At 72.7% G+C, this 54,713-nt stretch carries 57 protein-coding genes (2 of these 57 cut by a window edge); 28 read left to right on the forward strand and 29 right to left on the reverse strand.

The annotated features are described in order from the left end of the window. Positions 1-15: the 3' end of a restriction endonuclease gene (locus ACBR40_RS02315; protein WP_371247182.1), read on the forward strand. It extends 582 nt beyond the left edge of the window; only the last 15 of its 597 coding nucleotides appear in the window; its start codon lies off the left edge, out of view; its stop codon occupies positions 13-15. 110 nt (positions 16-125) lie between these two features. Here ACBR40_RS02315 and aceA read toward each other — a convergent pair whose 3' ends face one another. Further along, the gene (aceA, locus tag ACBR40_RS02320; RefSeq protein ID WP_344219057.1) at positions 126-1,409 is read right to left on the reverse strand and encodes an isocitrate lyase; all 1,284 of its coding nucleotides are present in this window, start codon (positions 1,407-1,409) and stop codon (positions 126-128) included. A 248-nt stretch (positions 1,410-1,657) separates the two neighbouring features. Here aceA and ACBR40_RS02325 point away from each other — a divergent pair, with 248 nt between their 5' ends. The 3 genes from ACBR40_RS02325 to ACBR40_RS02335 all read left to right on the forward strand — a co-directional run bounded on the left by ACBR40_RS02325 (position 1,658) and on the right by ACBR40_RS02335 (position 5,390). After that, positions 1,658-3,130: a helix-turn-helix domain-containing protein gene (locus ACBR40_RS02325; protein WP_371247183.1), complete on the forward strand. Its 1,473-nt coding sequence runs from the start codon at positions 1,658-1,660 to the stop codon at positions 3,128-3,130. Positions 3,131-3,172: 42 nt separating this feature from the next. Continuing rightward, positions 3,173-4,120: a glucosyl-3-phosphoglycerate synthase gene (locus ACBR40_RS02330; protein ID WP_344219055.1), complete on the forward strand. Its 948-nt coding sequence runs from the start codon at positions 3,173-3,175 to the stop codon at positions 4,118-4,120. 61 nt (positions 4,121-4,181) lie between these two features. Continuing rightward, positions 4,182-5,390, forward strand: a complete 1,209-nt coding sequence (locus ACBR40_RS02335; RefSeq protein WP_344219053.1) for an acyl-CoA dehydrogenase family protein — start codon at positions 4,182-4,184, stop codon at positions 5,388-5,390. Between the two features lie 645 nt (positions 5,391-6,035). Here the strand turns inward: ACBR40_RS02335 and ACBR40_RS02340 are convergent. Further along, on the reverse strand, positions 6,036-6,899 hold the full coding sequence (locus tag ACBR40_RS02340) for a transporter substrate-binding domain-containing protein (RefSeq protein ID WP_371247184.1): 864 nt from the start codon (positions 6,897-6,899) through the stop codon (positions 6,036-6,038). 16 nt (positions 6,900-6,915) lie between these two features. Further along, positions 6,916-7,503 carry a hypothetical protein gene (locus ACBR40_RS02345; protein WP_344219047.1) on the reverse strand — a complete coding sequence of 196 codons (588 nt, stop codon included), beginning with the start codon at positions 7,501-7,503 and terminating at the stop codon, positions 6,916-6,918. A 366-nt stretch (positions 7,504-7,869) separates the two neighbouring features. On the opposite strand from ACBR40_RS02345, the gene ACBR40_RS02350 reads away from it, so the two are divergent. Next, positions 7,870-8,112, forward strand: coding sequence for a hypothetical protein (locus ACBR40_RS02350; RefSeq protein ID WP_344219045.1), 243 nt, complete (start codon positions 7,870-7,872; stop codon positions 8,110-8,112). A 36-nt stretch (positions 8,113-8,148) separates the two neighbouring features. On the opposite strand, the gene ACBR40_RS02355 is transcribed toward ACBR40_RS02350, so the two are convergent. From ACBR40_RS02355 to ppk2 (ACBR40_RS02365), 3 genes are all read right to left on the reverse strand, one after another. Next, positions 8,149-9,081 carry a hypothetical protein gene (locus ACBR40_RS02355; protein WP_371247185.1) on the reverse strand — a complete coding sequence of 311 codons (933 nt, stop codon included), beginning with the start codon at positions 9,079-9,081 and terminating at the stop codon, positions 8,149-8,151. Positions 9,082-9,187: 106 nt separating this feature from the next. Further along, the gene (locus ACBR40_RS02360; protein WP_371247186.1) at positions 9,188-9,739 is read right to left on the reverse strand and encodes a helix-turn-helix domain-containing protein; all 552 of its coding nucleotides are present in this window, start codon (positions 9,737-9,739) and stop codon (positions 9,188-9,190) included. 117 nt (positions 9,740-9,856) lie between these two features. Further along, the gene (gene ppk2, locus ACBR40_RS02365) at positions 9,857-10,783 is read right to left on the reverse strand and encodes a polyphosphate kinase 2 (protein WP_364452167.1); all 927 of its coding nucleotides are present in this window, start codon (positions 10,781-10,783) and stop codon (positions 9,857-9,859) included. 171 nt (positions 10,784-10,954) lie between these two features. On the opposite strand from ppk2 (ACBR40_RS02365), the gene ACBR40_RS02370 reads away from it, so the two are divergent. Next, the gene (locus tag ACBR40_RS02370) at positions 10,955-12,277 is read left to right on the forward strand and encodes a hypothetical protein (protein WP_371247187.1); all 1,323 of its coding nucleotides are present in this window, start codon (positions 10,955-10,957) and stop codon (positions 12,275-12,277) included. Positions 12,278-12,286: 9 nt separating this feature from the next. Here the strand turns inward: ACBR40_RS02370 and ACBR40_RS02375 are convergent, their stop codons facing one another. The 4 genes from ACBR40_RS02375 to ACBR40_RS02390 all read right to left on the reverse strand — a co-directional run bounded on the left by ACBR40_RS02375 (position 12,287) and on the right by ACBR40_RS02390 (position 15,228). Beyond that, positions 12,287-13,486: an MFS transporter gene (locus ACBR40_RS02375; RefSeq protein WP_371247188.1), complete on the reverse strand. Its 1,200-nt coding sequence runs from the start codon at positions 13,484-13,486 to the stop codon at positions 12,287-12,289. 20 nt (positions 13,487-13,506) lie between these two features. Continuing rightward, entirely contained in the window at positions 13,507-14,157 is a 651-nt protein-coding gene (locus ACBR40_RS02380; RefSeq protein WP_371247189.1) for a GntR family transcriptional regulator, read from the reverse strand. A gap of 48 nt (positions 14,158-14,205) precedes the next feature. Then, positions 14,206-14,370 (reverse strand): hypothetical protein, encoded by a 165-nt coding sequence (locus ACBR40_RS02385; RefSeq protein WP_371247190.1) that lies wholly within the window; start codon positions 14,368-14,370, stop codon positions 14,206-14,208. 186 nt (positions 14,371-14,556) lie between these two features. Next, a complete protein-coding gene (locus ACBR40_RS02390) occupies positions 14,557-15,228 on the reverse strand; it encodes a TetR/AcrR family transcriptional regulator (protein WP_371247191.1) in 672 nt (223 codons plus the stop codon). Between the two features lie 65 nt (positions 15,229-15,293). Here ACBR40_RS02390 and ACBR40_RS02395 point away from each other — a divergent pair, with 65 nt between their 5' ends. After that, positions 15,294-16,724, forward strand: a complete 1,431-nt coding sequence (locus tag ACBR40_RS02395) for an MFS transporter (protein ID WP_371247192.1) — start codon at positions 15,294-15,296, stop codon at positions 16,722-16,724. Positions 16,725-17,022: 298 nt separating this feature from the next. Beyond that, positions 17,023-17,253 carry a hypothetical protein gene (locus tag ACBR40_RS02400; RefSeq protein ID WP_344219025.1) on the forward strand — a complete coding sequence of 77 codons (231 nt, stop codon included), beginning with the start codon at positions 17,023-17,025 and terminating at the stop codon, positions 17,251-17,253. A gap of 37 nt (positions 17,254-17,290) precedes the next feature. Here ACBR40_RS02400 and ACBR40_RS02405 read toward each other — a convergent pair whose 3' ends face one another. From ACBR40_RS02405 to ACBR40_RS02415, 3 genes are all read right to left on the reverse strand, one after another. Next, positions 17,291-18,022, reverse strand: a complete 732-nt coding sequence (locus tag ACBR40_RS02405) for a dienelactone hydrolase family protein (protein ID WP_371247193.1) — start codon at positions 18,020-18,022, stop codon at positions 17,291-17,293. Positions 18,023-18,244: 222 nt separating this feature from the next. Next, the gene (locus tag ACBR40_RS02410; protein ID WP_364452152.1) at positions 18,245-18,538 is read right to left on the reverse strand and encodes a TraR/DksA C4-type zinc finger protein; all 294 of its coding nucleotides are present in this window, start codon (positions 18,536-18,538) and stop codon (positions 18,245-18,247) included. A 102-nt stretch (positions 18,539-18,640) separates the two neighbouring features. Then, positions 18,641-18,964 (reverse strand): hypothetical protein, encoded by a 324-nt coding sequence (locus ACBR40_RS02415; RefSeq protein ID WP_371247194.1) that lies wholly within the window; start codon positions 18,962-18,964, stop codon positions 18,641-18,643. A gap of 164 nt (positions 18,965-19,128) precedes the next feature. Here ACBR40_RS02415 and ACBR40_RS02420 point away from each other — a divergent pair, with 164 nt between their 5' ends. From ACBR40_RS02420 to ACBR40_RS02445, 6 genes are all read left to right on the forward strand, one after another. Continuing rightward, positions 19,129-19,629, forward strand: a complete 501-nt coding sequence (locus ACBR40_RS02420) for a SigE family RNA polymerase sigma factor (protein WP_344219017.1) — start codon at positions 19,129-19,131, stop codon at positions 19,627-19,629. Next, on the forward strand, positions 19,626-20,393 hold the full coding sequence (locus ACBR40_RS02425) for a hypothetical protein (protein WP_371247195.1): 768 nt from the start codon (positions 19,626-19,628) through the stop codon (positions 20,391-20,393). The genes ACBR40_RS02420 and ACBR40_RS02425 overlap by 4 nt, the downstream gene beginning before the upstream one ends. A 99-nt stretch (positions 20,394-20,492) precedes the next feature. Continuing rightward, entirely contained in the window at positions 20,493-22,280 is a 1,788-nt protein-coding gene (locus ACBR40_RS02430; protein WP_371247196.1) for a SpoIIE family protein phosphatase, read from the forward strand. 166 nt (positions 22,281-22,446) lie between these two features. Then, positions 22,447-22,758, forward strand: coding sequence for an STAS domain-containing protein (locus ACBR40_RS02435; protein WP_344219011.1), 312 nt, complete (start codon positions 22,447-22,449; stop codon positions 22,756-22,758). Continuing rightward, positions 22,755-24,749, forward strand: a complete 1,995-nt coding sequence (locus ACBR40_RS02440; RefSeq protein WP_371247197.1) for a SpoIIE family protein phosphatase — start codon at positions 22,755-22,757, stop codon at positions 24,747-24,749. Before ACBR40_RS02435 ends, ACBR40_RS02440 begins: the two co-directional genes overlap by 4 nt. Continuing rightward, positions 24,746-25,153, forward strand: coding sequence for an ATP-binding protein (locus tag ACBR40_RS02445; protein WP_371247198.1), 408 nt, complete (start codon positions 24,746-24,748; stop codon positions 25,151-25,153). The genes ACBR40_RS02440 and ACBR40_RS02445 overlap by 4 nt, the downstream gene beginning before the upstream one ends. Here the strand turns inward: ACBR40_RS02445 and ACBR40_RS02450 are convergent. Further along, a complete protein-coding gene (locus tag ACBR40_RS02450; protein WP_344219005.1) occupies positions 25,148-25,750 on the reverse strand; it encodes a TetR/AcrR family transcriptional regulator in 603 nt (200 codons plus the stop codon). The two genes, ACBR40_RS02445 and ACBR40_RS02450, sit on opposite strands and share 6 nt — an antisense overlap. Before the next feature lie 88 nt (positions 25,751-25,838). Here ACBR40_RS02450 and ACBR40_RS02455 point away from each other — a divergent pair, with 88 nt between their 5' ends. Continuing rightward, positions 25,839-26,864, forward strand: coding sequence for a hypothetical protein (locus ACBR40_RS02455; RefSeq protein WP_371247199.1), 1,026 nt, complete (start codon positions 25,839-25,841; stop codon positions 26,862-26,864). On the opposite strand, the gene ACBR40_RS02460 is transcribed toward ACBR40_RS02455, so the two are convergent. After that, complete coding sequence (locus ACBR40_RS02460) at positions 26,865-27,590, reverse strand: helix-turn-helix domain-containing protein (RefSeq protein WP_371247200.1); 726 nt, start codon at positions 27,588-27,590, stop codon at positions 26,865-26,867. Between the two features lie 138 nt (positions 27,591-27,728). Between ACBR40_RS02460 and ACBR40_RS02465 the strand changes: the two genes are divergently transcribed. Together ACBR40_RS02465 and ppk2 (ACBR40_RS02470) are read left to right on the forward strand one after the other, a co-directional pair. Beyond that, positions 27,729-28,568, forward strand: a complete 840-nt coding sequence (locus ACBR40_RS02465; protein ID WP_371247201.1) for a universal stress protein — start codon at positions 27,729-27,731, stop codon at positions 28,566-28,568. A 66-nt stretch (positions 28,569-28,634) separates the two neighbouring features. Next, positions 28,635-29,417 (forward strand): polyphosphate kinase 2, encoded by a 783-nt coding sequence (ppk2, locus tag ACBR40_RS02470; RefSeq protein WP_371247202.1) that lies wholly within the window; start codon positions 28,635-28,637, stop codon positions 29,415-29,417. On the opposite strand, the gene ACBR40_RS02475 is transcribed toward ppk2 (ACBR40_RS02470), so the two are convergent. Together ACBR40_RS02475 and ACBR40_RS02480 are read right to left on the reverse strand one after the other, a co-directional pair. After that, positions 29,395-30,174, reverse strand: a complete 780-nt coding sequence (locus ACBR40_RS02475; protein WP_371247203.1) for a hypothetical protein — start codon at positions 30,172-30,174, stop codon at positions 29,395-29,397. The two genes, ppk2 (ACBR40_RS02470) and ACBR40_RS02475, sit on opposite strands and share 23 nt — an antisense overlap. A gap of 80 nt (positions 30,175-30,254) precedes the next feature. Further along, positions 30,255-30,923: a CBS domain-containing protein gene (locus tag ACBR40_RS02480; protein WP_364452120.1), complete on the reverse strand. Its 669-nt coding sequence runs from the start codon at positions 30,921-30,923 to the stop codon at positions 30,255-30,257. A gap of 198 nt (positions 30,924-31,121) precedes the next feature. Between ACBR40_RS02480 and ACBR40_RS02485 the strand changes: the two genes are divergently transcribed. The 6 genes from ACBR40_RS02485 (at position 31,122) to ACBR40_RS02510 (ending at position 36,975) form a co-directional block, all read left to right on the forward strand. Next, positions 31,122-32,096, forward strand: coding sequence for a nitroreductase family protein (locus tag ACBR40_RS02485; protein ID WP_371247204.1), 975 nt, complete (start codon positions 31,122-31,124; stop codon positions 32,094-32,096). 83 nt (positions 32,097-32,179) lie between these two features. Next, positions 32,180-33,553 carry a cytochrome ubiquinol oxidase subunit I gene (locus ACBR40_RS02490; RefSeq protein ID WP_371247205.1) on the forward strand — a complete coding sequence of 458 codons (1,374 nt, stop codon included), beginning with the start codon at positions 32,180-32,182 and terminating at the stop codon, positions 33,551-33,553. Between the two features lie 14 nt (positions 33,554-33,567). Then, entirely contained in the window at positions 33,568-34,539 is a 972-nt protein-coding gene (gene cydB / locus ACBR40_RS02495) for a cytochrome d ubiquinol oxidase subunit II (protein WP_364452112.1), read from the forward strand. 78 nt (positions 34,540-34,617) lie between these two features. Next, a complete protein-coding gene (locus ACBR40_RS02500) occupies positions 34,618-35,439 on the forward strand; it encodes a hypothetical protein (RefSeq protein ID WP_371247206.1) in 822 nt (273 codons plus the stop codon). 93 nt (positions 35,440-35,532) lie between these two features. Then, complete coding sequence (locus tag ACBR40_RS02505) at positions 35,533-36,426, forward strand: ABC transporter permease (RefSeq protein WP_364452106.1); 894 nt, start codon at positions 35,533-35,535, stop codon at positions 36,424-36,426. A 78-nt stretch (positions 36,427-36,504) separates the two neighbouring features. Then, entirely contained in the window at positions 36,505-36,975 is a 471-nt protein-coding gene (locus ACBR40_RS02510; RefSeq protein ID WP_344219248.1) for a VOC family protein, read from the forward strand. A gap of 10 nt (positions 36,976-36,985) precedes the next feature. Here ACBR40_RS02510 and ACBR40_RS02515 read toward each other — a convergent pair whose 3' ends face one another. After that, entirely contained in the window at positions 36,986-37,567 is a 582-nt protein-coding gene (locus ACBR40_RS02515) for an XRE family transcriptional regulator (protein WP_329576275.1), read from the reverse strand. Positions 37,568-37,660: 93 nt separating this feature from the next. Here ACBR40_RS02515 and ACBR40_RS02520 point away from each other — a divergent pair, with 93 nt between their 5' ends. Continuing rightward, the gene (locus ACBR40_RS02520) at positions 37,661-39,319 is read left to right on the forward strand and encodes an FAD-dependent oxidoreductase (protein ID WP_371247207.1); all 1,659 of its coding nucleotides are present in this window, start codon (positions 37,661-37,663) and stop codon (positions 39,317-39,319) included. 20 nt (positions 39,320-39,339) lie between these two features. On the opposite strand, the gene ACBR40_RS02525 is transcribed toward ACBR40_RS02520, so the two are convergent. The 9 genes from ACBR40_RS02525 to ACBR40_RS02565 form a co-directional block, all read right to left on the reverse strand. Next, on the reverse strand, positions 39,340-39,537 hold the full coding sequence (locus tag ACBR40_RS02525; protein ID WP_344219242.1) for a hypothetical protein: 198 nt from the start codon (positions 39,535-39,537) through the stop codon (positions 39,340-39,342). A 160-nt stretch (positions 39,538-39,697) separates the two neighbouring features. Next, positions 39,698-40,870, reverse strand: coding sequence for a mannose-6-phosphate isomerase, class I (gene manA, locus ACBR40_RS02530; RefSeq protein WP_371247208.1), 1,173 nt, complete (start codon positions 40,868-40,870; stop codon positions 39,698-39,700). A 69-nt stretch (positions 40,871-40,939) separates the two neighbouring features. After that, positions 40,940-42,166: a cytochrome P450 gene (locus tag ACBR40_RS02535; protein ID WP_344219239.1), complete on the reverse strand. Its 1,227-nt coding sequence runs from the start codon at positions 42,164-42,166 to the stop codon at positions 40,940-40,942. A gap of 3 nt (positions 42,167-42,169) precedes the next feature. Then, on the reverse strand, positions 42,170-43,261 hold the full coding sequence (locus ACBR40_RS02540) for an FAD-dependent oxidoreductase (RefSeq protein WP_344219237.1): 1,092 nt from the start codon (positions 43,259-43,261) through the stop codon (positions 42,170-42,172). Continuing rightward, positions 43,258-44,199 carry a hypothetical protein gene (locus ACBR40_RS02545; RefSeq protein ID WP_364452087.1) on the reverse strand — a complete coding sequence of 314 codons (942 nt, stop codon included), beginning with the start codon at positions 44,197-44,199 and terminating at the stop codon, positions 43,258-43,260. Before ACBR40_RS02545 ends, ACBR40_RS02540 begins: the two co-directional genes overlap by 4 nt. 90 nt (positions 44,200-44,289) lie before the next feature. Further along, complete coding sequence (locus ACBR40_RS02550; RefSeq protein WP_371247209.1) at positions 44,290-45,717, reverse strand: RICIN domain-containing protein; 1,428 nt, start codon at positions 45,715-45,717, stop codon at positions 44,290-44,292. A gap of 16 nt (positions 45,718-45,733) precedes the next feature. Then, positions 45,734-46,555: a carbohydrate ABC transporter permease gene (locus tag ACBR40_RS02555; RefSeq protein ID WP_344219231.1), complete on the reverse strand. Its 822-nt coding sequence runs from the start codon at positions 46,553-46,555 to the stop codon at positions 45,734-45,736. Continuing rightward, the gene (locus ACBR40_RS02560) at positions 46,552-47,502 is read right to left on the reverse strand and encodes a carbohydrate ABC transporter permease (protein ID WP_371247210.1); all 951 of its coding nucleotides are present in this window, start codon (positions 47,500-47,502) and stop codon (positions 46,552-46,554) included. The genes ACBR40_RS02555 and ACBR40_RS02560 overlap by 4 nt, the downstream gene beginning before the upstream one ends. After that, positions 47,499-48,794, reverse strand: a complete 1,296-nt coding sequence (locus ACBR40_RS02565) for an ABC transporter substrate-binding protein (RefSeq protein ID WP_371247211.1) — start codon at positions 48,792-48,794, stop codon at positions 47,499-47,501. Before ACBR40_RS02565 ends, ACBR40_RS02560 begins: the two co-directional genes overlap by 4 nt. 216 nt (positions 48,795-49,010) lie before the next feature. Between ACBR40_RS02565 and ACBR40_RS02570 the strand changes: the two genes are divergently transcribed. The 4 genes from ACBR40_RS02570 to ACBR40_RS02585 all read left to right on the forward strand — a co-directional run bounded on the left by ACBR40_RS02570 (position 49,011) and on the right by ACBR40_RS02585 (position 53,908). Next, positions 49,011-50,099, forward strand: coding sequence for a LacI family DNA-binding transcriptional regulator (locus ACBR40_RS02570; RefSeq protein WP_371247212.1), 1,089 nt, complete (start codon positions 49,011-49,013; stop codon positions 50,097-50,099). A 130-nt stretch (positions 50,100-50,229) separates the two neighbouring features. After that, positions 50,230-51,222, forward strand: coding sequence for a hydroxyacid dehydrogenase (locus ACBR40_RS02575; protein WP_371247575.1), 993 nt, complete (start codon positions 50,230-50,232; stop codon positions 51,220-51,222). Beyond that, complete coding sequence (locus ACBR40_RS02580) at positions 51,222-52,877, forward strand: heparinase II/III family protein (protein WP_371247213.1); 1,656 nt, start codon at positions 51,222-51,224, stop codon at positions 52,875-52,877. Before ACBR40_RS02575 ends, ACBR40_RS02580 begins: the two co-directional genes overlap by 1 nt. A gap of 116 nt (positions 52,878-52,993) precedes the next feature. Beyond that, positions 52,994-53,908, forward strand: a complete 915-nt coding sequence (locus tag ACBR40_RS02585) for an ornithine carbamoyltransferase (RefSeq protein ID WP_371247214.1) — start codon at positions 52,994-52,996, stop codon at positions 53,906-53,908. A gap of 2 nt (positions 53,909-53,910) precedes the next feature. Here the strand turns inward: ACBR40_RS02585 and ACBR40_RS02590 are convergent, their stop codons facing one another. Together ACBR40_RS02590 and ACBR40_RS02595 are read right to left on the reverse strand one after the other, a co-directional pair. Next, positions 53,911-54,552 (reverse strand): GvpL/GvpF family gas vesicle protein, encoded by a 642-nt coding sequence (locus tag ACBR40_RS02590; protein WP_371247215.1) that lies wholly within the window; start codon positions 54,550-54,552, stop codon positions 53,911-53,913. A 2-nt stretch (positions 54,553-54,554) separates the two neighbouring features. Beyond that, positions 54,555-54,713, reverse strand: partial view of an SRPBCC family protein gene (locus ACBR40_RS02595; RefSeq protein WP_371247216.1) — the end only. It continues 1,206 nt past the right edge of the window; 159 of the gene's 1,365 nt are visible here — the last part of the coding sequence; the start codon falls outside the window, past its right edge; it ends in the stop codon at positions 54,555-54,557.

A 54,713-nucleotide genomic window follows, 5' to 3' on the forward strand; every position in this document is an offset into this window, starting at 1 on the left:
GAGGAGGCCATCTGACGTGCGGAAGGACATGGGTGGGCCGCGCCGGTGCTGGGGGGACCGGCGCGGCCCGTTTCGCCGGGGAACCGTCCCATGCCCTGGAGGTGGCCGGCGAGATCAGGGGTGCCCTAGTGGCCGAACTGCTCCTCCTCGGTCGAGCCCTTGAGCGCGGTGGTCGAGGAGTCGGGCGCCACGGCGGTGCTGACCAGGTCGAAGTAGCCGGTGCCCACCTCGCGCTGGTGCCGGGTGGCGGTGTAGCCGCGCCGCTCGGCGGCGAACTCGCGCTCCTGGAGCTCGACGTAGGCCGTCATGCCGTCGTTGGCGTACCCCTGGGCGAGGTCGAACATCGAGTAGTTCAGCGAGTGGAAGCCGGCGAGGGTGATGAACTGGAACTTGTACCCCATGTGGCCCAGCTCGCGCTGGAACTTGGCGATGGTCGAGTCGTCCAGGTGCTTCTTCCAGTTGAACGACGGCGAGCAGTTGTAGGCGAGCATCTGGTCGGGGTGCTCGGCCTTGATCGCCTCGGCGAACTCGCGGGCCACGTCCAGGTCGGGCGTGCCGGTCTCCATCCAGAGCAGGTCCGAGTACGGCGCGTACGCCAGGCCGCGCGCGATGCACGCCCGGATGCCGTTGCGGACCCGGTAGAAGCCCTCGGCGGTGCGCTCGCCGGTGGTGAACTCCTGGTCGCGCGGGTCCACGTCGCTGGTCAGGAGCGTCGCGGCCTGGGCGTCGGTCCGCGCGATGACCAGTGAGGGGACGCCGCAGACGTCGGCGGCGAGGCGGGCGGCGTTGAGCGTCTTGATGTGCTGCCCGGTCGGGATCAGCACCTTGCCGCCCAGGTGGCCGCACTTCTTCTCGGAGGCGAGCTGGTCCTCCCAGTGCACGCCCGCGGCGCCGGCCGCGATCATGCCCTTCATCAGCTCGAACGCGTTGAGCACGCCGCCGAAGCCGGCCTCGGCGTCGGCGACGATGGGCGCGAGCCAGTGCGGGGCCTCGACGCCCTCCGACCAGGTGATCTGGTCGGCGCGCAGCAGCGCGTTGTTGATGCGGCGCACCACGGCCGGCACGGAGTTGGCCGGGTACAGACTCTGGTCCGGGTACGTCTGCCCGCCGAGGTTCGCGTCCGCGGCGACCTGCCAGCCGGACAGGTAGATCGCCTTGAGGCCCGCCTTCACCTGCTGCACGGCCTGGTTGCCGGTCAGGGCGCCGAGCGCGTGGACGTAGTCCTCGGTGTGCAGGAGCTGCCACAGCCGCTCGGCGCCGAGCCGCGCCAGCGTGTGCTCCTCCTGGACGCTGCCGCGCAGCCGGATGACGTCCTCGGCGCTGTAGGTGCGCTCGATGCCCTCCCAGCGAGGGTCGTTGTCCCATTCGTCCTGCAGCTGCTGAGCAGCTCCCTTGAGGCGATCGATCATGGTCACTCCTTTTTCGTCCCCTGGGTGCCTGTGCCGAGTGTGTGCCCGGAAGGACACCGGCCAACAGGCGCAGTAGAGCAGAAGAATCGTGAAATTTTCCTCCTTGTCCATTACTGGCGGGTATTCAGTAGGGAAGAATTCGCGAGTTTTACCGTTGGCCTAGACCAATCCTGGGCGCGCTCGGACCGTCCTGTCCCGGCTGCCCGATGGGCTAGAAGATGAGCAGATTTTCTGTCTAAGATGCGTACATGGCCTCGTTGCTGGGCGAAGAACCGCTGTCTTTGACGCAGGAGCTCGATCTCATCGCGTTTGGCCAGCGCCTGCGTCACCTGCGCAAACAGCGCGGCCTGACGCTGTCGGACCTCGGTTCCCGGGTCAACCGCGCACCCAGTCAGCTCTCCCTGCTGGAGAACGGCAAACGTGAGCCGAAGCTCTCCTTGCTCAAATCGCTGGCCTCAGCGCTGGGCGTGCCCGTCGAGGAGCTGCTGCGCCGCCAGCCGCCCAACCGCCGCGCCCAGCTGGAGATCGCCCTGGAGGAGGCCCAGCGCGACCCCCTGTACGCGGGGCTCGGCCTGCCCCGGCTGAAGGTCTCCGCCCGCGTGCCCAACGACGTCCTGGAGCACGTGCTCGGCCTGTACGGCGAGCTGCGCGCCCGCCAGGCCCGCGGCACCGCCACCCCGGAGGAGGCCCGGGTGGCCAACGCCGAGCTGCGCCGCCGTCAGCGCGAGGTCGGCAACTACTTCCCCGAGATCGAGCAGGCCGCCGCCGAGGCCCTGGACGCCGTCGGCTACCGCAGCGGCGCGCTGTCGCAGAGCACGATCCAGAGCCTGGTCACGCACTTCGGCTACACCGTGCACACGGCCCAGGATCTGCCGCGATCGGTGCGTTCCATCACCGACATGCGCAACCGCCGCATCTACGTCAAGCACGAGCAGCTCGGCATGCACACCCCGCGCACGATCCTGCTCCAGACGCTCGGCCACCTGGCCCTCGGCCACGACAAGCCCCGCGACTTCGCCGACTTCCTGCGCCAGCGCACCGAGGCCAACTACTTCGCCGCCGCCGTGCTGGTGCCCGAGCGGGCCGCCGCGCTCTACCTCCAGGAGGCCAAGTCCGACCGGGCGCTGTCGGTCGAGGACCTGCGGGACGTCTTCGCGGTGTCGTACGAGATGGCCGCCCACCGCTTCACCAACCTCGCCACGCACCACCTCGGCCTCGTCTGCCACTTCGTGCGCAACGACGCGGGCGGCACCATCTACAAGGCGTACGAGAACGACGGCATCGTCTTCCCCGCCGACGAGCAGGGCGCGATCGAGGGGCAGCGGATGTGCCTGCAGTGGTCGGGGCGGCAGGTGTTCCTGTCGCCGGACCGCTTCTCGGTCTACTACCAGTACTCCGACTCGCCGACCGGCACGTACTTCTGCGTCGCGCACGTGGACCCCTCGCGCGAGCGGGACTTCGCGATCACGCTCGGGGTGCCGTACAAGGAGTCGCGGTGGTTCCGGGGGCGCGAGACCACCCACCGCACCAAGTCCGACTGCCCGAACGGCGAGTGCTGCCGGCGCCCGCCCGCCGAGCTGGCCGAGCGCTGGGAGGGCTACGCCTGGCCGTCGGCCCGCGCCAACTCCCACGTCCTCGCCGCGCTGCCGCCGGGGTCGTTCCCGGGCGTGGACGAGGCGGACGTCTACACCTTCCTGGAGCGCCACGCAAATGGTACATAACCCGACATAACGGGTATCGGGGGGTGGGGAGGAGGTGGTCGGATGCTGCCCGAAGTGCGCGGATGGCTGCGGCGCCGTACGTCGTCGGCCCGCGACTGGCCCGTCCGGGACCTGCTGGCCGCCAAGGGGACGACGACCGTCAGCGTGGTGCTCCCGGCCCGCGACGAACGCGCGACCGTCGGCGAGATCGTCGGGATCCTGCGCCGCGAACTGGACGGCCTCCTGGACGAGGTCGTCGTCATCGACTCCCGCTCCCGTGACGACACCGCCCGCGTCGCCGCGCGGGCGGGCGCCCGCGTGCACGCCCAGGACGACATCCTGCCCCACCTGCGCCCGCTCGACGGCAAGGGCGAGGCGCTGTGGAAGTCGCTCGCGGTCACCCGGGGCGACGTCGTGGTCTTCGCCGACGCCGACATCAGGCACTTCCGGGCCTCGCTCGTCGGCGGCGTGCTCGGCCCGCTGCTCACCGATCCGACCCTCGCCTACGTCAAGGGCTGCTACGACCGCCCGCTCGACGGCGCGCCGAACGGCGGCGGCCGGGTCACCGAGCTGGTGGCCCGCCCGCTCATCAACCTGCACTGGCCCGAGCTGGCCGGGTTCGTCCAGCCGCTGGCGGGCGAGTACGCCGGTCGTCGCTCCGTACTGGAGCGGGTGCCCTTCCTGACCGGCTACGGCGTCGAGCTCGGCCTGCTCATCGACCTGCTCGACCTGGCGGGGCTGGACGCCTTCGCCCAGGTGGACCTGGGCTCGCGCGAGCACGCGCCGCAGTCGACCGAGGCCCTGGGGGCGATGTCCTGCCAGATCATGCTGGCCGCCTGGTCCCGCCTGCGGCGCCAGGGCAAGATCCAGGCCTGGCACGAGCCGTCCTGCCTGCTGGCCCAGTTCCGGCGCGGGCTGACCGGCCACGACGTGACCAGCCGGGACATCGCCATCGCCGAACGCCCGCCCATGCTCACCCTTCCCGGCCGCCTTCCTGCCGGGGCCTACTGACCGGTAAGGTGTTACCACTGGTAACCCCCGGCAGCGGGGTCGGAAGGGGAGTGTGCGGCCCATGAGCGGGTTCTGCCCGGAGCTCAGCGACGACGTCAAGCAGGTACGCGACTGGGTGCACGAGTTCGCCCGCGACGTGATCCGCCCCGCGGGCGCCGACTGGGACGAGCGCGAGGAGACCCCCTGGCCGGTCATCCAGGAGGCCGCCAAGGCCGGCCTGTACTCCCTCGACTTCTTCGCCACCCAGTGGTTCGAGGAGAGCGGCCTCGGCCTGCCGGTCGCGTTCGAGGAGATCTTCTGGGGCGACGCCGGCATCGGCCTGTCCATCGTCGGCACCGGCCTGGCCGCCGCCGCCCTGTCTGCCAACGGCACCCCCGAGCAGATGGGGGAGTGGCTGCCGCAGATGTTCGGCACCGAGAACGACGTCAAGCTCGGCGCCTTCTGCGCCTCCGAGCCCGACGCCGGCTCCGACGTCGGCGCCATCCGCACCCGCGCCGTCCGCGACGGCGGCGACTGGATACTGAACGGCGTCAAGACCTGGGCCACGAACGGCGGCATCGCCAACGTCCACATCGTCGTCGCCGCGGTCGATCCCGCGCTCGGCACCCGCGGCCAGGCGTCCTTCATCATCCCGCCCGGCACGCCCGGCCTGTCCATGGGGCAGAAGTTCCGCAAGCACGGCATCCGCGCCTCGCACACCGCCGAGGTCGTCCTCGACGACGTCCGCGTACCCGGCTCCTGCCTGCTCGGCGGCGAGGAGAAGCTGGAGGCCCGGCTGGCCCGCGTCCGCAACGGCGAGCGCGCCGGCGAGCAGGCCGCGCTGCGCACCTTCGAGACCACCCGCCCGGCCGTGGCCGCCATGGCCGTCGGCATCGCCCGCGCCGCCTTCGAGTACGCCCGCGACTACGCCCGCGAGCGCGAGCAGTTCGGCCGCCGCATCGCCGAGAACCAGGCCGTCGCCTTCCTCCTCGCCGACATGGCCACCCGCGTCGACATCGCCCGCTTCATGACCTGGCGCGCCGCCTGGATGGCCCGCAACGGCCGGCGGTTCGAGCAGGCGGAGGGCTCGATGTCCAAACTCGTGGCCAGCGAGACGGCGGTGTGGGTGACGGAGCAGGCGATCCAGATCCTGGGCGGGGCCGGCTACACCCGCGAGCACCCGGTGGAGCGCTTCCACCGCGACGCCAAGATCTTTACGATCTTCGAGGGCACGTCGGAGATCCAACGCCTGATCATCGGCCGCGCCGTCACCGGCCTCCCGGTCCGGTGAACTCACCCTGCTCGATGCTCGGCGGTAGCTGCTGGCTGGAGAGCGCGGAGGGCCTCTGTTTCCCCAGAACCGTCCGCGCTCTCTCCCTGCCTCTCGGTACCTCGGGATGGCAGTGGACGGAGGGCGGTGGGCTCATGCCGTCGGTCCTGGGCAGGTACTGCGGCACGCACGGCTTTCGGGTCGGCCTTCTGGCGCTCTTGCTGACGACACCCCCCGTTCCTCGCCTCCCTCCTGGCTAAGCACGAGGTGCACTGCGAGCCTTTTGCGACTTGGTCGCGTTCATGCGGACGCTGCGGGACCAGCCTCGGGCGCTGCAGCGCGCCATCCAACTCCCGCCGAGCACAAGTCAGCCAAGCCGGGCGACGCCACGGCAAGAAAGAGAGGTCGCACCAAAAGTGGTGCGGGCCGATTTCCCGCTTGGACAAGTGGGCGTTGAGTCGGTCGTGGCCACGCTGGTGCAAGGGCGGCGACGAGATTGTTGTGGTCGCTCAGGACCCCGAACATGATGAATTGGGCGGGTCGGTGACGCTGTGGACGCAGCTCCGCGAGAACGCGTGCGCGGTGCGGACGTAGACGTCCGGTGCGGCCTGCCAGATGGGGCTCTCGCAGGACACGTCGCTGCTCCCGGCGACGCCGGGCGTCTTCCTACGGTTTGCAGGAGACCCTGCTGATGTCTGACGGGGCGGGCTTGAACCTTGTCTCGAAATCTTCCGGATATGCGTCCACGGCGCTCGTCAGGTGGGCCTTGAAATCGGTCGTCCACTGCTTCTTGACATAGTCGATGATGATGGTGGTGATCGCCTCACAGTCTGCTCCATGACCTCTTTCCATGGCGATGCCGTATTGCTGGATGGTGCCGAACGCGCCAGGAAAGATGATCTTGTATTTGCCGGGGCGGGCCTGCATGAAGCCGTGCAATATGATCTCGTCGTCGAACACGGCGTCGGCGAGCTTGTTCTCCAGTTTGTCCACGCACGCGTTGGTGGTGGGGGCGGGGTTGTCCAAGTTCGCGTCCTGGATCGTGACCTTGTGGCCGGTGGTGTCCTCGACGGCGCACACGACTTTTCCGGCGAGGTCCTCTCGGGTGTTCATGCTGTTGTCATCTGCTCTGACGAGCAGGGCTTGCGGGGTGGTCATGTAAGGGCCGGCGAAGTCGATGCCGTCGGCTTTGCGGTCGCTGGTGATGGAGAAGGTCGCGATGACGAGTTCGGCGTGCCCGTCCTTGAGGCTGGCGGCGCGATTGGCCACGGTGAGGATGGTGGCCGCGGTCGCCCGGCGGCTCGCCGGATCTTCGAGTGCCTTCATGACCTGGATGTCGAAGCCGCTCAGTTTCCCCGATGCGCCGCCGACGGCGAATCCCGGTGAGTCGTTCGTCACGCCTACCGCGATCGTCCCGGAGAGGAGCGAGGCGCCTTGTCCCGAGGACGGCGGGCACGTCAATCCGGAGCTGCACGCGAGCAGGGTCGACAGTGCCATGGCCGCGGCGAGCAGCCTGTAAATCCTACGCATGACCGGCTGATCCTCTTCAATCATTCGACAGGGTGACTTTGAGGACGGACAGATCGACCGCACAGTTGGCGTCTTTGGCTTTGTTGATCACGACTACTTCGAGGGAGAGCTTTTCTGCGCCCGGCCTTATGTCCACCTGGAACTCTTCTCCGGGCAGGGTACGAATGGTCGGGCCCGGGTTCTTGGCGATGAGCGGCGTCACTTGGAGCTCGGTGCTGATGCGGCATGTTCCCAGCTCCGGTCGATGGTCCGACGTCTGTAAGGTGATCAGTGCCTTCTTTCGCCAGGGCTTGACCGTGATCTCGACGGTCGCGTGCCCTTGCTCGGGCAGCAGGCCTTTCACGTTGTCGAGGCGTATTTGTGCGGTCGCGTCGACCGACTGGTTCTCGTGGACATAGGTGCTCACGTAAGTGATCGCACCGACGATCGCGTTGAGTGCGAACAGCGCGGCGATCACCGGCCATCTGGTGATCGTGATGATCCATTGAGCCGGCCCGGGTTGTGCGTCCTGCGGTTTCGATCTGGCTATCCAGGCGGCGATGACGGTTCCCCCGAAAGAGAGAGCCGCGGTGGCCAGACCCGTGAGGACCTGGTCCGATCTCACATAAGTAACAGTGAGAACTATGGCCCCTATGGCCCCTGCGCAGAGGAGCGTGGCGCGCAAAGGGATGTGGTCCTTCTTTGCGCGCCTATGGGTTGTCAACGAAACCTCTCCTGCTGGTGGGAGAATCTGACGCTGCACGCCCAGTGTCCGGTCTGTTGATCTCTGTCGCCGAGAGTACGAATATTAAACAGTGCAGATATTTGACCCGCAAGTGGATTCCTGATAGCTGCGGGTTTGGCCGCTTTGCTCAGCAATTCGCGCCGATTCGGCCGATCGAGCCGAAATGTGGCTATTTTTTGGTCCGTAACGAGGGGCGACGATGTTACCCGTGAATGGCGACAATGCGTAGTATTATTGTTACAGGTAGTGGCAACGATCGATAAGGACGACATCGCCATGCCCTTCGACGACTTCGATCGATCCCGGCAGCGTGGGCTGGATGATCATCTCCGGCGCATCCGGCAGTCCGACGACGACTCGCGCAGAAGGCGTGAGAGCTGGGACCGGCACGTGAGCAGGCAGAACTCCTCGGAAGGGATGAGCGGGGTGGAGATCGTCCTCTGCGTCGTCGCCGTCATCGTCCTGCTGATCATCATGGCGAGCCGCTGAGCGCTCGGCCGTGTGAGTGGCGGTGGCGGAGCCGGCTCAGGAGAACCAGTTGGCGCCCAACTCCTGGATGGTCCTGCTGCCCTTGGGCACCAGCAGGGCCTCGCTCAGCACCTGGTGGACGCTCTTGTCGTTGTTCAGCAGGGCGAACAGGAGGAACGAGCCGCCGTCCGCGGTGCGGAAGCCGAAGATCGAGCCGTGGCGGGCGAAGCGGACGTACAGCCCCTTGTAGACGGCGGGGAACGCCTTGCGGCTGAAGCTGTCCTTGGCCAGGCGGTAGCCGGAGGCGCCCTCCTTCTTCTCGTGGTTCCAGAAGTTCTGGTACTCCTTCGCCACGGCGGCGGCCAGGTCGTCGTCCATGTCCGTGACGTGGCCGTCGGCGTCGAGCAGCGGCTTCGGCATTTTCTGACCCCAGTGGACCGGGGTGGAGACGACCAGCCGGAACGCGTGCCCGGGTGAGCGGAAGAACGCGAGCACGTGCGGGCGGGCGTGGCCCTTGGTGTCCTTGTAGGTGGCCTGCGCGATGAACCAGTCGCCGATCGACGGCTGCTTCTCCGGCCGGGGCAGGTAGATCACCGGGTTGCCGGTCAGGGCGATCCGCTTGTGGCCCGGTTCGCGGCCGCGCTCCTCGTGGCTGCGTTCGAGCACGCCCTCGTGCAGGGCCCCCTCGACGAACAGCGCGTCGAGGAGGTCGTTCTTCCACCACCACTTGGGCTTCTTGAGCGTCGCGTTGTACGCCCTCACCCAGGTGCGCAGGGCCCGCGCCGCCTCCGAGGAGGTCAGCGCCGCGCGGGTCGCGGAGGGAGTGGGGGTGGGGGTGGGGGTGGCCGATGGTGTGATGGGCGGAGTGGCCGCCGATGAGGTGGCCGGGGCCGGTGGGGAGTCGCCGGAGGGCCAGGTGATGCGTCCGGGGACGGCGGCGCAGCCTGCCAGGCTTCCGACCAGGGCTGCGATCAGCAGCGTTCCACGCACCGGTATCGACCCTTCAAGAGTGAGCAAAGGCATGACCGAAAGAGAATTTATCGGACATCCGGCATCGGCCGGGCACTCTGTTCGACGGGAGAGTCAGGCGGTGCGGTCAAGGGGCGGCGTTCCACCAGGGGGGCCGGCTGAAGGGGCCGGAGCAGCGCCCGTCGCCGCCGCGCCGTACGTGGCCGGCGTCCCACGCGGACCGCAGGCGGGCGGCGGCGTCCCGTACGGTGAGGGGCAGGGCGGCGAGGGAGAGAGTGGCAGGGGGCGGGCCGGCGTCAGGCGGGGTGGCGTGAGGCGGGGTGGCGTGAGGCGGCGGGGTGGTGGGAGGCCGGGGGCCGCACGCGCCGGGCGCGCTGTAGAAGTCGGGCGTGCTGGGCGTGTCGGGCGGGCCGGAGGGTGGGCGTTCCCGGGCCGCTGACGGTGACCGGACGGTGGGAGTGGCGGTGAGGAGTGTGTGTTCGGCCGTGTTCAGGTCCAGTGCCTCGCTGAGGAGTCGTAGCGACGCCGTACGCGGCCGGTGTGGATCGCCGCGCTCCAGCCGGCGGATGGTGCGGACGCTCAGGCCCGCCTTCTCGGCCAGTTGTTCCTGGGTGAGCAGGGCGCGTTCCCGCCAGCGCCGTAACAGCGTCCCGAGGGTGTGCTCGTCGTTTCCGTCCATGGCCTGTCCGCCTTCCGAAGCGGTTCCCGGTCCGGACATCGTCTCCGGCTCGGGCCGGGGCGGCGTCCGCCCGTGAGCGGCCGCCGCCGTACTCCCCCCGGTGTACGGGTGACGGGCCTACGGTGAGTCCGGCAGGGCGTGGTCCTCGTCGAAGATGTCACCAGCCGAGATCACGATGAGCGGATCCGGGGTGCCGACGACCTCGCGGTCCTTGCCCTCGTAGTCGAAGAGGCTGAGCACGTGCCGCATGGCCTCCAGCCGGGCGCGTTTCTTGTCGTTGCTCTTGATGACCGTCCACGGGGCGCGCTCGGTGTCGGTGTGCAGGAACATGTCCTCCTTCGCCCGGGTGTAGTCGTCCCACTTGTGCAGCGAGGCGAGGTCCATCGACGACAGTTTCCACTGCCTGACCGGGTCCACCTGCCGGATGATGAAGCGGGTGCGCTGCTCGGCCCGCGACACCGAGAACCACAGCTTGACCAGGTGCAGCCCCGACTCCACCAGCAGGTCCTCCAGTCGCGGCGTCTGCTCGATGAACTCGAGGTACTCCTCCTCGGTGCAGAACCCCATGACCCGCTCCACGCCCGCCCGGTTGTACCAGGAGCGGTCGAACAGCACGATCTCCCCCTTGGCCGGCAGGTGGGCGATGTACCGCTGGAAGTACCACTGGTCGCGTTCGCGCTCGCTGGGCTTCTCCAGGGCCACGACGGTCGCGCCGCGCGGGTTGAGGTGCTCCGTGAACCGCTTGATCGTGCCGCCCTTGCCGGCCGCGTCGCGCCCCTCGAAGAGGATCACCAGGCGCTGCCCGGTGTCCTTGATCCAGTACTGCAGCTTGACCAGTTCGATCTGCAGCAGCCGCTTGTCGCGCTCGTACTCGTCGCGGGACAGGCGGGAGTCGTACGGGTAGTGCTGGCGCCAGGTGTCGACCGGGCGGCCGTCGGCGCGGAGTAGCACCGGGTCGTCCTCCTCGCGGTCGTCCACCCACAGGCCGGGGGTGGCGTCGAGCAGGTCCGGTAGCGGGGTGTCGCCTCGGGGGCTGGTGTCCATGACGCTCTTTCTTCACGGAAAGCGCTCAAGGTATGCGTGTCCGCAGGTGAAGACCGGAAATCGGGGTGGTGGCGCGCAAGCTCCGGGAGCACTCTCCCAGGCGGTAGAAGGACGCGGCGCTCGGTCGCGGAGCGCGCTGTGATGGCCCTTCATCGAACTCATGGGGGGACCATGTCCAGAAAAATCCGTTTACGTCTCGTGGCTGCGGCCGCCTGCGTCCTGCTGCCCGTCCTGGGCGCCGGAACCGCCTCAGCCGCCGGAACGGCCTCAGCCGCCGGAACCGCCTCAGCCGCCGGAACCGCCTCGGTCACCGGGACCGGCGACGACCCGGTACGCGCCCGCGTCCCCGACGGCAAACCGCCGGCCGGCGACGCGACGGGGCCGCGCGAGCCCGTGCCCGGCGGGTTCGCCGGCTGGGCGGACCTGTTCGCCGAGCAGGCGCGCCTGAACGCGGCGGCCGACCGTGTCCTCGACTCCGCCGAGCACGCCGAAGGGTACGCCGGGATGATCGTCGCCCCGGAGAACCACGAGGTCCGCGTGTACTGGCACGGCGAGGTGCCGCCGGCCGTCCAGAGCGCGCTGGAGGAGGGACGGCTGCGCGCGCCCGTACGGGTGCTCCCGGCCCCCTACAGCCAGGCGCGGCTGCTGGCGGAGGCCGCCGAGTGGACCGAGTCCGGCCAGGTCACGGGCGCCGCCCCGGCGCCCGACGGCAGCGGCGTACGCCTCTCGGCCGCCGCCGAGGACGTCACCCCCGGCGCGCTGCTGCGGCCCGCAGGGGCGAGCGCGCCGATCACCGTGGAGGGCGGCGAGGAGATGAGCCCGGCGTGGGACCGGCGCGACGACGTCCCCAGCTACTACGCCGGTGGCCGCACCACGAACGCCGCCACCGGCGCGGGCTGCACCTCCGGCTTCGCCGTCTACGACAAGAACGGCACTCCCGGCTTCCTCACGGCCGCCCACTGCGGCAAGCTCTGGGACACCTTCTACGACGGCGGCGGCACCGGCGACCCGGCGAACCGCATGGGCGAGTACTCCTGGTACGTCACCAAGCGCGACGCCGCGATCGTGCTCGCCGACGCCACCGCCAACGCCTTCAACGGCAGCCCGTCCTCCGCCTCGAACGCCCAGGTCGTGGCCCTGTGGAAGGCGCACGTCGGCAACTTCGTCTGCAACTCCGGCGCCAGCCTCGGCCAGGTCTGCCTGATCAGGGTGACCGAGGTCGGCTGGAGCGGCACGTACACGAACGGGCAGAAGGTGAAGCACATGGTGCGCGCCAAGCACGTCGCCGGCGGCTGCGCCGTGGCCGCCGGCGACAGCGGCGGCCCGATCTTCTCCTACCCGGGCGCGGCCTGGTGGCAGGTGGCGGCCCAGGGCATCGTATCGGCCTGGGGCAAGCAGGTGTACTGCGGCGGCCTCGACGGCGGGCGGGTGCTCACCTTCCCGCGCGTCTGGGACGTGGACAAGGAGTTCGGCGCGTTGCTGCAGGTGTGGTGAGGCCGGCGCTCAGGCGGTGGTGGTCCGGGCGCCGGTCGCGACCACGGCGAGGCAGAGCAGCGCCGCCCCGGCCAACGCGGTCAACATGACCGGGTACGACAGCCACCCCGACAGGGAGGCGAGCAAGGTGGGCAGCAGGAATCCGGCGTAGGCGAGCGTGTAGTAGACGCCGGTCAGCCCGGCGAGGTCGTCCGGCCCTGCCATGCGCTGGATCTCCAGCAGGCCGGAGACCACCGCGATGCCGTAGGCGGCGCCCAGGACGGCCGCCGCCGCGGCGGCGAGCCAGGCGGACAGCAGCACCGCGTTCGCCGCGCACAGCGCCGTGCCGGCCAGCATCGCCGTCATCGCGGCCACCGGCGCGCGTCCGGCGCGGGCCCTGGCGTGCAGCCTCTTGGCCACGGGCTGCACGGCCAGGCCCATGCCGAGGGTCAGCACGGTGAGCCCGGTCGCGTACGCGAGCCCCCAGTCGCCCACGCGGAAGCCGACGAGCTGCGGCATGACGGCGTAGGCGAGCCCCGCCGAGCCGAACACCCACGGCGCCATCGGCAGCACCACCAGCCGGAACCGCCTCCTGGCGGGGGCGGGGACGCGCAGGTCCGTCAGCAGCGCCCGCAGCAGGCCCCCTCTCGGGGAGGCCGCGGCCCGCGGCCGGGTCTCCGGCACCCGCAGGAGCAGCGCCGGCACCGCGGCGGTGAGCAGGACGTGGACCGCGTACGGGGTCACCATCGGCCACGGCCCCCACTGCGCCAGCGCGCCCGCCACCCCGGCGCCGAGCGCGAACCCGGCCGTCTGGCAGAGCGAGGCGCGGCGGGCCGGCAGCGCCCGGTCGGCGCCGCTGGACAGCTCCTTGACCCAGCTCGTGCCCACGGCCATGGCGATGCCGACGGCGACGCCGGTGAGCAGCCGGCCCGCGTAGATGGGCCAGGCGCTCCCGCCGCCGAAGCAGAGCACCAGGCTCGCGACGGCCGAGGCGGCGGTGCCCGCCACCAGGACCGGACGGCGCCCGCGCCGGTCCGACACCGGCCCGGCGAGCAGCAGGCCGGGGACGAGGCCCACGACGTACGCGCCGAGGAAGGCGTCGACGCTGAGCGCCGAGTAGCCGCCCAGCCGGCGGTACATGAGCAGGAGCGGCGTGAACTGGTTGCCGCCCCAGCCGCAGGTGAACATCGCCAGGGCGACGACCCGCCAGGACGGACGACTGTGGAGCATGCGAGAAGGGGCTTTCACGGTCAGCTGATAGGGGAGCCGTGCGTGGCGGTGAGGTGGGCGAGCAGCGTCGCGGCGAACGCGGCGGCGTCGCCGGCCACCAGGTGGCCGAGCAGGGTCTCGTGCTCGTCGGCCAGCAGCGACAGCCGCTCCGGCCGGGGCGTCAGCGCGGACACGCTCATCCGGCGCTGCCGATCGCCCAGGGTGGCGTAGAACCGGCCGGCCAGCCGGTTCCCCGACGCCTCCACGACGCACCGGTGGAACGCCTCGTCGGCGGCGGCGAACCCGCCGACGTCCGCCGCCGTGGCGAGGGCGCGCTGCCGCCGCAGCAGCTCGCGCATCCGGTCGAGGTGCTCGCCGGCCAGGCCGGTGCGGGCGACGCGCTCGGCGGCCGAGCGCTCCAGCGCCAGCCGCAGCTCCAGCACGTCCGCCGCCTCGCCGGGCGGCACCGGCACGACCACCGCGCCGCGCTTGGGGTGCAGCGCCAGCAGCTCCTCCGACTCCAGCCGCAGGAACGCCTCGCGCACCGGGGTCCTGCTCACCTGGACCCGGCCGGCGATCTCGCCCTCGCTGATGAGGCTGCCGCCGGGCAGCTCGCCGGAGAGGATCAGCTCCTTGGTCAGCGTGTACGCGGTCTCGGCGGCGGAGGGGCGCTTGGCGGCGGCATTAGGCATACGCCCAGCGTACCGTGCATGCATCCATGCTTGTATCTATGGTGCCGGTCAGTTGGGGTTGCCCTGCGTCAGCAGCTTGTTCAGCCGCTCGACCGTGGGACGCGACTCGACGTGCAGCCGCGCCACGTCCAGCAGGCCCATGCGGCCCACCGCGTACACCACGACGTAGCCGCCCCGGCAGCGGCTCGGCCGCGACGACGAGATCGAGGACATCCTGATCACGCTGAAGGGCCGGTATCACGTCATCCGGCTGCTCGCGGTGCCCGGCGCGCAGCTTTTCCTGCATCTGGTCCTCCACCGGGAACGTGCCGATCTGGCGCTCGCTCGCTTCGCTCTCCGTCGTATTGAGGGAGAAACCGCCCTGCAACGGAATTTGTCGCCATTAGGCGACGAGAAAGGTCAGCGGGCCGCCTGGGCGAGGAGCCCGTCGACGAAGGCCCGCAGCGCCTCCCGGTAGGTGTCGCGCGCGGCGAGGGCGGGCCACTGGTCGCCCAGGGCGGCGAGGCGCGGCAGGTGTGACAGGTCGACGCCGGCGAAGAAGGCGGGCCGCCCGTCGCCGGCCGGCCGCCGCCCCTCCGAGTGGGCGCGGACCAGGATCTCGCCCACCGTGTAGTACCAGATGCTGCGGAAGACGTGCACGGCCTGCTCTGGCGTGCACCCGTGGTCGACGGCGGCGGCCACGACGGCCTCCACCATCCGCAGCGCCGACTCGCCGAGGCGGCCGAGGAAGCCGTCGGTGGTGAGCACCTCGGCCGCCCACGGCCAGGCGGCGAGGGAGTCGTGGATCGCGACGGCCGCCGCCACGATCCGCTCGCGCGGCTCGGCGGGCAGGTCGGGGCTCAGGGTCTGGTCGGCGTGCTGGTTGAGGAGCTGGATCAGCAGGTCCTCGCGGTCGCGTACGTGGTGGTAGACCGTCGTCGCGCCGATGCCCAGCTCGGCGGCCAGCCGGCGGACGGTCAGCTTCTCCCAGCCGTCCCTGTCGATGATGCGGCGGGCCGCGGCCAGGATCTGCTCGCGGGAGGTGAGCGGCGGCCGGCCGGTGCGGCCGCGCGACGATTCGGTTCCGGACACCGTCCCATTCTGGCGGCCCTCATCAGCTGTCGACGGCCGGGCACTCGCGGTGCTACTTTCGGAACATGTTCCAAAAGTCCATGAGAAGCGCCGGGCCGGGCATCACCCTGGCCGCGGTGGCCGTCGTGCAGTTCATGGTGTCCCTGGACCTGTCCGTCGTGAACGTCGGCCTGCCGAGCATCGCGGCCGGTCTCGGCTTCAGCGGCGTGGGCCTGACCTGGGTGATCCACGCCTACGCGCTCACCTTCGGCGGCCTGCTGCTCCTCGGCGGCAAGGCCGCCGACCGGTACGGCAGGAAGAGGGTCCTGCTCGCGGGGCTCGTCCTGTTCGGCCTCGCCTCGCTGCTCGGCGGCCTCGCCCAGGCGCCCGGCCACCTGGTGGCCGCCCGCGCCGCGCAGGGCGTCGGCGCCGCCGCGCTGGCCCCGGCCGCCCTGGCGCTGCTGACGGCGGCGTTCCCCGCCGGACGGGCGCGGGTGCGGGCCTTCGGGGTGTGGAGCGCCACGAACGCCGCGGGCGGCGCGCTCGGCGTGCTGATCGGCGGCGTGCTCACCGAGTACGCCGGCTGGCGCTGGGTGATGTTCGTGAACGTGCCCATGGCGGCCGTCGCGCTCGCCCTGGTCTGGCGGGTCGCGGCCGGTCTCGCCCTGGTGCGCGGCGGGCGGCCGGACGTCCTCGGCGCGGTCCTGGTCACGGCGGGCATGACGCTGCTGGTGTTCGGCATCGTACGCACGGCGGAATTCGGATGGGCCTCGCCGGTCACCGTGGTGACGCTGGCCGCCGCCGTGGCGCTGCTGGCCGCGTTCGCGTACGTCGAGCGGACCACCGCCCGCGAGCCGCTGATCCGGCTCGGCCTGTTCGCCAACCGCTCGGTCGCCGCGGCGAACGCCTACAACCTGCTGCTCGGCGCGGCGATGGCCGCCGCCTTCTACTTCGTCTCCCTCTACCTGCAGCGGGTGCTCGGCAGCGGGCCGGCCCTGACCGGGCTGCAGTTCCTGCCGTTCGCGCTCGCCGTGGTCGCGGGGGCCGCCCTCGGCGTGCGGCTCGGCTACCGGCTCGCGCCGCGGACCCTCATGGTGCTCGGCGGGCTGCTCACCGGGGCCGGATTCGCCTGGTTCGGGCTGATCAGCCCGGACGGCGCCTTCCTCACCGACGTCCTCGGGCCCTCGGTGGTCGCGGGGGCCGGGTTCGGGCTCTGTCTCGGGCCGGTCGTCTCCACCGCCACGGCCGGCGTCGCGGCCCATGAGAGCGGCACCGCGTCGGGCCTGCTGAACAGCTCGCGCCAGCTCGGGGCCGCGCTCGGGCTGGCCGGCCTCGGGACCGTCGCGTACGGCCGGGCCGGCGGGTCGGCCGGCCCGGCGGCGCTCGCCGAGGGGTACGCGCTCGGGCTCACCCTGGCGGCCGGGCTGCTGCTCGCCGCCGTGCTCATCGCCGCGACCGTCCTGCCCCGCACGGCCGCGGCCGAGCCGTCCGGTTCTACGGCGGATCTCAGTAATTGATACGGCTTGTCGCAGTTGAGATGAATATCACCTTGGCGACGGCGACCCCCCGTTCCACGGGAGAAGTTGTCCCTCGTGGAAGGTAAGGAATCGTACTCGCGGGATGACGATCCTTAGCCGCCCCGCGCCCCGCGCGCCGCGCCGAGCAGGCGCGCGAGGCATACTGCGAGGTGGCGCGGCCCCCCGATCGCGCTGGGACGGCGACGGATGCGGAATCGCCGGGTGTGACCCGGCGTGTCCTGGGCAGAGCCCTCTGATCGCGTGCCCGTACGACGATTCCCTCACCGAAAGGGCCACCATGACCGCCGACCAGCCTCTCGTCTGCCCCACCTGCCAGGGCGTGCTCATCGCTCCCGACAACAGCGCCTACACCGCCGCGCGCGGCCGGCTGATCGTCAGCAACGGCTACTGCCAGGGGCACCGCGCCGAGCCGCAGCAGCCCCCGGCGGCGGCCGAGACGCCCGCGACGCCCGCCACCACCGCGCAGCTGCGGCGACCGGCGCAGGTGGCGGCTTCCTCCGCCTCCTGACGCGCCTCCTGACGCTCAGCGTGAGGAGGCGGGGAGCCTACGTGAGGTGCCGGGCGAAGAACCGCAGCGCGCTGCCGGTCTCCGGCTCGGGGATCTCCCCGTGCCCGCCGGGGTTCGCGTGCAGCGTCCTGCCGGGCGAGGCCAGGGCGTCGAACAGCGCCAGGCCCTGCTCCCTTGGCACCATGTCGTCGTCCCACTGGAGCAGGAACAGCACCGGGACGGCGACCTCCGCGGCGCTCGCGGCCAGCCCGTTCACCCCGAGCAGGCCCAGCACCGCGGCGCCGATCCGCGGCTCGGCGGCGACGAGGGGGACGCCGAGCGCGCAGCCCATCGACATCCCCCAGTAGCCCGCCGGCCCGCCGCCGACGGCGTCGAGCTCCCGCAGGGCGGTGAGGACCGCCCGCCATTCGGGCACGGCCTGTCCGGCGAGGAACGTGTGCATGGCGGCGAGCTGTTCGCCGACGTCCTCACCCGCGGCCATGCCGGCCCGCAGCCCGGCCGTGATCCGGGCGAACTCCTCGCTCTTCGGCCGCTCGCCGTGATGGGGCGCGTCGATCGCGGCCACCGCGAAGCCGCCTTCGGCGGCGAAGCGCCGCGCGCGGGCCACGACGCCCGGAGCCTTCTTGTGCTGCCCGCCGCCGTGCCCCATCAGGATCAGGGGGCGGGGGCCGGTGGCGTCCTGCGGCGTCCAGAGCACGCCGGGGATCTCGCCGAGGGTGAACGATCGTTCGGTGACGCCGTCCGACGACGTCGGAGAAGTGAAGCGCAAAGCGGTTCATGCCTTCCGGGATGACTGCTGCGGGCGCTCCCTAGGCCATGCGAGGGAGGGAGCCCCGATCTGTCACAGCGTTGATCGGTCTCACCTCCTCAGCTCGCGGGCCATGCACGGCGACGCCGAACTTATCATGATCTTTCCGGCGGCTGAACTCGCGACCGCCACGCCGGACGAGCGCGGCGCTCCCGAGCCCGGCCGCCGGTCACCGGCGGGCCGTCAGGCGGCCCGGGTCGGGGTCTCGGCGCAGCCGTCGCAGTGGCGGCGCTGGGGCCGCCGCATGAGCTGCTCGAACGGGATCAGCGCGCCGCACCGCAGGCAGGTGCCGTAGCATCCGCGGTCCATGCGCTCCAGCGCCGCCTCGATGGCGGCCGCCAGGCGCGCCGACCGGGAGTCCCGGAGGCGCCGGGCGGCGGCGAGCTGGTCGTGCAGCAGGGTACGCAGGCTCTCCAGCCCTTCCAGGTGCTGGTCGTAGTGCCGCATGAGGTCGTGAAGGGATCCAACGCCGGCCATGACGAAGATCGGCTCCTTCTCGGAAGGGAAACCACGGGGAAGGGCCACGACCCGCGACGGCGGGCGGCCCGGAAGGAACGCGGAACGTAGAGCGGGAACCGGTCAGATCGACGGCGGGCTGCGTGAGCCCGCGGCGCAGTGACCGAGCTGCTGGGGGTCGCGGAAAGCGGCCGGCTCGGCGCCCGTCCTCGGCAGCAGCGCCAGGTGCGCGTCCGACGCGCGGTCGCCGCGCGGCCAGAGCGAGAGCATGTGGAGCTCGCGGGCGGTGACGTGCTGCACGGGCGGGAGGCTCGACAGGCGGGCGTCCAGTCCGTCGGGGGTCCAGCCGGAGTGGGAGACCGACGCCGACGCGTGCGCGGCGCCCGCGCGCGAGCCGGCGTTCGTGCAGACCATGAGCACCATGGACAGCAGAACCAGGCCCATCACGCCGAGACGTGCGATGGACCCGGGTGCAGTCCGCCACGGTCCCGTCATACCGGTGACCATAGCCCAGAAGGCACCAAAAGGCATGTACATCTGCGAGTCGCTGTCAACCGAACCGCCTTCCCGGCCGGTAGTCATCGCCGGAACCGACAAGACGGAGCTGACTGATGGACGACGGGTTCGCCGAGTACGTGGCGCAGCGTCACCTGCGCCTGTGCCGGATGGCATACCTCCTCGCCCGGGACTGGGGCACGGCCGAGGACCTGGTGCAGACGGCGCTGGCCAAGGCGTGGCTGGCCTGGCGGCGGATCGAGGGCAACCCCGATCCGTACGTCTACCGGATCATCGTGAACACCCACTCCTCCTGGTGGAGACGGCGCTGGCGGGGTGAGATCCCGGCCGCCACGCTGCCCGACACGGCCGACCCGCACGACCCGGCCGCCCGGCTGGAGGACCAGGCCGCGCTGTGGAACGCGATCGGCACGCTGTCGCCGCGCCAGCGCGCGGTGATCGTCCTGCACTACTTCGAGGGCCGGACGCTCGCCCAGGTCGCCGACATCGTCGGCTGCTCGCTGGGAGCGGTGAAGAGCCAGCTCGGCCGGGCGCTCACCCGGCTGCGCGTCGATCCCGACATCCGGACCATGACGCTGGAGAGGACCTCGCGATGAGACACACGGAAAGCGACCTGCGCGCGCTGCTCGACGAGCGCGGCCACCACCCGGCCGGCCGCGAGCCGTCCGTGAGCCTCGACGCGATCGTCCGGCGGGGCCGCCGCATCCACCGGGGTCGCCGGGTCCGGCGGGCGCTGGGCGCGGGCGGCGCGCTCGCCGCCGCCGTCACGCTGGTGTTCACCCTCCCGGTCATCCGGCAGGAAGCGCCACCGGCCTCGATGACCGCGGGCCCGCCCGCGGACATGGCCGAAGTGGTCCGCGCCCCGGAACTGCCCGCGACGTACCAGGTGAAGCTGGGCGCCAAGGAGTTCACGATGCCGCGCATCCACGCCGAGCAATTCTCCACGGTCGGCGTCCACCGGACCATCACCTTCACCCCGGTCAGCCGTTCCACCGGCTTCACGGTGGTCTGCGCCGATCCGCGGGCCTGGGTCGTCACGATCACCGACACCAGGAGCGGCGAGCCGAGCGGCACGAGCGGCCGGTGCGGGAAGGGCGGCGGCCCGCACCACGACGAGCTGTCGGCGCCGGCCGACTGGCTGAAGCGGCCCCAGACCCTGGAGGTCTGGGTCTTCCCCTCGGACGCCCCGATCAGCAAGGTGATGAAGTCGACCGTCGGCTGCGAGCCGAGGGGCTGCGACGAGGACGATCAGGCCGGGGCGCTGTCCCGTCCCGAGGTGCTCGAACGTCTGTCGGCCGAGGTGGGCGAGCAGCCGGGCGGCTGGGCCGTCGGCGTGTACGACGCCCCGCGGAAGGAGTAGCGCCATGGTGACTGCGCGTCACAAGGGCGGAGCCGAGGGTAATGGGGTCAGATCCGGCGGGTAGAGGGAGCGGGAGGTGAGTCGAAGGAGATCCGGACCATGGAAGGTGCCGGCGGCAGGAGCGGGCGGGTCGGGAACGGGCCGGTTCCGGGCGGGCGGGTCCCGGGCGGGCCGGTTCCGGGCGGGCGGGTGTCGGCCGGGCCGGCTCCGGGCGGGCTGGGCTCGGCCGCGCGGGCCTGGCGGCTGCCCGAGCTCATCGACGCCGGCGTGTACGTCGTGGACGACCGGGGCCTCATCGTCGCGGTCAACGCCGAGGCCGAGCGGCTGGTCGGCCGCCGGACCGCCGACCTGCTCGGCCGCAACGCCCACGAGCTGCTGCACCGCGACAGCCGCGGCGAGTCGATCCCCGGCATCCGCTGCATGGTGAAGCAGGCGTTCCTGTCCGGGCGCACCCTGCAGAGCGAGCTCGCCTGGTTCGAGCGCGGCGACGGCTCCCTGCTGCCGCTGGCCTGGACCGTCGCCCCCTGCGAGCTCGCGCCGGGGGAGCGGGGCGCGGTGGTGATCTTCCACCAGGTCGACCCGGCCGCGTCCCCCGGCCCGTGGGCGGCCGACGCCGAGGGTCCGCTGTCGGAGCTGGACCGGCTGGCACTCCTCGCGGAGACCACGGCGACGCTCACCTCCACCCTCGACGTCCAGGAGATCCTGCGCCAGCTCGTCCGGCTGGTGGTGCCGCTGCTCGCCGACTGGGCGGTCGTGGACCTGCTCACCGAGGAGGGCGGCGTGGCGCGGCAGGTCGTCGTGCACCACGAGAACGGCGGGCTCGTCCACCACGAGGACCTGGAGAGAGCCATGCCGCCCGTGCCGGAGGCGTCTTCGATGCCGCTGTCACGGGCGCTGCGCGGGGTCACCGCGGCCCTGGCCGGGCCCGAGACCTACCGGGGGCAGCCCGACTCGGCCCTCGCGGTCGTCCAGCAGGAGCTGTTCCAGGCGACCGGCATGCACTCGGCGAGCATCGCGCCGATCCGCGGCGTCCGGGAGACGGTCGGGGCGCTGACCCTCGGCCGTGCCTCCCGCCCTGACGCGTTCACCCGCAGCGAGCTGCTGCTGGTGGAGGACATCGCGCGCCGGGCCGGCCTCGCGCTGGACAACGCCCGCCTGTACGAGCGGCAGCGCCGGGTCGCCGAGACCATGCAGCGCCACCTGCTGCCGCAGCTCCCGTCGGTGCCCGGCCTGCGGATGACCGCCTGCTACCGGCCCGCGCCGCGCGCCTCCCAGGTCGGCGGCGACTGGTACGACGCCTTCCCCCTGCCCGGCGGCGCGACCGCCCTGGTGATCGGCGACGTCGTCGGCCACGACCTCGACGCCGCGGCCGGCATGGCCCAGGTCTGCAACATGCTGCGCGCCTTCGCGGGCGGCCAGGACGATCCGCCGCACGCCATCGTGGACCGGCTCGACCAGGCCGTGACGCGGATGGTCCAGCCCGTCATGGCCACCATGGTCCTCGCCCGGCTGGAGCCCGGCCCGTCCGGCCGCTGGACGCTGCGCTGGACCAACGCGGGCCATCCGCCTCCGCTGCTGGTGGAGCACGGCGGGCGGGCCCGCTACCTGGAGGACGGCCACGGCCTCCTGCTCGGCACCGGCCTGCGCGCGCCCCGGCCGGAGGCCGCCGTCGAGCTGCCGCCCGGCTCCACGCTGCTGCTCTACACCGACGGGCTGATCGAGTCGCCGAGCCGCATCCTCGACGAAGGGCTCGACAGGCTGGCCGCCTACGCCGCCGGGCTGGCCGAGCGGCCCCTGGACTCCCTCTGCGACCTGCTGCTGTCGGGGGTGCGGCCGGGCGACAACGACGACGACGTGGCCATGCTCGTCCTGCGGGTGCCCCGCTGACCGGCGCCCGGCGGCTTTGCGGTGCGACGTACCACTGACAGCGCGCGATCGTTGCGGAAGAATACGCCTAGTGCAACCCGTGTGAGACGCAGAGTCGCGGAGTCGGTAAGTCGTGGCGTTCATGCCGGTTTCATCTTCTTGAACGGTATTGGAGGGGGTAAACGCCATGCATGAGGCGTCGGTCGACACCAACGACGACGGCGCGCTGCGCGTGACGCTGCGCGGCGAGATCGACTTCACGAACTCGACCGAGATCCACAAGATCATCACGGACGCCGTGTCCGAGCGGCGGCCCCAGGCGGTCCGCGTCGACCTGGCGGGAGTGACGTTCATGGACTCCACGGGGATCGGGGTGCTGGTCGACGCCATGCGCGTGGCCCTGGCCGCGCAGGCCGACTTCCGGGTGGAGAACCCCACCCGCCGCATGCTGGACCAACTGCGCACGACGGGGCTGCTGACCGCGTTCGGCCTCGAATGATGGACCCGCTGGAGGGCTACCGCGGCCGGCTGGCCGACCTCGACGCCCGCCTCGCGCGGGCGCGCTCCCACCCCGAGGTGCTGCTGGCGCGGGCGAGCGGCCTGCTGGCCGGGCGGACCGGCTGCCGGGTGGGGGAGGCCCACGCCTACCTGGTACGGCTGGCGGCCGAGCGGCGGCGGCCCGTCCAGGAGCTGGCCGCCGAGGTGCTGGCGGCGCTGGAACGCCTGCCGCCACGCGGCGAGGCCGGGCTGGCCGCCACCGTGGAGGCGGCCCTGCCGTCCCGCCTGAGCCCGGCCCGCCACGCCACCCTGCCCCCCGCCCCACCGCCCACGCTCTCGCCTGCCCTGCCCCCCACCCTGCCCCCCACCCCGCGGCCCACCCCGCCGGCGACCGGGCCGGCGGGTCAGGCGGCCGGCGAGCCCGCGTCGCCGCGGCCGGCGTGGATCGAGGCCGTGCGGCAGGTCCTCGACGCCCTGCCCGAGCGTCACATCCTGATCCTCCCCGAGTACGACGTGACCGGCCAGGTCGCCGACTACGTCATCGCCGCCGCCGCCCCGTCCGTCGTGGACCTGTCGGGGCGCGGCGGCGCGGAGATCCTCGGCCGCAGGATGAGCGAGATCTACCCTTCGGTGGTCGGCGGCCCCATCTGGGACGCCTGGCGCGAGACGCTGCGCGACGGCCGGCCGCGCGAGGTCGGCCCCGTCCCCTACGTCAGCTCGGCGGACCGCGTGCCCGCCGAGGTGCTGCTCACCGTGAAGGTGTGGCCGGTCGGCGGCGGCCTGCTGCAGAGCTGGGTCCGCCACGACGAGGAGACGCGGCTGGCCGAGCGCATCGCCCAGACCGAGCGCCTCGGCAACCTGGGCTGGGCGGAATGGGACCTGGTCGCCGGGCAGACCCGCTGGTCGGCCGGGCTCTACCAGATCTACGAGCGCGACCCGGCCGCCGGGCCGCTGCCCCGCGAGGAGAGCGAGGCGCTGGTCCTGCCCGAGGACCTGCCCGTACGCCGCGAGGCGGCGGAGGCGTTCGGCCGCGGCGAGGCCGTGGACGCCACCTTCCGCATCGGGGTGGCGGGCCGCGTCAAGCACGTCCGAATGGTCGTGGACGCCGTACGCGACGCGGCGGGCGCCCCGGTCAAGGTGTACGGGATCCTCCAGGACGTCACCGCCCGCGAGACCAGCAGGCTCAGGCTCACCGAGGTCGAGGAGCAGCTCCGCGAGCACCAGCGCATCCTCGCCGCCGAGCACGAGCTGGCCGGGCGGCTCCAGCAGATCGTGCTGCCGATGCCGCGCGAGCCGATCGACCTGCCCGGCCTGCGGGTCGCGGTCCGCTACCTCCCCGCCGAACAGGCCAGCAGGGTCGGCGGCGACTGGTACCACGCCGCGCCCGCCGGCGACGGCGCCGTCCTGCTCGCCGTGGGCGACGTGGCCGGGCACGGCATCGAGGCGGCCGCCGCGATGGCCCGGCTCCGCCACGCCCTGGCCGCGCTGTCCGTCACCACCACCCGCGACCCGGCCCGGCTGCTCGCCGCGCTCAACCGGCTGCTGTTCGCGGGCGACCCGACCGGCCCGCCGCGCGGGGTGCCCGTGACGGCCACCGCCGTCGTGGCCCGCTACGAGCCGGCCACCGGCCGTCTGGTGTGGGCCCGCGCCGGGCACCCTCCGCCGCTGCTGGCCCGCGCCGGCCGGACCGTCGAGCTGGACCGGCCCGGCGGGCCGCTGCTCGGCGCCTTCCCCGACGCCCGCTACACCACCACCTCCACCCGTCTGCGCCCCGGCCACGTGCTGCTGCTCTACACCGACGGCCTCGTCGAGCACCGCCGGCGCAACCTCGACGAAGGGCTCGCCCCCGTGCTGGCCGTCCTCGACCGGATCACCGCCGAGCCCGTCCCGCACCCGCTGGCCGACCTGTTGAAACAGCTCCGCCACGCCAACCCCGACGACGACACCTGCATCCTGGCCGCGCGCCCGCTCCTCCCCGGGGAGGCGCGATGAGCGAGCAGGGGAACTCCGGGACGCGGCCGTCCGGCCGGCAGGCCCTGCTGGCGTTCGAGTTCGACCGTCACACGCTGGTCCTGCTCCGGCACGAGGTGGAGCGCGCCTGCCGCACATGGGGGCTGAGCGGCCTGACGCTGTACCGCTTCGTCGTCGCGGTCAACGAGATCACCACGAACGCGGTGCGGCACGGCGGCGGGCACGGCAGCCTGAGCCTGTGGCAGCAGGGCCCCCGGCTCTTCTGCCGGGTCGACGACCAGGGGCCGGGCGGCGCGGCCGAGCCCCACCTGCCGCCGCCCGACCATCCGCGCGGCCGGGGGCTCTGGCTGGCGAGGAACAACGTCGAGCGCTTCACCCTGCGCTCCGACGCCCGGGGCACCACCATCGTGCTGGAGACGTCATGAGCCCGCCGCGCCGCGCCTGCGGACCAGCGGCAGGAACACCTCGTCGACGATCTCGACGAGGACGTCGTCGGGCGCGCTAGGGACGCCGCGCACCACGAACTCGTTGCGCAGCAGCACCATGGCCACGGTGGCGACCCGCGGATGCAGCGCCTCCGGGGCGGCCTCGCCGCGGGCGACCGCGCGCCCGAGTATGGTCAGCCAGGTGGCGGCCGTCGTGTCCGTGGACTGGTCGGGCAGGCGGGTCAGCAGCTCGCTCGCGCCCCCGGCCGCCGCCATCAGCTCGCGCAGGATCATGCCGAGCGGTGAGCTCCAGTGCCGGTTGGCCCGGCGCAGCATCTCCAGGGCGTCCTCGCGCAGGTCGCCGGTGTCGGGGGGCTGGACGGTCGCGGTCAGCAGGCGGTAGGCGGCCACGCCGAGGGCGAGGCGGTTGGGCCAGCGGCGGTAGAGGGCGTTCTTGTTGGTGCCCGCGCGGGCGGCGACGCGGTCCATCGTGAAGCCGGCGTAGCCGGACTCGGCCAGCTCGTCGGCCGCGGCGCGCAGGATCGCCTCCTCGAGAGCGGCGCCCCGGCGGCGGGGCCGCTTCGTCGAATCGCTCACGTCCGTACCTTAGCGGAACGAGGTTGTGCCCTGCGCCGTCTAGGTCTACGGTACTGGCCGTACCTTAATTGGAAGGAGGCGTGCGGTCATGCGCGCCAAAGGCATCAGCTACGAGACCGGGTTCCTCAACAAGGGCGGGCTCTCCCGCCGGGAGTTCGACCACGACGTGGTCCGCCGCGAGCTGCGGATCATCCGCGACGACCTGCACTGCACCGCCGTACGCGTGATCGGCGGCGACCCCGACCGGCTGGAGTTCGCCGCGACCCGCGCCGCCGAGCTCGGCCTGGAGGTCTGGTTCTCGCCCTACCCGCTGGAGCTGACCCGCGAGGAGTGCCTGAAGCTGTTCGCCGACTGCGCCGAGCGCGCGGAGCGCGTCAGGCGGCGCGGCGCCGAGGTCGTCTTCGTCACCGGCGCCGAGCTGAGCCTCATGAACCCCGGCTTCCTGCCCGGCGGCAGCCTCAGGGAACGGCTCGACGGGCTCCTGCGCGGCGAGGGCCTGCCGGAGCGCGTCGCCGGGGCGAGCACCCTGGTCAACGACTTCCTCGGCGAGGCCGTGGCGCTGGTCCGCGAACGGTTCGGCGGCCGGGTCACCTACGCCTCCATCCCGCTCGAACGCGTCGACTGGACGCCGTTCGACTTCGTCTCCGTGGACCTCTACCGGTCGGCCGAGGTCGCCGACCGCTTCGAGGACGGCGTGCGCGCGCTGGTCGCGCAGGGCAAGCCGGTCGCGATCACCGAGTTCGGCGCGGCCGGCTACCGGGGCGCGGGCGACCTCGGCGCCACCGCCCTGGACGCCGTCGAGTACGACGAGCACGGCCCGGTCCGGTTGCGCGGCGTCTACGAGCGCGACGAGCCCGGCCAGGCCGCGTACGTGCGCGAGCTGCTGGAGATCTTCGACGCCGCCGGCGTGGACAGCGCGTTCGTGTTCATCCTGGCCCTCTACGACCACGTGCACCGCCCGGACGGCGACCCGCGCGACGACCTCGACCTGGCCAGCTACGGCATCGTCAAGGCGCTGGCCGAGGGCCGCGGCACCACCTACCCGGACCTGCCCTGGGAGCCGAAGGAGGCGTTCGCCGCCGTCGCCGCCCACTACGGCGGCCTCACCGGGTGATCACAGCCCGCGGATGCGCCGCCCGGTGATCTGCTGGGGGACGATCCTGACGTACAGGTGGCGCTCGCCGCCCGCCCACGGCGTCACCCCGGCCCCGGCCGTCGCGGCCGCCTCCTCCTCCGGCACGTGGTGCGCGGCCCCCTGCACCAGCACGCTCCACCCCTCGCGGCGGGTCTCGTCGAAATGGTCCACCTCGAAGGCGATCAGGATCTCGACGCCCACCACCCCGGACCGCAGGTCCTGGTCCATCGGCCCGCCGTGGGCGGTGCGGAAGACGACCGCGCCGCCGTGCATCCGGTAGTTCACCGGCAGCACCGTCGGCCCGTGCGAGCCGGAGAAGGCCACCCGCCCGATCCCGCCCGGCTCGATCAGCCGCCGGCACTCGTCCTCGCCCAGCACCTCCAGCGAGGGGTGGGCCATCGCGGGGCCGCGCCCGGGAGGCCGCTCGCGGCCCCCGCCGAGCAGCTCGTCCATCGTCGTGTCCAGGGCGTTCGCCAGCCGGTGCAGCGACCCGGTGTCCGGCATGTCGGCGTGCTCCTCCAGGTACTGCACGTAGCCCGCCGACATCTCGGCGCGCGCGGCGACCTGCTCGCGGGTCAGGCCGAGGCGCTCGCGGTGATGGATCAGGCGCCGGCCCAGATCGCCGGTTCCGGTCATGATGGCTCCCCCGTTCCTGGGCCGCCCGGCGGCCGGCGTCGGATCGAGGTCCGCCGAAGCGGTGCCCATGTCCTGAACGCTACCCGCGAGACCCCCGGCCAGCCCAAGGGCCGTTGGACCCGGCGCCCCGGGACCTCCGGCCCTGCACCCGGCCGCCGCCCGCGCGGTCCACTTGAGGTGTCAGCAGGAGCGGCCGAGGAGGAAGTCATGATCGTTGTGGGCGTCGACGGATCGGTGGCGGCGCGCGCGGCCGTGGAGTGGGCCGCCGCCGACGCGGTGCGGACGCGGGAGCCGCTGCGGATCGTGCACGCCGTGGACCGCACGCCGTACCAGGTCGGCAGGTTCCCCACCCCCGTCCTGCCCGACGCGCTGCTGCGCGAGGGCCGCAGGATCCTGGACGAGGCCGTCGCACTGGTACGCGAGCGGCAGCCGCACGTCGAGGTCGAGACGCGCGAGGTGGAGGGCGCCCCCGCCGTCGTGCTGCGCGAGGAGGCCGAGGGCGCGAGCGAGATCGTGGTCGGCGGCCGCGGGCTCGGCGGCTTCGCCGGAGCGCTGCTCGGCTCCGTCAGCACTCACGTGGCCGGGCACGTCCGCTGCCCCGCCGTCGTGGTACGCGCCGCGCGGCAGCCCGCCTGCGGCGAGATCGTGGTCGGCGTCGACGACTCGCCCGAGTGCCGGCCCGCCCTCGCCTACGCCTTCCGCCAGGCCGGGCTGCGCGGCGCCAAGCTGCGGGCGGTGCACGCCTGGCAGCTTCCCGTGCACGCGTTCGCGCCGGAGATCGCCTACGACGTGGACGAGATCCGCGCCGCCCAGCACGAGCTGGTCGCAGCCGCGCTGGAGCCCTTCCGCGCGGAGCACCCCGCCGTCGAGGTCATCGAGGAGACGCACTCCGGGCACCCCGTGGACGTGCTGACGGCGGCCGGCGCGCAGGCCGACCTCGTGGTGGTCGGCTCGCACGGGCGCGGCGCGATGGGCTCGGCCCTGCTCGGCTCGGTCAGCCGCGGCGTCCTCCACCACGCCCGCTGCGCCGTCGCCGTGGTGCGCTGATCCTTGCCCCGGGGGGCCGGGAGACGGTTGGCTGCCAGCATGAACGCCGATGCGAGGACCGGCAGGTTGAAGCGCAGACCGTACGAGAAGGAGCTGCTCCGCCTGCAGGCGGAGCTGGTCGAGCTGCAGGAGTGGGTGAAGACCGGCGGCCACCGGATCGTGGTGATCTTCGAGGGCAGGGACGCCGCGGGGAAGGGCGGCGCGATCAAGCGGGTGGCTGAGTACCTCAACCCGCGCGTGGCCCGCATCGCGGCCCTGCCCGCCCCCACCGAGCGGGAGCGCACGCAGTGGTACTTCCAGCGCTACGTGGCGCACCTGCCGGCGGCCGGGGAGATCGTGCTGTTCGACCGGAGCTGGTACAACCGGGCCGGGGTGGAGCGGGTCATGGGTTTCTGCACCCAGGAGGAGTACACCCGGTTCCTGCACCAGTGCCCGATCTTCGAGCGGCTGCTGGTCGAGGACGGCATCCTGCTGCGCAAGTACTGGTTCTCGGTGAGCGACGCCGAGCAGGAGCGGCGTTTCCGCGCCCGGCTGGAGGATCCGATGCGGCGGTGGAAACTGTCGGAGATGGACCTGGAGTCGATCACCCGGTGGGAGGACTACTCGCGGGCCAAGGACGAGATGATGGTGCACACCCACATCCCCGAGGCCCCCTGGTACGACGTGGAGAGCGAGGACAAACGGCGGGCCCGCATCAACATGATCTCCCACCTGCTGGCCTCGATCCCGTACCACCCGGTGCGGCGGGCGCCGCTGGAGATCCCCGAGCGGCCGCCCGCCACCGGCTACCGACGCCCGCCCCGCGTCGGGTTCCACGTCCCCGACGTCACGCGCGACCTGCCGGAGTGACGTCCCGCGCGGCCCTGGCCGCCATCACGCCGATGACCGCCCCGGCCACGTACGGCCAAACGACGAGCTCCGTCAGGCTGGAGCAGTCGTGCGCGGCGCCCGACAGGACCGTGGCAAGCGGCGTGTAGAGCGCCGGGACGAGCAGCGCCACGGCGGCGGCCGTCGCGCCCCTGCCGCTGACGAGGATGGCGCCGAGCGCCGCCACGGCCACCCAGAGGCCCAGCCGCTCGGAGGTGTCCAGGTGCATCCACCACGACGCCCATTCGTCCGTCAGGTCCGGAAAGCATCCCAGGTAGGCGTCAGGCCCCCAGAGCGTGAAGGAGCGGGCCAGCGCGAGACCGATCACGGTGGTCCAGGCCGCCGCCACCGCCGCCGGGACCCGGCGCGGGCCGGCGTCGCGGCGCGCGAGGAGACAGGCCGCCGTCGCCGCCGCCGCGCACCCGGTCACGAGCCCGAGGCCCTGAGTCGTCCCGCAGATCGAGACGTACGGCACCAGGTACGTCAGCCCGCCCAGCAGCAGCACCAGCCCGGAGGCCGCCGCCCCGAGCACGGGGAAGCGGCGCGGCAGCCACAGCCCGGCGAGCGCCAGCGCCACGGGCAGCAGATCGGCTGCCCATCCCGCGGCCGAGTACACCGCCACGGCGAGCGCGGAGGGCTCCGGCATCCGGTAACCGAAGTACCCGCAGGTCTCGCCGGGGATCACCGACGCGAGAACGGCGGGCGTGACGGCCGCCAGCACGGCCAGGAGACGGAACACCGGCGGTCCTTCCACGACGAGGGGACGCCGAAGGCTACCGCGCCAAGATCATCCGAGGGAAGCCGGTCGCGCCGTCCCGATCACCTCGTGTCGTCCTGCTTCCAGGTCAGCTTGTCGGCCACGCCGACCACGCCGTTGACCCGGCCGGTCATGCGCACCGCGACGGCCGCCTCGGTGCGGCGGTCCATCCAGCCGGTGAGCGTGACGACGCCCTGGTGCACCTCCACGTGGACGCCCGCCGTGTCCACCCACAGCGCCTGGTCCAGGATCTCGTCGCGGACCTCCTCGGCGATCTCCTCGTCCGGGCGCAGGAACACCTTGACCAGGTCGCGCCGGCTGACGACGCCGGTCAGGCGGCCGTTGTGGTCCACCACGGCCAGCCGCTTGACGCCGTGGGCGTCCATGAGCCGGGCGGCCGAGACGGCCGAGGCCTCGCCGCTGATCGTGACGGCGGGACGGGTCATGAGCTCCGCGGCCGTGTCGCCCTCCGCCTTCTGCCGGCCCTTGGGGTGACGCAGCCGGGCGCGGAGCGGGGGACGGTAGCCCTCGCGGTAGAACTCCTCGCGGAACTCCTCCTTGCGCAGCAGGTCGGCCTCGGACACCACGCCGACCACGTGCCGGTCGCCGTCGACGACCGGTACGGCGCTGATGCCGTGCTCGATGAGGGCCTGGGCGATGTCCTTGAACGGCGTCTCCTCGGTCACGGAGACGACCTCGCCGGTCATGACGTCCGCTACGGTCATTCGCATGCCTGCCTCCTTTGCGGTCGCCTCCATCACAGCTCCCGGCGGGCCGGGGGAGTAGGGACGGAAGTCCCTGGTGAGGCAGTCCTTGGTCAGGCCGGGCCGCTCGCGGGCCCGACGCCCCTGCCCGGAGGGGACCTTCGGCCCTCATCGGCCGCCACCTGCCGTGATGGACTGGTCGTATCGTCCGCTGGAGGTGGGGACATGAGCATCCGTACGGCGAGCGACGCCGTCCAGGCCGCGCTGGAAGCCGCGCGCTGGGCCCCGTCCGTGCACAACACCCAGCCCTGGTCGTTCGCCGTGGCCGGCGACGAGATCGGCCTGCGCGCCGACACCGGGCGCCGGCTGCGCGTCGGCGACCCGGCCGGCAGGGAGCTGCTCATCAGCTGCGGCGCGGCGCTGTTCACCATCCGCACGGCGATCCGCCGCGCGGGCTTCGAGCCCGTCGTGCGCGTCCTGCCCGACCCCGACCGCCCGTCGCTGCTCGCCCTGGTACGGCCCGGCGCCGGGACCGAGCCCGACGAGCACACGCGGGTGCTGGCCGGGGAGATCGAGCGGCGGCGTACGCACCGGTCCGGGTTCACCACCCTGCCGGTCCCGGACCGGCTGGTCCGGTCGCTGGCGGCGACCGCCGGGCAGGAGGGCGCCGCGCTGCTCGTCCTCGCCCCGCCGGCCGTCGAGGCGGTCGCCGCGCTGACCCGGGCCGCCCAGATCGTGCAGAGCGAGGACCGGCCCCGCCACCTGGAGGTCGTCCGCTGGGCCCGGCCGCCGGGCAGCGCACGCAAGGACGGCGTGCCCGCCGGGGCCTACCCGCACGACGAGCCGCGCACCGACCCCGCCTTCGCGCAGCGCGACTACGCCTGGCGCCACGACTGGGGCAACCCCGCCGACCAGGCCGGCTCGACCTCGCCCGGCGTCGTGACGGTGCTCACCACCGCCGGCGACACCAGGGAGGACTGGCTGAAGGCCGGCGAGGCGCTGCAGCACGTGCTGCTGAAGGCGAGCGCGTACGGCGTGTCGGCGGCCTTCCACACCCAGGCCCTGGAGATGGACCACCTGCGCGCGTTCCTGCGCGAGGAGCTGTGCGGCGGCGCGCACCCGCAGATGATCATGCGGCTCGGCATCACCTTCGACGACGCCGAGACGGTCCGCCGTCCCGTCGGCGACCTGCTGAGCTGAGCGGTTCAGAAAGGCGGAGGTCCCGGACGGAGAGGACCAAGGGCCCTAGGTGAGGCCCGAGATCTTGCAAGACGCTGATCCGCATGGACGTCCTCGACCTCTCCCGATGGCAGTTCGGGATCACCACCGTCTACCACTTCCTGTTCGTGCCGCTGACCATCGGCCTGTCGGTGATCGTGGCCGGGCTCCAGACCGCGTGGTACCGCACCGGCAAGCAGGAGTACCTGCGCATGACCCGGTTCTGGGGGCGGCTGTTCCTCATCAACTTCGCGATGGGCGTGGTGACCGGCATCGTGCAGGAGTTCCAGTTCGGGATGAACTGGAGTGACTACTCGCGTTTCGTCGGTGACGTCTTCGGGGCCCCGCTCGCCATGGAGGGGCTGATCGCGTTCTTCATGGAGTCGACGTTCCTCGGGCTGTGGATCTTCGGCTGGGACAAGCTGCCGAAGAAGGTGCACCTGGCCACGATCTGGCTGGCCGCCATCGGCACCAACGTCTCCGCGTACTTCATCCTCGCGGCCAACTCCTGGATGCAGCACCCGGTCGGCTACCGGATCAACAACGGCCGCGCCGAGCTGACCGACATCTGGGCGGTGCTCACCAACTCCACCACGCTCGTCACCTTCCCGCACGTCATCGCCGGCGGCTTCCTCGTCGCGGGCGGCTTCGTGCTCGGCGTCAGCGCCTGGTTCCTCATGCGCCGGCGCGAGGTGGACGTCTTCCGCCCCGCGGCCCGGCTCGCCATGGTCGTCAGCCTGGTCGCCGCGGCCGGCGTGTCGCTGTCGGGCCACATGCAGGCGCAGATCATGACCGAGCAGCAGCCGATGAAGATGGCCGCCGCCGAGGCGCTGTGGGAGGACGAGAGCTCGGCCGGGTTCTCGCTGTTCGCGATCGGCGACGTCGAGAACGGCCGCAACCACGTCAACCTGCAGATCCCCTACGGCCTCAGCCTCCTCGCGACCAACACCCTGGACGGCAGGGTCGAGGGCGTCAACGACATCCAGGAGCGATACCAGGCCCTGTACGGCCCCGGCGACTACCGGCCGGTCGTCGGACTGGCGTACTGGTCGTTCCGGCTCATGATCGGCTTCGGCATGCTGTCCGCGCTGCTGGCCCTCGCCGGCCTCTGGCTCACCCGGCGCGGCCGGCTGCCGGCCGGCACGTGGGCCTACCGCCTGGCCATGCTCGGCATCGGGCTGCCGTTCGTCGCCAACTCGCTCGGCTGGATCTTCACCGAGATGGGCCGCCAGCCGTGGACGGTGTTCGGCCTCATGCGCACCGCCGCCGCCGTCTCGCCCACCGCCGATGTCCCCTCCGTCGCGATCACCCTGGTCGGGTTCACCCTCGTGTACGCGGTCCTCGCCGTGATCGAGGTGCGGCTGCTGCTCAAGTTCATCAAGCGCGGCGCGCAGGAGGAGCTCGAACCCGAAGCTCCCGTGCCCGCCCTGTCCTACTAAGGAACTCACCGGCCATGGAACTCACCACCGTCTGGTTCTTGCTCATCGCCGTGCTGTGGACCGGCTACTTCGTCCTGGAGGGCTTCGACTTCGGCGTCGGCATCCTGCTGCCCTTCCTCGGCGGCGGCGACGGCGAGCGCCGCACCATCGTCAAGACGATCGGCCCCGTCTGGGACGGCAACGAGGTGTGGCTGCTGGTCGCCGGCGGCGCCACCTTCGCCGCCTTCCCCGAGTGGTACGCGACCCTCTTCAGCGGCTTCTACCTGCCGCTGTTCCTCATCCTGCTGGCGCTGATCGTGCGCGGCGTGGCCCTGGAGTACCGCGGCAAGAGCGACAGCACCAAGGGCTGGGACCGCGCCTTCTTCTGGGGCTCGCTCGGCCCGGCCCTGCTGTGGGGCGTCGCCTTCGCCAACATGGTGCGGGGCGTGCCGCTCGACGCCGACCACGAGTACACCGGCACGCTGTTCACCCTGCTCAACCCGTTCGCGCTGCTCGGCGGCCTGGCCATGCTGCTGCTCTGCACCCAGCACGGCGCGGTCTTCCTCGCCCTGCGCACCACCGGCGAGCTGCGCAAGGGCGCGGCCAGGATCGCGACCGCGCTCGCGCCGATCACCGTCGCCGTGGTCCTCGCCTTCCTCCTCATGGCGCGGGCCGGCGTCCTGTCCTGGGCCGCGGTCGCCGTGGCCGCGATCGGGCTCGCCGTCGCGCTGATCGCCACGCTGCGCGGGCGCGACGGCTGGGCCTTCACCGGCAGCGCCCTGGCCATCGCCGCGTTCGTGGCCACCCTGTTCACCAGCATGTGGCCGAACGTGCTGCCCGCACTCGACCCGGCCAACAGCCTCACCGTGACGAACGCGGCCTCCTCGCCGTACACGCTGACCGTGATGACCTGGGTGGCGGCCGTCTTCACGCCCGTCGTGCTGGGGTACCAGGCGTGGACGTACTGGGTGTTCCGCCGCCGGCTGACGGGCGCGTATTCGGCCTGAAGTCCCGGGTGGGGCTTCAGGCCGGCAGGGTAGGACCCCCGACGGCAGGCGTGAACCCCCACCCCCAGGAGGCATGACATGACAGCACGTACCGGGCGCGCCGTGGTCCTGCTGGTCGCGCTGGGGGCGGCCGCGGCGGGCTGCGGGGGCGAACCGGGCCGCACCCCGTCCCCGTCCGTCCCGTCCACCGCCCCGCCCGCCGAGACCTCCCCGCCCGCCGGGACCTCCCCGCCGCCGTCGACCCCCGGGTCGCCGGAGAGCGCCTCGCCCACGAGGTCCCGTGACCTCGTGGCCGGGCGCTACCAGCCGCTGTGGCCGTTCGCCGACGCCGCGGCCGCGGAGGCGTGGCGGAGCCGCCACCGTGAGGACGGCGCCGACGCCTGGCACCTCGACCCGGCGCGCACCGCGGTCCGCTTCGCCCGCGACCACCTCGGCTTCAGGGAGATCGACCGGGCCGTGAAGACGAACCTCGACGGCGCCCACGCCCGCGTGCACGTCGGCCTCACCGCCGAGGAGGGCCCGCGCCCGATGGTCGCCGCCGTCGTCCACCTGGTCCGCTACGGGAAGGGCGCGGACGCCCCCTGGGAGGTCGTCGGCACCGACGACACCACCTTCTCCCTCACCACCCCCGAGTACGGCGCCTCCGTCGGCTCCCCGATGACCGTCGGCGGCCGGATCACCGGCGTGGACGAGAGCATCCGCGTCCAGGTGCGCCGCCCCGGCGGCGGCAAGGCGCTCGGCGAGCACTGCTGCGTGGGCGCGGGGGGCGAGAAGTCCCCCTGGTCGGCCGAGGTCACCTTCAAGCCGGCGCCCGGCACGACGCTGACCGTCGTGGCCTCCACCGGCGGCCACGTCGCCGAGGTGGAGCGCTTCGCCGTCACCGGAGTGACCGTCCCCTGACGCCGCGCCGCCCGTCCACGGCCATAAGCAGGGAAGACACGCGGGTCCCTTGCTAGCATCCCCCGTTGTCGGACCGTCGCGACCGAGGTGCCCATGAGCCAACTGGAAGAGACCGCGCCCGAGAGCGGGTCGCTCGCCGAGCTCGCCAGGAAGCACGGGCTGCGCCCCGCCATCGCGCGCCCCCGCTTCCCCGCCTACCTGCGCCAGCTCTGGGAACGGCGCCACTTCATCCTGACCTACGCCACCTCCCGCAACGTCTCGAAGTACTCGGGGTCGGCGCTGGGGCAGTTGTGGCAGGTCCTCACGCCGCTGCTGAACGCGGCGATCTACTACGTGATGTTCGGCCTCATCCTGGGCGGCAGCAAGAACATCCCGAACTACCCGGCGTTCCTGCTGACCGGCATGTTCGTGTTCACCTACACGCAGCGCACGGTCACCGCGGGGGCGAAGTCCATCTCCGGGAACCTGTCCCTCATCCGGGCGCTGCACTTCCCGCGGGCCTCGCTGCCGCTGGCGTACACGATCCAGGAGCTCCAGCAGCTCGCCGTCTCCATGGGCGTGCTGCTGGTCATCGTGCTGCTCACCGGGGAGCCGATCAGCTGGTTCTGGCTGATGGTCCCGGTGGTCCTGCTGCTGCAGACGATGTTCAACATCGGGGCGGGGCTGATCATGGCCAGGCTCGGGGCGTCCCTGCGGGACCTCGGCCAGCTCCTGCCGTTCATCATGCGCACCTGGCTGTACGCCTCGGGCGTGTTCTTCGCCATCCACGACAAGGTCGTCGGCTCGGCGGGGCTGCCCGAGTGGGTCGCCACCGCGATGTACCTCAATCCGGCGGCCTCGTTCATCGAGTTCATGCGCGACCTGCTCCTCACCCGCCACACGCCGCCGTCCATGGTGTGGCTCTCGTGCCTGTGCTGGGCGGTGGTCACGCTGGTCGGCGGGTTCTGGTACTTCTGGCGAGCTGAAGACCGCTACGGGCGCGGCTGACCGGCCCGCCCGGGATGATCGTGCGGCCCGCGCGGGTTGCGGAGAGGGAAGCATCCGCGCAGCACTGAGGAGCACGCATTGAGCACGAACGCCGAGGGCCGCGGCCCGGTCCGCCAGCTTCGCCTGGTGGTCGAGGCCGAGGACTACGAGGCCGCGCTGGCCTTCTACCGGGACGTCCTGGGGCTGCCCGAGGAGGCGGCCTTCTCCACCGGTGACGGCGCACGGGTGGCGATCCTCGACGCCGGCCGGGCCACCTTGGAGATCGCCAACCCGGCGCAGAAGAAGATGATCGACGAGGTCGAGGTGGGGCGGCAGGTCGCGCCCAAGCTCCGGGTGGCGTTCGAGGTGGACGACTCGCGCGGCACGACCGAGCGGCTGGTGGCGGCCGGCGCGAGCGAGGTGGCGCCGCCGACCGTCACCCCGTGGCAGTCGCTGAACGCCCGGCTCGACGCGCCGGGCGGCCTGCACATCACCGTCTTCCAGGAGTTGCAGACCGCCGAGGAGCGCCAGGCGCTGGACGGCTTCGGCACCGACGACACCCGCGGCTGACCGTCCGAGGCTATTTCGGAGCAGGACGGGCGCGTACGTGCATGCGCTCGCCCTGCGGCCCGAACAGGGCCAGCACCTCGGCCGGCTCGTCGCCCACGTTCTGGAAGGCGTGCGGGGTGCGGGTGTCGAACTCGGCCGCCTCGCCCGCCTTGAGGACCACCTCGTGCGGGCCGAGCAGCAGCCGCAGCCGCCCCGAGAGCACGTACAGCCAGTCGTAGCCCTCGTGGACCTTCTGCTCGGGCACGAAGCCCGGCCAGCCGGGCGGGTAGATCAGCTTGACCGCCTGCAGCCCGCCGGGGCTCCGGCTCAGCGGGATCCAGGTCACGCCGTTGCGCTTGACCGGCCGCATGGTCACCCGCGGATCGCCGGTGACGGGCGCGCCCACCAGCTCGTCGAGCTGCACCTGGTGGGCGCGGGCCAGCGGCAGCAGCAGCTCCAGGGTGGGCTTGCGGTGCCCGGACTCCAGCCGCGACAGCGTGCTGACCGAGATGCCGGTGCTCTTCGACAGCTCCGCCAGCGTCACGTCGCGCTCCTGGCGCAGGGCGCGCAGCCGCGGCCCCACCGACTGCAGTGTCTCGTCGAGGTCCTCCACCCTTTCGATTTTGCCATTCCGGCAACGAAGTTTGTCAATTCGGCCGCTGATCGCGGACAGTTGACCTCACAAGGCGACGTAGAAGGAGCCGAAGTGGTGAACACGAAGTACGACGTGGTGATCGTGGGCGGCGGGGCCGCCGGGCTGAGCGGGGCGCTGACCCTGGGCCGGGCGCGGCGCAAGGTGCTGGTCGTGGACGCGGGCCGGCCGCGCAACGCCCCCGCCGAGGGCGTGCACACCTTCCTGACCAGGGAGGGCGTGCCGCCGCACGAGTTGCTGGCCGCCGGCCGCGAGGAGGTCGCCGGGTACGGCGGCGAGATCGTCACCGGGACCGTCGTCGCGGCCGAGCACCTGGGCGGCGACGAGCCGGGCCCGTTCCGGGTGACGCTGGCGGACGGGACGGCGGTCGTGGCCGAGCGGCTGCTGCTGGCCACCGGCCTGGTGGACGAGCTGCCGGACGTGCCGGGCCTCGCCGACCGGTGGGGCAAGGACGTGCTGCACTGCCCGTACTGCCACGGGTGGGAGGTGCGTGACCGGGCCATCGGGGTGCTGTCCACCGGGCCGCTGGGGGTGCACCAGGCGCTGCTGTGGCGGCAGTGGAGCGAGCGGGTGACGTTCTTCCTGCACGACGGGCCCCGGCCGGACGACGAGCAGCGCGAGAAGCTGGCCGCGCGGGGCGTCACCGTGGTCGAGGAGCGGGTGGCCGGTCTGGAGGTCGACGGGGACCGGCTGATCGGGGTGCGGCTGGACGGCGGGCGGTTGGTGCCGTGCGAGGCGCTCGCCGTCGGCTCCCGGCTCAGCGCCCGCGCCGACCTGCTGCCCGGCCTGGGACTGGAGACGGAGGAGCTGGTCATGGCCGGGCACGTGATCGGCACCCACGTCCCCGGGGACGCGACCGGCGCCACCCGCGTGCCGGGCGTGTGGGTGGCGGGCAACGCCGTCAACGTGACCGACCAGGTCATCGCCGCGGCGGCGGGCGGCGTACGGGCGGGGGCGGCCATCAACGCGGACCTGATCGAGCAGGAGAACCGTCAGGCGGTCGCCGCACTCCGCGCGACCGCCCAGAACCAGCACGGTCACGGTCACGGGCATGGGCACGGTCACGGGAACAGCGGATTCGAGGTGCCGGAAGGGGTCACGGCGGAGGAGTTCTGGGACGGCCGTTACGGCGAGCAGGACCGCATCTGGAGCGGCGCGCCCAACGTCGCCCTCGTCCGCGAGGCCGCGGACCTGCCGTCCGGCCGCGCGCTCGACCTCGGCTGCGGCGAGGGAGCCGACGCCGTCTGGCTGGCCCAGCGCGGCTGGCGGGTCACCGCCGCCGACATCTCCCAGGTGGCGCTGGACCGCGCCGCCGAGGAGGCGGAGCGGGCGGGCGTGGCCGACCGGATCGAGTGGCGCCGCCACGACCTGGCGACGTCCTTCCCCGACGGCTCCTACGACCTGGTGAGCGCGAGCTACCTGCACTCCCCGGTGCAGTTGCCGCGCGAGGAGGTCCTGCGCAAGGCCGCCGCGGCCGTCGTCCCCGGCGGGACGCTGCTGATCATCGGGCACCTGGGCTGGCCGTCCTGGGTGGAGAAGCCGCCCGTCGAGGTCGCCTTCCCGACGCCGGGCGACGTCCTCGACGCGGTCGAGCTGACCGGGCCCGGGTGGGAGGTGCTGACCTGCGAGGAGTTCACCCGCGAGCGCACCGCGCCCGACGGCACCCCCGGCGCCCACGTGGACTACGTCATCAGGGCTCGCCGGCGCCCCTGACGCCCGAGGGCCGGGAGGTCTCAGGGAGTGGGGGCCAGGGGACGATCGTCCTCGCGGGCGCGTACGCGCTCGTCGAGCCCTTCCATCGCGCGGACGAGGGCCAGGTTCGCCGCGCTGAGCGTGCGCACCTGCTCCTCCAGCTCGGCGAGCCGCTTCTTGACCGCCAGCAGTTCGACGTCGAGAGCCGGCGCCTCCATGAGCATGCGACCGCCAACCATGATCGGTTCACCTCCGATGAGCGGGGACACCATGATGATGGCCGGGCGGCGGAACCTGGGGGTAGTGGCGAAGGGCCGCGGGCACCGGGACCTACGGCACTGTTCGCCGCGGATCAAGCTGCATCGTCGAGATGCCCGGTTTGTCAAGCATGCCCGGTTTTCAAGCTCCTGGGGCCGCCCGGTAGGCCGTCCCCTTACCCTCAAGGCGGGTGGTCGAAACCTCCGCGGGGATGAAAGCCGACTCTCCGGGGCGCAGCGCCGTGGCTCCGGCCAGCCGGGCCTCGCCCTCGACGCAGACCACGATCTGCGGCACGCCGCCGGGCAGCTCGTGCGCCCGCTCGCCGTCGAGCTCGTGCCGGGCCAGGGCGAACTCCGGCGCGGGCGGCAGGTAGCGGTGCTCGCCGGGACCGCCCGGCTCGGCGGCGACCCGGTGCGGCTCGCCGGGCGCGAAGCCGACCACCCGCATCAGCTCGGGCACGTCGATGTGCTTGGAGGTCAGGCCGCAGCGCAGCACGTTGTCGGAGTTGGCCATGATCTCGACGGCCACGCCGCCGAGGTAGGCGTGCGGCACGCCGGCACCCAGGTAGAGGGCTTCGCCGGGGGCCAGCTCGACGTGGTGCAGCAGCAGGGCGGCGGTCACGCCGCGGTCGCCCGGGCAGGCGCGGGCGATCTCCGCGTACGGAGCCAGCTCGGGGTCGCCGGCGGCGAGCAGGGCGCGCTCGACCTCCGCGCGCAGCGGCGCGGCCGCGTCGGCGAGCATCTCGGCGAAGACCGTCCGCAGGGCCGTGGCGGGCTCGCCGTCGCGCAGCGCGCCGATCCAGGGGCGCAGGCCGGGCACGCCGAGCCGGTCGAGCAGGCCGGCGGTGGCGGCGGGGGAGCGGAAGCCGCACAGCCCGTGGAACGGCGTGACGGCGCACACCATCTCGGGCTTGTGCGCGTCGTCCTTGTAGGTGCGCTCGCGGGCGTCGAGCGGGATGCCGCGCGCGTTCTCCGCGGCGTAGCCGGCGCGGGCCTGCCCGGCGCTGGGGTGCACCTGCAGCGACAGCGGGCGGGCCACGGCCAGGATCTTGAGCAGGTAGGGGAGCCGCCCGCCGAAGCGCGCGGCGGTGCCGGGGCCGAGTGCGGCGGCCGGGTCGGCGGCGATGACGGCGTCGAGCGGGACGCCCCCGACGGTGGAGGGCGCGCCGGGGTGGGCGCCCATCCAGAGCTCGGCCTGCGGCTGCCCGGTCGGCTCCGTGCCGAACAACTCGGGAAGGGCCGTCACCGACCCCCAGTCGTAGGGGCGGATGGTGGTCGCCAGGCGCATCGGAGCGCGCAGATCGGGCTGAGACACGGTAAGAGGCTACCGCCCCCGGGGACGGCCGGGACGCCGGAGCCGCTCCGGCGTCCCGGCCGCCGCCGGCTACCGGGCGCGGGGCCCGAGGACGACCGGCATCGTACGGGTGCTGTTGCCGAGCAGCGTGTCGATCTGGCGCAACTCCTCCCGTGGCCCGGCGGCCCTGATGGCCGGGAAGGCCGTGAACAGGGCCCGCAACGCGATCTCCGCCTCCAGCCGGGCCAGCGGCGCGCCCAGGCAGAAGTGCGGCCCGTGCCCGAAGGCCAGGTGCGAGGCCGGCGGATCGGTGAGGTCGAAGCGGTCGGCGTCCTGGCCGAACTGCTCCGGGTCCCGTCCGGAGGAGGCGAAGCAGGCCAGCACGGCCTCGCCCGCCCGCAGGTGCACGCCGTCGATCTCGACGTCGCGCTTGGCGTACCGGAACGGGAAGTAGGCGATCGGCGAGTCCCAGCGCAGCGTCTCCTCCACGGCCGCGCTGAACGGGCACTTCCCCGAGCGCAGCAGGGCGAGCTGGCCGGGCGTGTGCAGCAGGGCGCCGACGGCGTTGGTGATGAGGTTGACCGTCGTCACGTGGCCGGCGATGAACAGCAGGTCGATGGTGGCGAACAGCTCGTCCTCCGAGAGCCTGCCGCCGTCCTGCTCGCGCAGCCTGATGAGGTCGGTGATGATGTCCTCGCCGGGCGAGCGCCGCCGCTCCTCGATGATCCGGTGCAGCAGCGCGTGCAGCTCCTCGCGCACCCGCGGGCCGTCCGCCAGGTCCTCGCTGACGTGCGCGACGGCGTCGGTCAGCTCGTGCATCCGCTCCTGATGGGCCGGCGGGATGCCGATCATCTCGGAGATGACGTCACGCGGCAGCGGATAGGCGAAGCGCGCCCGCAGGTCCACGGGCTCGTGGGCCGGCAGGGTGGCGAGGTCGTCGATCAGCGCGGCGGTCAGCGCCTCGATCTTGGGCCGCAGGCCCTGCACCCGGCGCGGGGTGAAGCCGGCGGCGAGCGGCGCGCGCAGCCGCCGGTGCTCCTCGCCGTCGGCGTTCAGCATGGAGATGTCGGTGACGATGCGGTCGATGGCGGTCCCCGGCGGCAGTGTGGAACGTTCCAGCGGGTCCCAGTACTGGATCTCCCTCGTGAGGTCGGGATGGGTGAGGACGGTCATCAGGGTCGCGTACCTGGTGGCCGCCCAGGCGTCCACGCCCTCGGCGGTCACCGGCACGAGCGGCCCGGCCGCGCGCAGCCGGTCGTTGTCGGCGTGCGGGTCCGGCGCCGCGGGATCGATGATGAAACGCACGAGCTCGGTCATGGGTCATCCCGTTCGTTGTCTGCCGACCGCGAACGCGGTCACGTCGATGCCGGGGTCCTGGTCGAGGTAGAGGTCGCGGACGAGCTCGCCGGCGGCCGGCGCGTTGCACAGGCCGTGCCCGGAGAAGCCGGTGGCGTACAGGAACGCCGGCGGCCCCGGCAGGTGGCCGATGAAGGCGCGCCGGTCCGGGCTGGCGTCGCGCAGCCCGGTGACGGCCGGGCGCAGGCCCAGCCCCGACAGGCCCGGGTACACCTCGGCGAACCGCTCCGCCACCTCGCGCCGCCACGCCTCCCGGTCGGGACCCGGATACCCCATGCCGACGAGCAGCCGGTCGCCGCGGGTCCGCGACAGCAGGCCGCTCGCCGCGTGCAGCGTGCACGGGATCTCCGGCGTGCCGGGCGGCAGCGGATCGGTGAGCAGCAGCTCCTGCTCGATGGGCTCGGTCATCGGCAGGTCCACGCCCGCGCCGCGGACGAGGGCGGGCGACCAGGCGCCGGCCGCGCAGATGACCGCCTCGGCCGTCAGCTCGCCGCCGTCCTCGGTGAACACCCGCCCGGCCGAGGAGTCGATCCTCGAGACCGGGCGGTCGGTGATCAGCGTGGCGCCGGAGCGCCGGGCCGCCTCGGCGTAGGCCGTGACGATGGCGGCGGTGTCGGAGACGTACGCCTGCGGCGACCAGGCGGCGGCCAGCAGCGGGAGGTCGCCGATGAGCGGGTTGCGCTCCCTGGCCTCCTCCACGCCGATGAGCCCCACGTCCACACCCGCCCGCCGCTGCGCGGGCAGGTCGGCCTCGAAGGCGGCGACCTGCTCGGGCGTGGAGAACAGGACGAGGTAGCCGACCTGCCGCAGCGGCAGGTCGGCCCCCGGCCGGACCGGGAAGTCCCGGTAGGCCGCAAGGCTCCGTACGGCCAGCGCCGAGCTGACGGGGTTGCCGGCGAAGTACGACCGGACCACGTCGGCGGTGGCCCGCGAGGCGCCGGAGCCGAGCGCGCCGCGTTCGAGCAGCGTCGTCTCGACTCCGGCCTCCGCGAGATGGTAGGCGATCGACAGGCCGATGACGCCGCCGCCGATCACCGCCACGCGCGTGTCGGTCATACGTGGGCCTCCACGCGGCGCAGGCTGTCGCCCGCCTCCCACGGGAACAGGTGCAGGTTCCATCCGCCGAGGCAGTTGCAGTAGAGGGCCATGGTGGCCATCACCGACATGAAGTCGACGTGGTCGTTGATGCGGTCGAGGTTGTCCAGGAGCCGCCGGGTGAACCCCCACAGCGTGTCCAGGCCGCAGTAGCCGAGGAACTCCGCCGGGGTGTGGGCCAGCAGCCGGGTCATCTGCCGCAGCCACGGCATCGGCATGCCCTCGATGGCCGCCCGGACGAGGCCGCCGTAGCAGCTGTAGCCGAGCGGGCGGGTCTCGCCGTTGACGAACAGCAGCGTGGTCAGGACCGTCTCGTAGCTTCCCGCGCGGGAGGCGATGCGGCCTTCGTGCAGGTCCACCAGCTCGCGCGGCGGGTCGAGCCAGATGCGTTCGGTCTCGGCGTGCACGTCCGAGATGAGCGCGTTGACCTGCGGGTCGCCGACCGGGAGCCGGGGCAGCCGGTGCCCGCCGCTCTCGCCGGCGCGGCGCACCTCGGCGATGACCGGCTCCTTGGTGGTGTAGACGGCCCGCCAGACCTCGCGGCCCGCCTCGATCAGGCCGTCCAGGTGCTCCGGCAGCACCTGGCCGATGGGCGTGGCGGTCATGGGTTCGGTGAGCTCGCCGTACTTGATGCCGAGGTGCTGCAGGCGAGAGCCGAACAGCGTCCCGTCGGGGACGGTGCGCCGGTCCACGCGGTGCTCCGCGGGCGCGTGCAGCAGCGAGTGGACCGGTGCGACGTGGTAGAGGTGGTGGCCGGCGACCAGGGCGTGGCCCTGCAGGCTCCGGTACGGCAACGCGTCCCAGAAGCACTGCGCGAGGGCCGGGTTCCGCTGGTCGAGTTCGGCGGCCACGGTGATACCGAGGCCGGGCCAGGCTATTTCCACGAGCTTCTCGTTCACAATTCGTCACTGTATCGTCACAAATTGTGCCGATTCGGGCGGGGGTGGGCCTTTTACCAGGTCATGACCACTTCTGGGGACGAGGCACCCCTACAGCGGGGTGCGCAGGAACTGCTGGTTCTGGCCGCCGTTGCACGGATACTGCTTGAACTGCACGTCGTCGGCCTGCGACGACGACGGCAGGTCCGCGCACTTGCCCGAGTGCCTGGCCACCAGCCGTACGTACCCGCCGCCCGCGTCCTGCACCGACCACTGCTGGTTGGCGCCCGAGCCGCAGGCGTACTGCTGGATCGCGGCCCCGTCGGCGGTGCTCTGCCCGTTCACGTCCAGGCACTTGCCCGAGTGCCTGGCGACCACCTGCACGTAGCCGCCGCTCACGGACTGGACGCGCCACTGCTGGTTGAAGCCGGAGCCGCAGGTGTACTGGATGACGGCGGTCAGGTTCGCGCCGGAGGCGTTGCGCACGTCGGCGCACTTGCCCGAGTGGCGCACGGTCAGCCGGTCGTGGCCGGAGCCCACGGCGGTGATCGTGCCGGCCGCCGCGTCGATCGTCAGCTCCCGCGCGTACGACAGGCTCATCGACGTCGCGGAGGGGAACTGGATCGGCAGCCACACGTAGCGCGAGTCGTTGACCGGCCCGCCCCACGCCCCGGCCCACCGGTCGCCCAGATACAGGTACGAGGTGCCGGAGGTGCCCTGCACCGGCAGCACGTACGCCGGCTGCGAGCCGAAGGTGGTCGCGTCGCCGACGTCCTGCCAGGCGCTCCAGGAGCCGGTGATGGAGGTGGCGGTGGCGTACCTGGCCTGGTTGGGCTGCCAGCCGGTGGCGCCCGAGGTCAGCATGAAGTACACGCCGCCCCGCTTGAACAGCGCAGGGGCCTCCCGGTGGTCGCCGTCCCACACCCGCACCAGCGACGCGACGTCGGTGAAGTCGGCGCTCAGCCGGTAGACGTGCAGGTCGTAGTTCTCGTCCGCGGCCGAGATCATGTAACCCGCGCCGTCGGTGTCGGTGAAGGTCGTGATGTCGCGGGACATGTGCCCGAGCGGCCGGAAACTCCGCAGGTAGGTGTAGTTCCCGTCCACCGTGGCCGACACGGCGACCGCGGCCCGCGCCTCGCCGTAGTCGCTGCCGTTCTCCTTGTGCATCCACATGACGAACCGGCCGGTCGCCGCGTTGTACATCACCTTCGGCCGCTCGATGTTGGCCACCTGCAGCTCGGCCGCGCTGGACTGGGTGAGCACGTGGTTCCTGAACTCCCAGTTGCGCAGGTCCGCCGACCGGTAGGCGGAGACGTAGCGGAAGGTGCCGTCGGCGTTGCGGTTCTCGCCGAACCAGTAGTAGTACGAGCCGACCTTGAGCACCCCGCCGCCGTGCGCGTGCAGCGCGCCGCCCGAGGTGTCGGTGAACGGCGCGCCCACCGGCACGGTCACGGGCGCGTTCATGGGCGCGGCGCGTGCGGGCGGCGCGGGCAGCAGGACGAGTAACAGCCCGGCCAGCAGGGGCAGCACACGGGACATGGGAAGCTCCTTCGGATCAGCCTTTGACTCCGCTGAGCAGGACGCCCCGCACGATCCAGCGCTGGGCGACCAGGAAGAGCACGACGAGGGGCAGGATCGCCACCAGCGCGCCGGCGAACAGCGCGGGCAGGTTGAGCGCCTGCTGGTTGAGGTTGGTGGACAGCGCGACCTGCACCGTCCAGTACTCCGGGTCCTGGCCGATCACCAGCGGCCACAGGAACGCGTTCCAGTGCTCGATGAACGACAGGATGCCGAGCGAGGCGAACAGCGCCCCCGAGTTCGGCAGCGCCAGCCGGACGTACAGCCCGAGATGGCCGAGGCCGTCCACCCGCCCCGCGTCCTCCAGCTCGCGCGGGAAGCGCAGGTAGAAGCCGCGGAACAGCAGCACCGCGAACGCGCTGAACAGGCCGGGCGCGATCAGCCCCCACAGCGTGTTGACCCCGCCCATCGACCCGACCACGACGAACGTCGGGATGAACGTGGCCGCACCCGGCACCATCATCGTGGCGATGATGAAGAAGAACACCGGCCGCGCCGCCGCGACCGGGATGCGGGCCAGCGCGTACCCGGCCATCGAGGCCAGCAGCGTGGCGAGCGGCGCGGAGATCGCCGAGATCAGCGTGGAGTTCCCGAGCGCGTGCGCGAGCGGCACCGCGTCGTTGCCGAAGGCGTCGGCGAACCCCTGGAACGTCACCGTCTCCGGCCACCAGTGCCAGTCGAGCGAGCCCAGCTCCCGCTTGGTCATCAGCGCGTTGCGGACCAGCAGGTAGAACGGCAGCAGGAACGGCACCGCGAAGACCACCACCGCCGCGTACGAGCCCAGCCGCAGCCTCCTCATCGGGCCTCCTCCTCGGCCGTCCTGCCGAACCCGGCGAAGCGCCCCTGCAGCAGCGTGAACGCCACGATCAGCGCGGTCACCACGAACGCGCCCGCCGATCCGGCCCCGTAGTTCTGCTCGCCGAGCGCGGTCTGGAACAGGTAGATCAGCGGCGTGCGGCCGTCCGCGCCGCCCAGCCCCGACAGGTTGGAGGCCAGGATGTTGTAGAACTCGTCGAACGCCTGGAACGCGTTGATGATCAGCAGCAGCGTGACCGCCACCGACGTGTTGCGCAGCATGGGCCAGGTGATGTGCCGGAACAGCGTCCACTCGGAGTGCGCGCCGTCCACCCGCGCGGCCTCGTAGAGCTGGGCGGGCACCTGCTGGATCCCGGCCAGGAACAGGATCATGTAGAACCCGGTCTGCAGCCACAGCCGCACGGTGACCAGCACGATCCAGTAGAGCGGCGGATCGACCGTCGCGACCCAGCCGATGGCGTCCTCGTGGCCCAGCAGATAGGCCAGGCTGTTGGCCACCCCGGACGGCGTGCCGTTGAACAGGCTCATCTTCCAGATCAGCGCGCCCACCACGTACGACACCGCCGCCGGCACGAAGAACGTGGTGCGGAACAGCGCCCGCCCCCGCCGCAGCCGGTTCACCAGCACCGCCAGCCCGAGCGCCAGCGCGAACGTCACCGGCACGATGAACAGCGTGAACAGCAGGATCGTCACCAGCGACCGGGTGAAGGCCGGGTCCGACAGCAGCCGCCGGTAGTTCTCCAGCCCGTTCCAGGAGCCCAGGCTGATCGTGCCCCGGGCGTCGTTGAAGCTGAGCAGCAGCCCCCAGCCGATGGCGACGTACTTGAACAGGAACAGCCCCGCCACCATCGGCAGCGTGAGCAGGACGAACGCGCGCCAGGCCGGCCAGCGGCCGGTGCGCAGCCTGGCGAGGCCGGCCGGGGTCGTCATAGCACGGGCACCTTGTCCAGGATGTCCTGCGAGCGTTTGGCCGCCTCGGCCAGCGTCTTCTCCGGGTCGGCGCCCTTCTTGACGATCGCGGTGACGGCGTCGGTGTAGGGCTGGCGCACCTCGGCGGTCCAGAGCGCCGGCTGCTTGACGCCGTGCGCGGCGACCGCGTCCATGACGGTCTTGGCCGGGCCGCTGGTCAGCTTGTCCGCCTTGGCGGCGGCGCTGATGCGCGGCGGCACGTGGAAGCCGTAGGCGAGGCTCCAGTCCGTCTGCGCGGCGGTGTTCTCCACCCACAGCCAGCGCACGTACCGCTTGGCCGCGTCCAGGTTGCGGCTCTTGCCGTTGACGACCTGCACCCAGCCGCCCATGTTCACCACCGGGCGCCCGCCCGGCCCGAACGCCGGCAGCGGGAAGGCGTCGAAGTCGTCGCCCAGGGCCTCGGTCATGCCGGGCACCGCCCACAGGCCCACCCACTGCATGGCCGCCGCGCCGTTGATCAGCGCGCCCGGGTCCCACCAGTCGGTCGAGTAGCCCTGCAGCGTCGTCTTGGCGTCGTAGAGCTCCTTCAGCCCGGCCAGCGCCTCGACCACCTGGGGGTCGTCGTAGATGATCTTCCGGTCGTCGATCAGCAGGTTGCCGTTCGACCAGGGCACCATCGTGTTGAGCGCGCCGACGCCGTCGTTGCCGGCGAACAGTCCCTTCTGCTTGCCCGCCGTCAGCTTCTTCGCCGCCGCGACCAGCTCGGCGAAGCTCCCCGGCACCGCCACCCCCGCCTTCTGGAACAGGGACTTGCGGTAGAACAGCAGCATCGGGTCGATGATCATGGGCACCGCGTAGACCTGACCGCCCCACGTGTACGGCGCCAGCACCTTCGGGTCGAAGTCGGACTTCTCCGCGCCCAGCACCTCGTCCAGCGGCGTCACCTGGCCGGCCTTGACCATATTGGGGCTGACGTCGTTGACCTCGTACACGTCCGGTCCGTCGGCGGTCAGCACGGCGGCGGTCCACTTGGTGGCGTAGTCGCCGGGAATCCACGAGACCTTGACCGCGATGTCGGGGTTGGCCTTGGTGAAGTCGGCCGCGTAGCGCATCGCCGCCTGCTGGGTGCCCTCCTCGCCGTACTCGTGGTACCAGTGGTTGAGCGTGATCTTCGGGGCGCCGCCGGCGGGCGTGGATTTCGTCTTGGCCAGGGGGTCGCCGCCGCAGGCGGCGACGGCGGCGCCGGCGACGAAGAGCACGGATCCTCTGAGCAGTCCGCGCCGGGTGAGTGGCCGGGGGAGTGGTCCGTCCATCGGGGCCACCTCTCTGGGGGGAAGGATCGGGGCCGATGCCAGGTAACCGGTTACTTCAGACGTCGTGAGCCGGACGGTAAACGCGATCGACGCGACGAGTCAACACGCTGTTAACTTTTCGTTACAATCGCGGTGCAGGCGGGGTTGACGGCGGAAAGCGGATCTCTTACCGTCCAGGACAGCGATCAGGTAACCGGTTACCAGCAGGAGGCCCGCATGACCCCGTCCAACCGCGTCACCATCAGGGACGTGGCCAAGCGGGCCGGCGTCTCGGTGGCCACGGTGTCCCGCGTGCTCGGCGGCGAATACCCGGTGCTCGCCGCCACCCGCAACAAGGTCGTCCGGGCCGTGCGCGAGCTCGACTACGTCCCCAACGCCCACGCCCGCGCCCTGTCCGCGGCCCGCCCCGGGGCCATCGCCATCGTCGTCAACAGCGTCGCCGTCCCCTACTACGCGCTCATCGCCCAGGGCGTCGAGGAACAGGCCGCCCAGGAGGGACGGCTCTCGCTCATCTGCACCACCGGCGGCGACACCGGCCGGGAGCTGTCCATCGTGCGGCTCCTGCGCGAGCAGCGGGCCGAGGCCGTCATCCTCGTCGGCAGCGTGGTCGTCGACGACGAATACCGCGAGCGCATGACCGAGTACGCCCACGCGCTCGCCGCCGCCGGCTCCCGCCTGGTGCTGTGCGGCCGGCCGCCGCTGGGGGAGGGGGTGCCGGCGCTGGTCGTCGGCTTCGACAACACCGGCGGCGCGCACGCCGTCACCGCCCACCTGCTGTCGGCCGGCCACCGCAGGATCCTCTACCTCGGGCTGCGGCCCGGCCACACCACCTCCGACAGCCGCGTGGCCGGTTACCGCGCCGCCCTCGCCGAGCACGGCGTCCCCGCCGACCCCTCTCTGGAGGTGGAGGCCGAGTTCGACCGTGAGGCCGGCTACGCCGCCATGCGCCGCCGCCTCGCCGCCGGCCCGCCGACCTTCACCGCCGTCTTCGCCGGCAACGACCTGGTGGCCGCCGGCGCCATCCAGGCGCTGCGCGAGCACGGGCTGCGCGTGCCCGAGGACATCTCGATCGTCGGCTACGACGACGTCCCCCCGGCGCAGGACCTCGGGCTGACCACCGTGCACCTGCCCCACGACGAGCTCGGGCGCACCGCGGTCCGGCTGGCCCTCGGCCGCCTCACCCCCGGCCCGCCCTCCACCGGCGCCCCGGACGGCGTGGGGGGCGCGTGCGTCCTCACCCTCGGCACGCACATCGTCGTCCGCGGCTCCGTCCGCCGCCTCGGACCGCCGGTGGCGTCGCGATGACGGCCCGAGCGACCGGCCGGGTGACGACCTGGGCGACGGCCCGAGCGACAGGCCGGGCGACGCCCGGAGCGCAGGCCGGAGCGACGACCTGGATGACGGCCCGAGCGGCGACCCGGGTGACGGCCGGATGATGCCGCGCGTGGCGTTCGCCATGCAGCCGCTCCTGCTGCCCGAGCTGTTCCCTCGCGACCTGATGCGCCGGCTCGCGGCCGTGGCCGGGGTCGCCGGGGGCGTGATCGACTCCTTCGACGGCCCGCTCGACGCCGACATCCTCATCACCGGCTGGGGCTGCCCGCGCATCGACGCCGCCGTGCTCGCCGCCGCGCCGCGCCTGCGCGCGGTCGTGCACGCCGCCGGCAGCGTCAAAGGGCACCTGACGCCGGCCGTCTTCGAACGCGGCATCGCGGTCTCCTCGGCGGCGGCGGCCAACGCGGTGCCGGTCGCCGACTACACCCTCGCCATGCTCGTCCTCGCCGCCAAGCAGGCGTTCGCGCGGGCGCGGGCGTACGCGGCGGCCGGCTGGTCCGGCGACGCCCTGCCCGGCGTGGCCACCCCCGGCGACGGCGGCGGGCTGACCGGGGCGGCCGTCGGCGTCGTCGGCGCCTCCCGGGTGGGCCGGCTGGTCATCGCGCGGCTGCGCGAGCACGGGGCCGACATCCTGCTCAGCGACCCGTACGTCGGGCCGGACGAGGCCGCCGCCCTCGGCGCCAGGCACGTGCCGCTCGACGAGCTGTGCCGCCAGGCCGAACTGGTCACCGTGCACGCGCCGGAGCTGCCGGAGACCCGCCACCTGCTCGACGGGCGTCGCCTCGCGCTGCTGCGGGACGGCGCGGTCGTGGTCAACACCGCCCGGGGCGCGCTGATCGACACCGCCGCCCTGGTCCGGCACTGCGCGAGCGGGCGCATCGGCGCCGTGCTCGACGTGACCGAGCCCGAGCCGCTGCCCCAGGGGCATCCGCTGCTCGGGCTGCCCAACGTGCTCGTCACCCCGCACATCAGCGGGGCGCGGGGGCGGGAGCTGCGCCGGCTCGGCGAGTTCGCCGTCGCCGAGGTCGAACGCCTCGCCCACGGCCACCCCCTCCACGGCGCCGTCCACCCCTCCGACCTCCCCCACATCGCCTGATGCCCGCCCCATCCCCCTTGCCTGCCGTGCTGGAGCGGTTCGTGCGGGAGGTTCGGGTGGAGGCGGTGCGGGCCCGGGAGACGGAGGCGCCCGCGCTGACCCTCTCCCTGTGGCGGCGCTTCGCCGAGTTCGGTGACCGGCTCGCGTACGAGGCCGTCTACTTCGAGCGGCGCCGTCGCCTGGCCGCACTGCTCCTCGCCGCTCACCTGGACGACCGTCCCGACCCGGCGCTCGACGCCCTTCTCGGGTCCGTCTGCGACGAGCACACCTGGATCCTGCCCGCCCACGCCCCGGACGGCGACGACCCGGCGGACCGGGGCCGGCACGTGGACCTGTTCGCCGCCGAGACCGCCCACACCCTGGCCGAGGCGGTCACCCTCCTGGGAGACCGGATCGCGCCGGCCATCAGCGCCCGCGTCCGGGACGAGGTGGACCGGCGCGTCCTCGCGCCCGTGCAGGAGCGCCGCTGGTGGTGGGAGACGTGCGCGCACAACTGGGCCGCCGTCTGCGCCGGCGCCGCCGGGATGGCCGCCCTGGCCCTGGACTCCGACCGGCTGCCCGTCCTGCTGCCCCGCGTCGAGGCGGCCCTGGCGTCGTACCGGTCAGGGGTCGCCCCCGACGGCGCCTGCCTGGAGGGCGCCGACTACTGGGCCTACGGTTTCGGGTATTTCGTCTACTTCGCCGAGGCGCTGCGCGCACGCACCGGCCGCGACCTGCTCGACGACCCCCACGTACGCGCCCACGTACGCGCCATGGCCGCCTACCCCGCGGCCATCGACCTCGGCGGCGGCCACCGCCCGGCCTTCGCCGACGCGACCGGGCACGGGACGTACCCGGCCGGGCTGCTCGACCGGCTGGCCGTACGCCTGGACGTCCCCGTGCCCGCCCGGCCGGGGGACGGGCCGTCCTTCCACGACGACCCCTGCTACCGCTGGGCGCACCTCAGCCGTACCCTCTGGTGGACCACCGGCGCGGCCCGCCGCCCGCCGGCCCCGCAGGCGTTCCTTCCGCACGCCGGGATCGTCGCCGCCCGCACGGAGGGGAGCGCGTTCGCCGCGAAAGGCGGCCACAACGACGAGCCGCACAACCACCTCGACCTCGGCCACTTCGTCCTGTGCGCGGGCGGCGAGCCGATCCTGGACGACCTCGGCGCGCCCGAGTACACCCGCGACTACTTCGGCCCGCTCCGCTACCGCACCCCGCAGGCCGCCGCGGACTGGCACTCGGTCCCCCTGATCGACGGCGCGGCCCAGCTCCCGGGGCGGGAACGCGCCGCGCGGGTCGTCGCGCACGCCCCCGGCGATCCGCTGCTGCTCGCCCTCGACCTCAGCGCCGCGTACGGCACGCCGCGCCTGGCCCGCCTCGTCCGCACCTTCACCTGGCGTCCCGGCCGGCTCGACGTCGCCGACGCCTTCACCTTCCACGGCGGGGAGTGCCGGGTGGAGGAGGTGTTCGTCTCGCGCCGCCGCCCGGTCGTGGGCCGGGGAACGGTCTCGTGGGGGCCGGTGACGCTCCGCGTGCCCGAACCGTGGCGCGCCTCGCCGGAAGAACTGGAGGTGCGCGGCCACGACGGCCGCCCGGAGACCGTCCATCGGGTCCGCCTGACCGCCTCCATCCCCTCCGGCACCTGCGTTTTCACCTTCCGGCTGCCGTAGGGACGAAAGTCCGTCCATTTGGATTCCTTAGCCTCCGTACTCGTGGGTAGGCCCAGTGGTGTGCTGGGATGGCGAACCCCCTTCGCCCGCGTCGCCCGCCGAGAGGAGCGGCTTCTGTGAGGCACCTGCTGCGCATCGCCGACCTGGACCGGCACGAGCTGCGGTTCCTGCTCGACCGTGCCGACCACTTCAAGGCCCGGCCGCTCGCGGCGCCCGGGCTGCTGCGCCGGCGTACCGTGCTGATGTACTGCACGCGGCCGTGCGCCCGGATCCGCGTGCCGATCGAGACCGCCGTCGCCCGGCTGGGAGGGACGCCGCTGCACGCCGGGCCCGGCACGCGGGGGCGTGGCCGCGAAGGGCGCCTGGGCGAGCCGTCCCAGATGATCGGCGCGTACACGGCGCTCGTGGTCCTGCAGATCAGCGACGACGCCGAGGCGGTCAGGTTCGCGCGGGCGGCGCACGTGCCGGTGCTCAACGCGCTGACCGACGACCACCACCCGCTCCAGACCCTCGCCGACCTCATGACGCTCCGCGAGCACCTCGGCGACCTGCGGGGCCGCAAGCTCGCCTGCGTCGGCCCGGCCTCGAACGTCACCCACAGCCTCATCGAGGCCGTCGCCCTGACCGGCCTGACCCTCGCCGTCGCGGCTCCGGAAGACGCGGGACCGGACCCCGCCGTCCTGGCCAGGGCCGAGGAGGCCGCCTCCGGCGGCGGCGGGAAGGTGATCGTCACCCCCGACCCGTACGAGGCGGTCAAGGAGGCCGACGCGGTCTGCACCGGCGCCTGGCCCGTCTCCACGGCGGCGACGGCGGCGCTCGCCCCCTACCGGGTCACCCCCGACCTGCTCGCCGCCGCCGGGCCCGACCCGATCTTCCTGCACCACCTGCCGCTCCGCCGCGGGGCCGAGGTCGAGGCCGCCGTCGTGGACGGGCCCGCCTCGCGGGTGCTCGCCCAGGCCGCCAACCTGCTGCCCGCCGCGCAGGCCGTCATGGAGGCGCTGCTCACCAACCGCCTGGCCGCCTCCCGCTGACCTCAGCCGGACGGCACGAAGTCGTACGGGGCGAGCGGGCCGAACAGACGCAGCTCGATCCGGCCCGCCCAGCCTTCGGCCAGGGTGTCCAGGGCGCGCTCCAGCTCGCCGGCCCGGCGGGTCTCGGCGAGCACCGCCAGCCGGGCCGTGTCCCGCCTGCCGGTCGGGCGACCCGGCGACAGGCGTGCCGAGACCGGGGCGAGCGCCTCGACCAAGGCGCGCACGTCGGGCTCGCGTGGCCGCTCCTGCGCGGCGTAGCGGAGCTCGACGAGGTACTCGGCCCGCCCCTCCAGCTCCCGGAGCGCGCGGGCGAACTCGTCGTGACGCGGCTTCAGCAGGCCGTCGAGGACGGCCGCCCGGTCCGGGACGACCGTCCCGCAGGGGAGCGGCAGCACCGGGACCTCGGCGGCGGTGGCGTCCAGCAGGTCCTCGTGCGCGGCCCTGTCGGTCGGCCGGGGGGTGCTCTGGTCCGTCTCGCTCACGAGGGCGGCGATCTCGCGGTGGCGGATCACCCGCATGGTGCCGGCTTCGCCGACGCCCTGGGCCTGCCCGTCCACCTCGACGTCGGCGGGGACGATGCCGTACACGTAGAGGGCGGGCGCCCGGAGGCGCGCGCCCTGGTTCTGCTCACCCGGCACCGGCATGGTCACGACCTGCGGCGGATCGGGCGCATCGACTCCCTGGGATTGCCCGCACGGCGCGGCTCCGCCCGCACCCCGCGCTTCTCCTCGGCAGCCGGCTGCTCCTCCTCGGGCTCCTCTTCCTCTTCCTCTTCGGGCTCCTCCTCTTCCTCAGCCTCCTCGTA

This window comes from Nonomuraea sp. AD125B (genome assembly GCF_041402765.1).
Classification (GTDB): Bacteria; Actinomycetota; Actinomycetes; order Streptosporangiales; family Streptosporangiaceae; genus Nonomuraea; species Nonomuraea bangladeshensis.

Bases quoted from the DNA above. Each gene is read 5' to 3' on its own strand.
- ACBR40_RS02505 (WP_364452106.1), top strand. From the start codon at position 35,533: ATGAGCCAACTGGAAGAGACCGCGCCCGAGAGCGGGTCGCTCGCCGAG.
- ACBR40_RS02590 (WP_371247215.1), bottom strand. From the start codon at position 54,552: ATGCCGGTGCCGGGTGAGCAGAACCAGGGCGCGCGCCTCCGGGCGCCC.
- ACBR40_RS02550 (WP_371247209.1), bottom strand. From the start codon at position 45,717: ATGTCCCGTGTGCTGCCCCTGCTGGCCGGGCTGTTACTCGTCCTGCTG.
- ACBR40_RS02565 (WP_371247211.1), bottom strand. From the start codon at position 48,794: ATGGACGGACCACTCCCCCGGCCACTCACCCGGCGCGGACTGCTCAGA.
- ACBR40_RS02460 (WP_371247200.1), bottom strand. From the start codon at position 27,590: ATGGGCACCGCTTCGGCGGACCTCGATCCGACGCCGGCCGCCGGGCGG.
- ACBR40_RS02375 (WP_371247188.1), bottom strand. From the start codon at position 13,486: ATGCTCCACAGTCGTCCGTCCTGGCGGGTCGTCGCCCTGGCGATGTTC.
- ACBR40_RS02580 (WP_371247213.1), top strand. From the start codon at position 51,222: ATGCCCGCCCCATCCCCCTTGCCTGCCGTGCTGGAGCGGTTCGTGCGG.
- ACBR40_RS02500 (WP_371247206.1), top strand. From the start codon at position 34,618: ATGACAGCACGTACCGGGCGCGCCGTGGTCCTGCTGGTCGCGCTGGGG.
- ACBR40_RS02435 (WP_344219011.1), top strand. From the start codon at position 22,447: ATGCATGAGGCGTCGGTCGACACCAACGACGACGGCGCGCTGCGCGTG.
- aceA (WP_344219057.1), bottom strand. From the start codon at position 1,409: ATGATCGATCGCCTCAAGGGAGCTGCTCAGCAGCTGCAGGACGAATGG.
- ACBR40_RS02480 (WP_364452120.1), bottom strand. From the start codon at position 30,923: ATGCGAATGACCGTAGCGGACGTCATGACCGGCGAGGTCGTCTCCGTG.
- ACBR40_RS02440 (WP_371247197.1), top strand. From the start codon at position 22,755: ATGATGGACCCGCTGGAGGGCTACCGCGGCCGGCTGGCCGACCTCGAC.
- ACBR40_RS02490 (WP_371247205.1), top strand. From the start codon at position 32,180: ATGGACGTCCTCGACCTCTCCCGATGGCAGTTCGGGATCACCACCGTC.
- ACBR40_RS02360 (WP_371247186.1), bottom strand. From the start codon at position 9,739: ATGGACGGAAACGACGAGCACACCCTCGGGACGCTGTTACGGCGCTGG.
- ACBR40_RS02485 (WP_371247204.1), top strand. From the start codon at position 31,122: ATGAGCATCCGTACGGCGAGCGACGCCGTCCAGGCCGCGCTGGAAGCC.
- ppk2 (WP_364452167.1), bottom strand. From the start codon at position 10,783: ATGGACACCAGCCCCCGAGGCGACACCCCGCTACCGGACCTGCTCGAC.
- ACBR40_RS02465 (WP_371247201.1), top strand. From the start codon at position 27,729: ATGATCGTTGTGGGCGTCGACGGATCGGTGGCGGCGCGCGCGGCCGTG.
- ACBR40_RS02425 (WP_371247195.1), top strand. From the start codon at position 19,626: ATGAGACACACGGAAAGCGACCTGCGCGCGCTGCTCGACGAGCGCGGC.
- ACBR40_RS02370 (WP_371247187.1), top strand. From the start codon at position 10,955: ATGTCCAGAAAAATCCGTTTACGTCTCGTGGCTGCGGCCGCCTGCGTC.
- ACBR40_RS02560 (WP_371247210.1), bottom strand. From the start codon at position 47,502: ATGACGACCCCGGCCGGCCTCGCCAGGCTGCGCACCGGCCGCTGGCCG.
- ACBR40_RS02575 (WP_371247575.1), top strand. From the start codon at position 50,230: ATGCCGCGCGTGGCGTTCGCCATGCAGCCGCTCCTGCTGCCCGAGCTG.
- ACBR40_RS02570 (WP_371247212.1), top strand. From the start codon at position 49,011: ATGACCCCGTCCAACCGCGTCACCATCAGGGACGTGGCCAAGCGGGCC.
- ACBR40_RS02430 (WP_371247196.1), top strand. From the start codon at position 20,493: ATGGAAGGTGCCGGCGGCAGGAGCGGGCGGGTCGGGAACGGGCCGGTT.
- ACBR40_RS02325 (WP_371247183.1), top strand. From the start codon at position 1,658: ATGGCCTCGTTGCTGGGCGAAGAACCGCTGTCTTTGACGCAGGAGCTC.
- ACBR40_RS02335 (WP_344219053.1), top strand. From the start codon at position 4,182: ATGAGCGGGTTCTGCCCGGAGCTCAGCGACGACGTCAAGCAGGTACGC.
- ACBR40_RS02540 (WP_344219237.1), bottom strand. From the start codon at position 43,261: ATGACCGACACGCGCGTGGCGGTGATCGGCGGCGGCGTCATCGGCCTG.
- cydB (WP_364452112.1), top strand. From the start codon at position 33,568: ATGGAACTCACCACCGTCTGGTTCTTGCTCATCGCCGTGCTGTGGACC.
- ACBR40_RS02380 (WP_371247189.1), bottom strand. From the start codon at position 14,157: ATGCCTAATGCCGCCGCCAAGCGCCCCTCCGCCGCCGAGACCGCGTAC.
- ACBR40_RS02535 (WP_344219239.1), bottom strand. From the start codon at position 42,166: ATGACCGAGCTCGTGCGTTTCATCATCGATCCCGCGGCGCCGGACCCG.
- ACBR40_RS02385 (WP_371247190.1), bottom strand. From the start codon at position 14,370: ATGTCCTCGATCTCGTCGTCGCGGCCGAGCCGCTGCCGGGGCGGCTAC.
- ACBR40_RS02395 (WP_371247192.1), top strand. From the start codon at position 15,294: ATGTTCCAAAAGTCCATGAGAAGCGCCGGGCCGGGCATCACCCTGGCC.
- ACBR40_RS02445 (WP_371247198.1), top strand. From the start codon at position 24,746: ATGAGCGAGCAGGGGAACTCCGGGACGCGGCCGTCCGGCCGGCAGGCC.
- ACBR40_RS02525 (WP_344219242.1), bottom strand. From the start codon at position 39,537: ATGGTTGGCGGTCGCATGCTCATGGAGGCGCCGGCTCTCGACGTCGAA.
- ACBR40_RS02555 (WP_344219231.1), bottom strand. From the start codon at position 46,555: ATGAGGAGGCTGCGGCTGGGCTCGTACGCGGCGGTGGTGGTCTTCGCG.
- ACBR40_RS02420 (WP_344219017.1), top strand. From the start codon at position 19,129: ATGGACGACGGGTTCGCCGAGTACGTGGCGCAGCGTCACCTGCGCCTG.
- ACBR40_RS02455 (WP_371247199.1), top strand. From the start codon at position 25,839: ATGCGCGCCAAAGGCATCAGCTACGAGACCGGGTTCCTCAACAAGGGC.
- ACBR40_RS02410 (WP_364452152.1), bottom strand. From the start codon at position 18,538: ATGGCCGGCGTTGGATCCCTTCACGACCTCATGCGGCACTACGACCAG.
- ACBR40_RS02340 (WP_371247184.1), bottom strand. From the start codon at position 6,899: ATGCGTAGGATTTACAGGCTGCTCGCCGCGGCCATGGCACTGTCGACC.
- ACBR40_RS02330 (WP_344219055.1), top strand. From the start codon at position 3,173: ATGCTGCCCGAAGTGCGCGGATGGCTGCGGCGCCGTACGTCGTCGGCC.
- ACBR40_RS02400 (WP_344219025.1), top strand. From the start codon at position 17,023: ATGACCGCCGACCAGCCTCTCGTCTGCCCCACCTGCCAGGGCGTGCTC.